The organism is Bradyrhizobium sp. SUTN9-2, from assembly GCF_003122645.1.
Taxonomy (GTDB): domain Bacteria; phylum Pseudomonadota; class Alphaproteobacteria; order Rhizobiales; family Xanthobacteraceae; genus Bradyrhizobium; species Bradyrhizobium yuanmingense.
In genome coordinates, this window is sequence record NZ_LAXE01000001.1 from 2,956,414 (window position 1) to 3,011,329 (window position 54,916).

The 54,916-nt window shown below is 62.7% G+C and carries 59 protein-coding genes and 3 pseudogenes (1 of these 62 cut by a window edge); 35 read left to right on the forward strand and 27 right to left on the reverse strand.

The genetic code is table 11. From position 1 onward, the window contains the following. On the forward strand, positions 1-1,330 hold a 1,330-nt coding region (locus XF30_RS13470; protein WP_158284375.1), incomplete at its 5' end, for a tetratricopeptide repeat protein. Between the two features lie 5 nt (positions 1,331-1,335). On the opposite strand, the gene XF30_RS13475 is transcribed toward XF30_RS13470, so the two are convergent. Beyond that, entirely contained in the window at positions 1,336-2,169 is an 834-nt protein-coding gene (locus XF30_RS13475; protein ID WP_109142986.1) for a metal-dependent hydrolase, read from the reverse strand. A 189-nt stretch (positions 2,170-2,358) separates the two neighbouring features. Here XF30_RS13475 and XF30_RS13480 point away from each other — a divergent pair. After that, positions 2,359-2,541 (forward strand): annotated as a pseudogene (locus XF30_RS13480) (hypothetical protein); the annotation flags it as partial. 598 nt (positions 2,542-3,139) lie between these two features. Here the strand turns inward: XF30_RS13480 and XF30_RS13485 are convergent. From XF30_RS13485 to XF30_RS13490, 3 genes are all read right to left on the reverse strand, one after another. After that, on the reverse strand, positions 3,140-3,355 hold the full coding sequence (locus XF30_RS13485; protein ID WP_036028847.1) for a hypothetical protein: 216 nt from the start codon (positions 3,353-3,355) through the stop codon (positions 3,140-3,142). A gap of 766 nt (positions 3,356-4,121) precedes the next feature. Further along, on the reverse strand, positions 4,122-4,256 hold the full coding sequence (locus tag XF30_RS39810; RefSeq protein WP_260343353.1) for a hypothetical protein: 135 nt from the start codon (positions 4,254-4,256) through the stop codon (positions 4,122-4,124). A gap of 328 nt (positions 4,257-4,584) precedes the next feature. Next, positions 4,585-4,845 carry a hypothetical protein gene (locus XF30_RS13490; RefSeq protein ID WP_036007657.1) on the reverse strand — a complete coding sequence of 87 codons (261 nt, stop codon included), beginning with the start codon at positions 4,843-4,845 and terminating at the stop codon, positions 4,585-4,587. 262 nt (positions 4,846-5,107) lie between these two features. Here XF30_RS13490 and rocF point away from each other — a divergent pair, with 262 nt between their 5' ends. Beyond that, positions 5,108-6,085, forward strand: a complete 978-nt coding sequence (gene rocF / locus XF30_RS13495) for an arginase (RefSeq protein WP_109142987.1) — start codon at positions 5,108-5,110, stop codon at positions 6,083-6,085. 72 nt (positions 6,086-6,157) lie between these two features. On the opposite strand, the gene XF30_RS13500 is transcribed toward rocF, so the two are convergent. Continuing rightward, complete coding sequence (locus XF30_RS13500) at positions 6,158-6,574, reverse strand: hypothetical protein (protein ID WP_063888446.1); 417 nt, start codon at positions 6,572-6,574, stop codon at positions 6,158-6,160. A 332-nt stretch (positions 6,575-6,906) separates the two neighbouring features. On the opposite strand from XF30_RS13500, the gene XF30_RS13505 reads away from it, so the two are divergent. Both XF30_RS13505 and XF30_RS13510 read left to right on the forward strand, forming a co-directional pair. Beyond that, positions 6,907-7,116 (forward strand): hypothetical protein, encoded by a 210-nt coding sequence (locus XF30_RS13505; protein WP_036043996.1) that lies wholly within the window; start codon positions 6,907-6,909, stop codon positions 7,114-7,116. Positions 7,117-7,410: 294 nt separating this feature from the next. Next, positions 7,411-7,689, forward strand: a complete 279-nt coding sequence (locus XF30_RS13510; protein ID WP_109142988.1) for a hypothetical protein — start codon at positions 7,411-7,413, stop codon at positions 7,687-7,689. A 94-nt stretch (positions 7,690-7,783) separates the two neighbouring features. Here the strand turns inward: XF30_RS13510 and XF30_RS13515 are convergent, their stop codons facing one another. The 6 genes from XF30_RS13515 to XF30_RS13540 form a co-directional block, all read right to left on the reverse strand. Beyond that, positions 7,784-8,998 (reverse strand): mandelate racemase/muconate lactonizing enzyme family protein, encoded by a 1,215-nt coding sequence (locus tag XF30_RS13515; protein WP_109142989.1) that lies wholly within the window; start codon positions 8,996-8,998, stop codon positions 7,784-7,786. A 139-nt stretch (positions 8,999-9,137) separates the two neighbouring features. Continuing rightward, on the reverse strand, positions 9,138-10,424 hold the full coding sequence (locus XF30_RS13520) for an NRAMP family divalent metal transporter (protein ID WP_109145699.1): 1,287 nt from the start codon (positions 10,422-10,424) through the stop codon (positions 9,138-9,140). 151 nt (positions 10,425-10,575) lie between these two features. Then, positions 10,576-10,761 carry a hypothetical protein gene (locus tag XF30_RS13525; RefSeq protein ID WP_109145700.1) on the reverse strand — a complete coding sequence of 62 codons (186 nt, stop codon included), beginning with the start codon at positions 10,759-10,761 and terminating at the stop codon, positions 10,576-10,578. A 211-nt stretch (positions 10,762-10,972) separates the two neighbouring features. Next, complete coding sequence (locus XF30_RS13530; RefSeq protein WP_036007643.1) at positions 10,973-11,599, reverse strand: hypothetical protein; 627 nt, start codon at positions 11,597-11,599, stop codon at positions 10,973-10,975. 60 nt (positions 11,600-11,659) lie between these two features. Then, on the reverse strand, positions 11,660-11,980 hold the full coding sequence (locus XF30_RS13535) for a hypothetical protein (protein ID WP_109145701.1): 321 nt from the start codon (positions 11,978-11,980) through the stop codon (positions 11,660-11,662). A 158-nt stretch (positions 11,981-12,138) separates the two neighbouring features. After that, the gene (locus tag XF30_RS13540) at positions 12,139-12,336 is read right to left on the reverse strand and encodes a hypothetical protein (protein WP_036007640.1); all 198 of its coding nucleotides are present in this window, start codon (positions 12,334-12,336) and stop codon (positions 12,139-12,141) included. 130 nt (positions 12,337-12,466) lie between these two features. Between XF30_RS13540 and XF30_RS13545 the strand changes: the two genes are divergently transcribed. The 5 genes from XF30_RS13545 to XF30_RS13565 all read left to right on the forward strand — a co-directional run bounded on the left by XF30_RS13545 (position 12,467) and on the right by XF30_RS13565 (position 14,513). After that, complete coding sequence (locus XF30_RS13545) at positions 12,467-12,694, forward strand: hypothetical protein (protein ID WP_024343260.1); 228 nt, start codon at positions 12,467-12,469, stop codon at positions 12,692-12,694. Between the two features lie 185 nt (positions 12,695-12,879). Then, on the forward strand, positions 12,880-13,071 hold the full coding sequence (locus XF30_RS13550) for a Myb-like DNA-binding domain-containing protein (protein WP_109142990.1): 192 nt from the start codon (positions 12,880-12,882) through the stop codon (positions 13,069-13,071). A 332-nt stretch (positions 13,072-13,403) separates the two neighbouring features. Further along, the gene (locus XF30_RS13555; RefSeq protein WP_036043977.1) at positions 13,404-13,595 is read left to right on the forward strand and encodes a CsbD family protein; all 192 of its coding nucleotides are present in this window, start codon (positions 13,404-13,406) and stop codon (positions 13,593-13,595) included. 274 nt (positions 13,596-13,869) lie between these two features. Continuing rightward, positions 13,870-14,118 carry a hypothetical protein gene (locus XF30_RS13560; protein ID WP_109142991.1) on the forward strand — a complete coding sequence of 83 codons (249 nt, stop codon included), beginning with the start codon at positions 13,870-13,872 and terminating at the stop codon, positions 14,116-14,118. A 125-nt stretch (positions 14,119-14,243) separates the two neighbouring features. Further along, a complete protein-coding gene (locus XF30_RS13565; RefSeq protein WP_109142992.1) occupies positions 14,244-14,513 on the forward strand; it encodes a DUF6894 family protein in 270 nt (89 codons plus the stop codon). Here XF30_RS13565 and XF30_RS13570 read toward each other — a convergent pair. Continuing rightward, the gene (locus XF30_RS13570; protein WP_109142993.1) at positions 14,507-14,731 is read right to left on the reverse strand and encodes a hypothetical protein; all 225 of its coding nucleotides are present in this window, start codon (positions 14,729-14,731) and stop codon (positions 14,507-14,509) included. The two genes, XF30_RS13565 and XF30_RS13570, sit on opposite strands and share 7 nt — an antisense overlap. Continuing rightward, positions 14,728-14,928, reverse strand: coding sequence for a hypothetical protein (locus tag XF30_RS13575; protein WP_109142994.1), 201 nt, complete (start codon positions 14,926-14,928; stop codon positions 14,728-14,730). The genes XF30_RS13570 and XF30_RS13575 overlap by 4 nt, the downstream gene beginning before the upstream one ends. A 331-nt stretch (positions 14,929-15,259) precedes the next feature. Between XF30_RS13575 and XF30_RS38490 the strand changes: the two genes are divergently transcribed. From XF30_RS38490 to XF30_RS13590, 4 genes are all read left to right on the forward strand, one after another. Beyond that, the gene (locus XF30_RS38490) at positions 15,260-15,433 is read left to right on the forward strand and encodes a hypothetical protein (protein ID WP_192893129.1); all 174 of its coding nucleotides are present in this window, start codon (positions 15,260-15,262) and stop codon (positions 15,431-15,433) included. A gap of 464 nt (positions 15,434-15,897) precedes the next feature. After that, positions 15,898-16,623 (forward strand): DUF4261 domain-containing protein, encoded by a 726-nt coding sequence (locus tag XF30_RS13580; RefSeq protein WP_225185422.1) that lies wholly within the window; start codon positions 15,898-15,900, stop codon positions 16,621-16,623. A 251-nt stretch (positions 16,624-16,874) separates the two neighbouring features. Then, complete coding sequence (locus tag XF30_RS13585) at positions 16,875-17,498, forward strand: imm11 family protein (RefSeq protein WP_057028650.1); 624 nt, start codon at positions 16,875-16,877, stop codon at positions 17,496-17,498. A gap of 317 nt (positions 17,499-17,815) precedes the next feature. Beyond that, positions 17,816-19,426: a hypothetical protein gene (locus tag XF30_RS13590; protein ID WP_158284376.1), complete on the forward strand. Its 1,611-nt coding sequence runs from the start codon at positions 17,816-17,818 to the stop codon at positions 19,424-19,426. A 140-nt stretch (positions 19,427-19,566) separates the two neighbouring features. On the opposite strand, the gene XF30_RS13595 is transcribed toward XF30_RS13590, so the two are convergent. Together XF30_RS13595 and XF30_RS39325 are read right to left on the reverse strand one after the other, a co-directional pair. After that, entirely contained in the window at positions 19,567-21,090 is a 1,524-nt protein-coding gene (locus XF30_RS13595) for an FAD-dependent monooxygenase (RefSeq protein ID WP_109142997.1), read from the reverse strand. 188 nt (positions 21,091-21,278) lie between these two features. Next, positions 21,279-21,635: a hypothetical protein gene (locus XF30_RS39325; RefSeq protein ID WP_244608946.1), complete on the reverse strand. Its 357-nt coding sequence runs from the start codon at positions 21,633-21,635 to the stop codon at positions 21,279-21,281. A 450-nt stretch (positions 21,636-22,085) separates the two neighbouring features. Between XF30_RS39325 and XF30_RS38495 the strand changes: the two genes are divergently transcribed. Continuing rightward, positions 22,086-22,472 (forward strand): hypothetical protein, encoded by a 387-nt coding sequence (locus tag XF30_RS38495; RefSeq protein WP_502696096.1) that lies wholly within the window; start codon positions 22,086-22,088, stop codon positions 22,470-22,472. A gap of 98 nt (positions 22,473-22,570) precedes the next feature. Here the strand turns inward: XF30_RS38495 and XF30_RS13615 are convergent, their stop codons facing one another. Then, a complete protein-coding gene (locus tag XF30_RS13615) occupies positions 22,571-23,536 on the reverse strand; it encodes a hypothetical protein (protein WP_036028898.1) in 966 nt (321 codons plus the stop codon). A gap of 90 nt (positions 23,537-23,626) precedes the next feature. On the opposite strand from XF30_RS13615, the gene XF30_RS13620 reads away from it, so the two are divergent. The 6 genes and pseudogenes from XF30_RS13620 (at position 23,627) to XF30_RS13645 (ending at position 29,179) form a co-directional block, all read left to right on the forward strand. Further along, entirely contained in the window at positions 23,627-24,403 is a 777-nt protein-coding gene (locus XF30_RS13620; protein ID WP_109142998.1) for a M23 family metallopeptidase, read from the forward strand. Next, a pseudogene (locus XF30_RS39945) lies at positions 24,375-24,995 on the forward strand (PBSX family phage terminase large subunit); the annotation flags it as partial. The gene XF30_RS13620 and the pseudogene XF30_RS39945, both read left to right, overlap by 29 nt. Positions 24,996-25,400: 405 nt before the next feature. Then, positions 25,401-25,829: a GNAT family N-acetyltransferase gene (locus XF30_RS13630; RefSeq protein ID WP_109142999.1), complete on the forward strand. Its 429-nt coding sequence runs from the start codon at positions 25,401-25,403 to the stop codon at positions 25,827-25,829. A gap of 213 nt (positions 25,830-26,042) precedes the next feature. After that, positions 26,043-27,311, forward strand: coding sequence for a CaiB/BaiF CoA transferase family protein (locus XF30_RS13635; RefSeq protein ID WP_109143000.1), 1,269 nt, complete (start codon positions 26,043-26,045; stop codon positions 27,309-27,311). Between the two features lie 65 nt (positions 27,312-27,376). Further along, complete coding sequence (locus XF30_RS13640) at positions 27,377-28,606, forward strand: acyl-CoA dehydrogenase family protein (RefSeq protein ID WP_109143001.1); 1,230 nt, start codon at positions 27,377-27,379, stop codon at positions 28,604-28,606. A gap of 9 nt (positions 28,607-28,615) precedes the next feature. Beyond that, positions 28,616-29,179, forward strand: a complete 564-nt coding sequence (locus XF30_RS13645; protein WP_036007598.1) for a flavin reductase family protein — start codon at positions 28,616-28,618, stop codon at positions 29,177-29,179. Between the two features lie 7 nt (positions 29,180-29,186). Here the strand turns inward: XF30_RS13645 and XF30_RS13650 are convergent, their stop codons facing one another. After that, positions 29,187-30,095, reverse strand: a complete 909-nt coding sequence (locus tag XF30_RS13650; RefSeq protein WP_109143002.1) for an NAD(P)-dependent oxidoreductase — start codon at positions 30,093-30,095, stop codon at positions 29,187-29,189. Positions 30,096-30,255: 160 nt separating this feature from the next. Here XF30_RS13650 and XF30_RS13655 point away from each other — a divergent pair, with 160 nt between their 5' ends. The 6 genes from XF30_RS13655 to XF30_RS13680 all read left to right on the forward strand — a co-directional run bounded on the left by XF30_RS13655 (position 30,256) and on the right by XF30_RS13680 (position 36,573). After that, positions 30,256-31,239: an ABC transporter substrate-binding protein gene (locus XF30_RS13655; RefSeq protein ID WP_109143003.1), complete on the forward strand. Its 984-nt coding sequence runs from the start codon at positions 30,256-30,258 to the stop codon at positions 31,237-31,239. A gap of 74 nt (positions 31,240-31,313) precedes the next feature. Next, positions 31,314-33,008 carry a dihydroxy-acid dehydratase gene (ilvD, locus tag XF30_RS13660; protein WP_036007591.1) on the forward strand — a complete coding sequence of 565 codons (1,695 nt, stop codon included), beginning with the start codon at positions 31,314-31,316 and terminating at the stop codon, positions 33,006-33,008. A 94-nt stretch (positions 33,009-33,102) separates the two neighbouring features. Beyond that, positions 33,103-33,948, forward strand: a complete 846-nt coding sequence (locus XF30_RS13665) for an ABC transporter ATP-binding protein (protein ID WP_109143004.1) — start codon at positions 33,103-33,105, stop codon at positions 33,946-33,948. Continuing rightward, a complete protein-coding gene (locus tag XF30_RS13670) occupies positions 33,945-34,730 on the forward strand; it encodes an ABC transporter permease (RefSeq protein WP_109143005.1) in 786 nt (261 codons plus the stop codon). The genes XF30_RS13665 and XF30_RS13670 overlap by 4 nt, the downstream gene beginning before the upstream one ends. Then, the gene (locus XF30_RS13675; protein WP_109143006.1) at positions 34,727-35,494 is read left to right on the forward strand and encodes an ABC transporter permease; all 768 of its coding nucleotides are present in this window, start codon (positions 34,727-34,729) and stop codon (positions 35,492-35,494) included. Before XF30_RS13670 ends, XF30_RS13675 begins: the two co-directional genes overlap by 4 nt. A gap of 32 nt (positions 35,495-35,526) precedes the next feature. Further along, a complete protein-coding gene (locus XF30_RS13680; protein ID WP_036028939.1) occupies positions 35,527-36,573 on the forward strand; it encodes a 2,5-dihydroxypyridine 5,6-dioxygenase NicX family protein in 1,047 nt (348 codons plus the stop codon). Here XF30_RS13680 and XF30_RS13685 read toward each other — a convergent pair. From XF30_RS13685 to XF30_RS13705, 5 genes are read right to left on the reverse strand one after another with little or no spacing between them, the layout of a single operon-like run. Then, entirely contained in the window at positions 36,555-37,562 is a 1,008-nt protein-coding gene (locus tag XF30_RS13685) for a 3-hydroxybutyryl-CoA dehydrogenase (RefSeq protein WP_109143007.1), read from the reverse strand. The genes XF30_RS13680 and XF30_RS13685 overlap by 19 nt on opposite strands. Positions 37,563-37,565: 3 nt before the next feature. Continuing rightward, positions 37,566-38,654, reverse strand: coding sequence for an NAD/NADP-dependent octopine/nopaline dehydrogenase family protein (locus XF30_RS13690; protein ID WP_109143008.1), 1,089 nt, complete (start codon positions 38,652-38,654; stop codon positions 37,566-37,568). Continuing rightward, the gene (locus XF30_RS13695; RefSeq protein WP_109143009.1) at positions 38,651-40,186 is read right to left on the reverse strand and encodes a class I adenylate-forming enzyme family protein; all 1,536 of its coding nucleotides are present in this window, start codon (positions 40,184-40,186) and stop codon (positions 38,651-38,653) included. The genes XF30_RS13690 and XF30_RS13695 overlap by 4 nt, the downstream gene beginning before the upstream one ends. Positions 40,187-40,188: 2 nt before the next feature. Further along, positions 40,189-41,478 (reverse strand): acyl-CoA dehydrogenase family protein, encoded by a 1,290-nt coding sequence (locus XF30_RS13700; protein ID WP_109143010.1) that lies wholly within the window; start codon positions 41,476-41,478, stop codon positions 40,189-40,191. 12 nt (positions 41,479-41,490) lie between these two features. Then, a complete protein-coding gene (locus XF30_RS13705) occupies positions 41,491-42,306 on the reverse strand; it encodes an alpha/beta fold hydrolase (RefSeq protein WP_109143011.1) in 816 nt (271 codons plus the stop codon). A 193-nt stretch (positions 42,307-42,499) separates the two neighbouring features. Between XF30_RS13705 and XF30_RS13710 the strand changes: the two genes are divergently transcribed. The 3 genes from XF30_RS13710 (at position 42,500) to XF30_RS13720 (ending at position 45,695) form a co-directional block, all read left to right on the forward strand. Further along, positions 42,500-43,261, forward strand: coding sequence for an SDR family NAD(P)-dependent oxidoreductase (locus XF30_RS13710; RefSeq protein ID WP_109143012.1), 762 nt, complete (start codon positions 42,500-42,502; stop codon positions 43,259-43,261). Between the two features lie 40 nt (positions 43,262-43,301). Next, on the forward strand, positions 43,302-44,138 hold the full coding sequence (locus XF30_RS13715; protein WP_036028952.1) for an enoyl-CoA hydratase family protein: 837 nt from the start codon (positions 43,302-43,304) through the stop codon (positions 44,136-44,138). A gap of 306 nt (positions 44,139-44,444) precedes the next feature. Continuing rightward, positions 44,445-45,695, forward strand: coding sequence for a flavin-dependent oxidoreductase (locus XF30_RS13720; protein WP_109143013.1), 1,251 nt, complete (start codon positions 44,445-44,447; stop codon positions 45,693-45,695). Between the two features lie 9 nt (positions 45,696-45,704). Here the strand turns inward: XF30_RS13720 and XF30_RS13725 are convergent, their stop codons facing one another. Together XF30_RS13725 and XF30_RS13730 are read right to left on the reverse strand one after the other, a co-directional pair. Continuing rightward, the gene (locus XF30_RS13725) at positions 45,705-46,160 is read right to left on the reverse strand and encodes a cupin domain-containing protein (RefSeq protein WP_036007559.1); all 456 of its coding nucleotides are present in this window, start codon (positions 46,158-46,160) and stop codon (positions 45,705-45,707) included. A 106-nt stretch (positions 46,161-46,266) separates the two neighbouring features. Further along, positions 46,267-47,443: pseudogene (locus XF30_RS13730) on the reverse strand (ABC transporter substrate-binding protein). 278 nt (positions 47,444-47,721) lie between these two features. Here XF30_RS13730 and XF30_RS13735 point away from each other — a divergent pair. From XF30_RS13735 to XF30_RS13745, 3 genes are all read left to right on the forward strand, one after another. Further along, on the forward strand, positions 47,722-48,213 hold the full coding sequence (locus XF30_RS13735) for a MarR family winged helix-turn-helix transcriptional regulator (protein ID WP_036007554.1): 492 nt from the start codon (positions 47,722-47,724) through the stop codon (positions 48,211-48,213). Between the two features lie 144 nt (positions 48,214-48,357). Further along, entirely contained in the window at positions 48,358-50,049 is a 1,692-nt protein-coding gene (locus XF30_RS13740) for a benzoate-CoA ligase family protein (RefSeq protein WP_109143014.1), read from the forward strand. Between the two features lie 21 nt (positions 50,050-50,070). Next, the gene (locus tag XF30_RS13745) at positions 50,071-50,529 is read left to right on the forward strand and encodes a RidA family protein (protein ID WP_109143015.1); all 459 of its coding nucleotides are present in this window, start codon (positions 50,071-50,073) and stop codon (positions 50,527-50,529) included. A 12-nt stretch (positions 50,530-50,541) separates the two neighbouring features. Here the strand turns inward: XF30_RS13745 and XF30_RS13750 are convergent, their stop codons facing one another. Next, positions 50,542-51,270, reverse strand: coding sequence for a CBS domain-containing protein (locus XF30_RS13750; protein WP_109143016.1), 729 nt, complete (start codon positions 51,268-51,270; stop codon positions 50,542-50,544). On the opposite strand from XF30_RS13750, the gene XF30_RS37745 reads away from it, so the two are divergent. Then, complete coding sequence (locus XF30_RS37745; protein WP_146207700.1) at positions 51,269-51,448, forward strand: hypothetical protein; 180 nt, start codon at positions 51,269-51,271, stop codon at positions 51,446-51,448. The two genes, XF30_RS13750 and XF30_RS37745, sit on opposite strands and share 2 nt — an antisense overlap. A gap of 27 nt (positions 51,449-51,475) precedes the next feature. Continuing rightward, positions 51,476-53,302 carry a PHA/PHB synthase family protein gene (locus tag XF30_RS13755; protein ID WP_109143017.1) on the forward strand — a complete coding sequence of 609 codons (1,827 nt, stop codon included), beginning with the start codon at positions 51,476-51,478 and terminating at the stop codon, positions 53,300-53,302. On the opposite strand, the gene XF30_RS13760 is transcribed toward XF30_RS13755, so the two are convergent. Continuing rightward, on the reverse strand, positions 53,299-54,285 hold the full coding sequence (locus XF30_RS13760) for a CHAD domain-containing protein (protein ID WP_109143018.1): 987 nt from the start codon (positions 54,283-54,285) through the stop codon (positions 53,299-53,301). The two genes, XF30_RS13755 and XF30_RS13760, sit on opposite strands and share 4 nt — an antisense overlap. Beyond that, positions 54,285-54,916, reverse strand: partial view of a bifunctional aminoglycoside phosphotransferase/ATP-binding protein gene (locus tag XF30_RS13765; protein ID WP_109145703.1) — the end only. The gene runs 931 nt beyond the window's last position; 632 of the gene's 1,563 nt are visible here — the last part of the coding sequence; its start codon lies off the right edge, out of view; it ends in the stop codon at positions 54,285-54,287. The genes XF30_RS13760 and XF30_RS13765 overlap by 1 nt, the downstream gene beginning before the upstream one ends.

Here is a 54,916-nt window from a genome sequence, read left to right on the forward strand (position 1 = left end):
TGCCCTTGCTGCGATCGCCGTCGCTTCCCTGGTGCTTGCGAGCGCGGGCGGAGCCGTGTGGTGGATGGGGGCCCAGCAGCGAGGCGGGGTGCAGAACGCGGGCGACAGCACCCCGGTGCGGTCCGACAAACCCTCAGTTGCCGTGCTGCCGTTCTCCAATCTCAGCGACGACAAAGCCCAAGAATACTTCTCGGATGGGATTACCGATGATGTGATCAACGAGCTTTCCAAAGTGGCCGGGCTCTTCGTCGTCGCCCGCAACTCCACCTTTACCTTCAAGAACACTGCCGTGGACGTGCGAAAGGCCGCTGCGGATCTCGGGGTCCGCTACGTGGTGGAAGGCAGCGTGCGCCGAGCCGCGGACCGGATTCGCATCAACGTTCGACTGGTCGATGCGGCGAGCGGCGGGCAGCTCTGGGCAGATCGCTACGAGGGCGCGATGGGAGATGTTTTCGGGCTGCAAGACGAAATCGCCGGCAAGATCACGCGAACATTGGCGGTTCAGTTGACATCCAAGGAGCAGGGGCAAATCGCCACCAAGCGCACCGAAAACCCGGTGGCCTACGACGAATTCCTGAAGGGTTGGAACAGGTACCTTCAGCAGAATCCGAAGGCCGCGCGCGAGGCGATCGGCCACTTCGAGCGAGCGATCGAAATCGAGCCGAATTACTCTCGTGCTTTTGCTGCGCTCGCGGCCACATACTGGCAGATTGCAAGGAGACAATGGCAGGAAGAGAGGTTCGGGCTAAGATCGGTGCACGATGCGCGCTTGAAGGCTGAAGAGTACATTACAAAAGCACAACAGTCTCCGATTTCCCTCAATCATCAGGTCGCTTCGGCCATTCTGTCTCAGCAAGGAATGCACGAGAAGGCGATCAAAGAGGGAGAGCGAGCAATCAGCATGGATCCCAACGACGCGAACGCCTACGTCGCGCTCGCTGGAGCGTTGAGCTTAGCCGGTCAGCCGGCCAAGGCTCTTGAGCTCGTCCTCCATGGCATGCGGCTCAATCCATTCTCCCCACCTTCTTACTTTTATGAACTCGGATTGGCCCAATTCGGGTTGGAGCAATTTCAAAGTGCAGCGGCAAGCTTGGAGCGGGCTATCGCTCTCAATTCAGACGACCGATGGGCTTATCGTGTACTTCTCGCCGCCTACGGCCATTTGGGCCGGAAAGCGGACGCTGAACGGATCTTTTCGTTGGCCGAGAAGAATCGACAGGGACTAGACCCACTCTCTATTCGAGGAACTGCTTTCTGGTATCCCTTCAAGGATTCAGCGGATTGGGAACGCATGGCGACGGGCCTTAGACTCGCCAACGTGCCCGATTAGCGGCCTCAAAATCTCATTACCTGACCTGGGGCCAGGTCCAAGACCTGGACACTAGTAGATCCTAAAGCTTTCTTGAATTCGGCCGGGGTTCGGTTCAGCACCGGAAAGGTGCCGTAGTGTATTGGTATCACCGCTTTCGGCTTGATCAGCTCCCGAACCGCGTAAGCGGCTTCGTCAGGCCCCATGGTGAAAAAGCCCCCGATGCACACCAGCGCGAGGTCCGGGTTGTGGAGCTCCCGAATGAGCGCCATGTCGCCAAAGGCGCTGGTGTCGCCCGTGTGGTAGACCTTGAAGCCGTTCTCCATCTCAATCACGTAGCCAACGGAAACTCCAGCCCCTCCGCCTTGCCGGATGGATGCTGACTGGTCAGGGTTCCTTATGCCGAGAATATTGTAGTCGAGCGACGAGCTGTGATCGGCCGGCACCATATGGATCTTGACGCCCCGGCCGAGCGGCTCGGCCATGCCGCCCCTATTCATGGCAATGACGTTGTTCTCTTCAAGGAGACCCAGCGCGACAAGATTTCGTCCGAACTCGTAATTGGCAAGAACCTTGGCGCCCGTCAGACGTGCCAGATCGAGGAGATCGGAAATATGATCCTGGTGGCCGTGCGTCACTAGGATCAGGTCCACTTTTCCAATCGCCTTCAAGTCCCGGTACTCAGGCGGCGTCTTCGGGTTTCTGGTGAGGAAGGGATCAATCACTATCACTTTGCCGGCGACACTAGTGATGCGGGTCGTTGCGTGCCCAAGCCAAAGCACTTCCACCGGTTGGGCTGCGGGATAGCCCGGGACGATCACGAGAAAGAAGCTCACAAAGAGAGCCCACTTGGCTTTCATTGGAAACTCCGAACAACCGCTTCTGCTTTCGTGATTACTCTATCACGGTATTCGACGGAGTCGCACGCGATCCGACTGAGAGCCCCGCGGAACTTGGAACCATGTTCAGGCGATCTAATTGGAACGTTGTCCATCCCAGCTGAGGACCAGCGGTTTCTTGGCAAGCATCTTGATGAGGGAGGAGCCAAAATGGACGACGAACGAAAATCATCAAAAGCGGGGAAACGGGCCGCTGAAGGCTTGCGCGAAGCAGCTTCCAAGGAGGAAGAAAAAACCGAGAGCAAGATGGGGCAGGATCTAGCTAAGGGCGCTGATCGTTTCGAAGAGCGCTCGAAAAGCTCTGATGGAAGAAGCGCAGGCGAGAAACAAAAGACTGAATCCACCAGCAGACCCGTCCCGGCTTTCCGGCTTTCTGACAGAACGCACCCTCAAACGACTGCGCGGCATCTGCCTGCGCTGGCTATTCGTGCCAAGGAAAGGGGCGGCTCGCGCGTGAAGCGCGCTTATGACCCCACGGCAGACGTTAGGCTGTTCGCGTTGGCAAGTTGCTCAAGCGGCCGTGCTGCTGCCTAAAGCACCGCGACATCGCGAACGCAATCGGCGGACGCTTGCGCGAGCCGCGCTCAGCATTCGACCCTTCAAGGTGAAGTCTACCGTTGGCAGGTGCCACCGCGGCAATGCGACGAATAGTGCCTTCGGTACTCGGCTCCGGGACCGAACCGCAGCGCGAGCCAGTCCTGACGGAGGATGGTCTCACTAGGGGGCGGTCGCAGACAACAGCGTTGAGGGACATTAGTTCGCGTCAGCTTTGGCTCCGCAGCGATTTTCTCGATGCACCAAAGCGCGATGCGATTAGGATGAATCGTCATCGCGCTTTAGGTTATTGTTTGAGTATGATCTTATCGGAAACCGCTACGCACTTTTCCGGATCATGCTCTAACGCACAGAGGCGTCGAATGCCGTCACCCGTTCAAGGCTGTAACAGCGAAAGGAGGCGTTGTCGGTCCTGATCAAGAACACGCTGGGCTCTGCGCAATGTGTCCAACTCTATTTCAGCGGTAGCGGTATCCTTTCCTTCCCGCTTCAACTGAAGGATCGCTCTCTCTTGCTCTGCAAGGCGTCGTTCTCCTTCAACTACATCGCGCTCGACCTGCCTCAACGCATCATAGACGAAGGTCTTGTCCATCAGTGTGCTCAGCTGGCGCCGCCAATCTCTTCTTTTTCGATCAACCTCAGCTCCGTCTCAACGTTCCCGCTCGCCACCGCTTTTCGCCGAAGCCAATCTCATGCGCCCGGCAGATTAAAGCTGCTTGTGCCCGCAGAGCACTGCGCTGGCGCCGGGCTGGTTCCTTGTCTGGCGATTCTTCAGAGCCGCCTCATCGATCCAGGTACCGCTTGGTCCCTCGGTGCCATTGCGAGAGAGAGCAGCCGCACGCGCTCGTTGTCACGCATGCCAGCATTCGGTCATCGTCTTGGATCCAGTCAGGCCCCGAGGAGGCTTGCTTGCCGGCTGTCGCCAGCCACAGCTTGTGTCCCTCGCATGCTCGGGCAGATAGATAGCTCGCCGTAAAGAAACTAATTCCCCAGCGGACTGCATCGTTCAAGTCCTGGCGCAATTAAATATTAATATAATACGCCATTTTAAATGAATTAAATGCTGGACGAGATTTAAATTTGGATTAGAATGAGGGCCGCTTGGCGCCGGATGAACGCGTCAAGGACCTCCTAGAAGCGGCCCCATCATCCCGCCCTGTCGCCCCGTTCCAAGGATGTAAGGGCCGCTTCTAGGGCAAATTGTGAGGCAAATCATGCACCTGTCACTCGGTGATTTGTTTCTCATCTCCGCGGGAACGGCTACGCTCCTCATGATTGAGATCGGAGTCTTGATGATCGTGGGTCTGATCTGAGCCAATGAAGAAGAGCGTAGGGACGTTCTGAGGACCACCTACATATCACGTCTCGTTGTAAGCGTGTTCGGCCTCGATCGCGCGGAGCAGGGCGGCAAGGCTGGGATATTCCGCGCCATTGCGGACGTAGCAATTGACGTGCTCGGCATAGCGGGCCGATCCGTCGGGCTTGCCCTGCAAATGAACAGCAGCACGGCACTGTTGGCGGAGCTCCGGCTCGTTGCTTTCCGGAAAGCATCCGGAACGGAGACGTTCCTATTATAAAGCGAGGAGATTTTCGTCGGGGGCGAGCAGCTTCACGCAAGTGCCGCTTTCGTGAAGCATCAGCTAGATTAGCCGTTCTCGACCGTATAAGGCGATGCTGGCGCCACACTCTGTGGCGCTGACCTTTCGTTGGTAAAAGTAGCACTCCGCTTGGCTCTGACGTAGATCGGCTCCGGGGCCGGACCGCAGCGCCGAGCCAGGCCTGACGCAGGACGGTCTCACCGAGGGGGCGGTCGCAGAACAGCTACCGCCGGCGCGCCACCGCGACGCCAAACAGGAAGGCGACGAACAGGCTGGCAAGCGGTGCTTCGCGCGTGATCGCGGAAACCGTCGCGAGTGCCCCGCCGGGCTTGCGCGATTCCTCGACTGCGGAGGTGAGGCGATCGACCGCTGCGTGCAGGCCTCCGGCGACTTCACCAATGGTGCGGGAGACGTCCGCGGCCGTATCGATGGCACGCTCGGCCATGCCGGGCTGGGACGAGGATTGCGGTATCTCCGTGCTCAAGGACGCGACCTCCTGGCGTGATGATCGAAGCCGGCACCTTTGGCTATCCGCGCGAGCGCTCGTTTTGAACAGCGGGTTCTCATGACCTTTGGCTATCCGCGACAGGCGCCGTGATTGACGGCGGGTGCCGGCCTTGGATGAGCAATTCAGCGCAGGGGATTTTGTTCCGGATGATATGGCGGCGGCTTGCGCGCTCCCCGGGAAACGACGGGCGCGAATCTCTGTTAGGCTGGGTGAACCTTGCTGACGTCAGGAGACAGCCGTGACCGACCGGACCATGACGGATCGAGCCCGGCACATCGCCTTGCTCGGCGCTCCCATCGACATGGGGGCTTCGCAGCGCGGCACCTTGATGGGGCCTGCGGCGCTGCGCACCGCCGGCCTTGCGACATTGCTGGAAAGCCTTGATTTCGAGGTCGTCGATTATGGCGATCTGTCCATAGCCGACGTCCGGGACCTCACCGACAGGCCGCCCGAACAGGCCAATCATTACCGCGAGATCCAGCGCTGGACGCGCGTTCTGAGCCGCAGAGGCTATGAGATCGCGACAACCGGTGCGCTGCCGATCTTTCTCGGCGGCGATCACACGCTGTCGATGGGGTCGGTCAATGCGATGGCGCGGCATTGGCAGGAGCGCGGCCGCGAACTGTTCGTGCTGTGGCTCGACGCCCATGCCGACTACAACACGCCGGAGACGACGATCACCGCGAACATGCACGGCATGTCAGCCGCGTTCCTGTGCGGCGAGCCCGGGCTCGACGGCCTGCTCGGCGACGATCCACGCGCCCCGATCGGCCCGGACAAGCTCGATCTGTTCGGCGCGCGTTCGATCGACAAGCTCGAGAAAGAACTGATGCGCACGCGCCGGATCAGGATCGTCGACATGCGCCAGATCGACGAGTTCGGTGTCGCCGTCCTGATCCGCCGCGTCATCGAACGGGTCAAGGCCAGCAATGGCGTGCTGCATGTCAGCTTCGACGTCGATTTCCTCGATCCTTCCGTGGCGCCGGGCGTCGGCACCACCGTGCCGGGTGGCGCCACCTATCGCGAGGCGCATCTGATCATGGAGCTGCTGCACGATTCCGGCGTCGTCGGATCGGTCGACATCGTCGAGCTCAATCCGTTCCTGGACGAACGCGGTCGGACCGCGCGCACGGCGGTCGAATTGATCGGCAGCCTGTTCGGCCAGCAGATCACGGACCGGCCGACGCCGAGCAATGCCATCGCACCAGGCGAGTGATGGCCGCTGGCCTGCAAGCGAAAGGCCGCGCCGATGTCGAGCGCGGCTCTCGTGGCGCCTGATCGGCTGCTCTCACCAATGGCGGTGGTGCCGATGCCAGTGGTGCCGAACGACCGGATAGGACCCACCGTAATAGGCGTAGGCGGGGCGCACGACGCGGCGATAGCGATAGCCGTAGGAAACGGGCGCCGTGTAGTAGGTGGTGGTGTAGCCACCGCCCCATCGATAGGGCTCGTCGTATCCGTAGCCGTAGGCGTAGGGGCCGCCGTAGTAACCGGCACTGTAATAGCGGGGACCGCCATAGTAGCCATAGCCAGGTCCCCAGCCGTAGGCGGAGGAGGCAAGGCCACCGATGACGGCGCCTGCGACCAGGCCGCCGGCGATGCCAGGTCCCCAACCTCGCCAATGGGCTTCGGCGGGAGACGTTGCTGCGATCGAGCTCAGGCCCAGAGCACCGGCCATCAGGGCTGACATTGCAATCTTCTTCATCAACATACCTCTCACGTCACATTGCCCCAGGGAATAACGGGAAGAATAAGCAATGGTTGCTGCTGGCCGGTAACGACGCCAATGGGTGCTCGGCGTCGGGACGGCGTCACGGAGAATGCGGGCCTGGACTGCGACGCCTGCAGTTCCCATCAGTTCGACCAAATGCCTCCAAGAGGTTCGGGACTGCCCCGAGCGGCGCGCGGCGCGCCGAGAAAGAATCCGATCAAATCGCCCCTGAATCATTAAATGGTCGAACACCGGGAAAAACCGGAAACTTTGGAGCCTGTCCTTAAGTTGGGACGCCACGAGGTTCGGATTTCCGGAGAGCAGGCATGGACGACGACAAGGTCTTGAAGAACGCTGCGGACACCGCCTGGACGGTGTACCGGGCGCGGCACCCCGAGGTCGCCGCGCACGACACAAGGCGCTGTCTGCTGGAACGCCATCTGCAGAGGAGGTGGGAAGAGCACCCAAGCGATACCGAAGAGCTCGCCTCTTTCGGGATAGCCTATCTGCACCGCCTTCCCAGGGATGAATGTTGACGTGCATGAAGATGCTCGTTGTCCGCGTGGCCCGCACGAGCACGAGGCCGAGTTGGACCCTGCTTGCGATTTCATGTCTCATCTCGGCGACCATCGTGACGGTTTTGCGCGTCGTGTGCGAGGGATAGAGCTTGCGCCCCGAGTGCCCGAGCCGGGAACTCCACCCAGCAACCCGTCGCCTCGCGCGAGGCCACGACCGGCGCGGCATCGCCCAACGCTACGAGCCGCAACAGTAGGGGAACCGGAGGGGGCTCGACCGAATTAACCTGCGATAGGAAAATTTCGGACCCTTCGATGACAAATGCTCGCTTCGCGTACTCCATGTCCAGAGCCCTGCGTCACCCCGGCGTGATGGCGTTGATCGTGGCGGGCGTGACGATTGCGGCCATGCTGATCGTCGACCACGGCCCGTGGAGCCGGGCCAAGACACAGCCGGCCCACGTCGCGATGTACGCGACCACGGGCGAAGCGGCACGGGCCGCTGGCGCCCTGGTGCTCCCGACCGATCCGAAATCGCCGATCGAGCCGCAGCGGCCGAAGACGTCTCCAACCGTCAATCCCGTGACGCCGTAAAGCGCGATGAATCGTCATCGCGCTTTAGGTTATCGTTTGAGCATGATCTTTTCGGAAAACCGCTAGACACTTTTCCGGATCATGCTTCAGCCTCTCAGCTCTTGCGGCCGTAGTTGAGGAGCCCGCCACTCGTCTTCGGCGGATGAGCCCGCAAGGCTTCCTCGTTCGGCTCGGTGCCCCAGCCGGGCCGGTTCGGGATGATGAGATGGCCGTTCTCGATCTCCGGCTCGTGCGTGAACAGCTCGCGATCCCAGGACAGACGATCGATGTCGATCTCCATGATGCGCAGGTTCGGCACCGCGGCGCAGAAATGCGCGTTCATCATCGAGCAGAGATGGCCGTAGAAATTGTGCGGGGCGACGTTGACCTCGAAGGCTTCGGCCGCCGCGGCGATCTTCATCGACTGCCAGACGCCGTTCCAGGGCGTGTCGATGATCGCGACATCCATGGCCTGCGCGTGGAAGTAGGGCAGGAATTCACGCAAGGAGAGCAGCGTCTCGCATGACGAGATCGGGTGCGGGCTTTGCTTGCGTATGTAGGCGAGCGCTTCCGGATTGAAGCTGTCGATCTCGACCCAGAACATGTCGAGGTCGGCGATGGTGCGCAGGATCTTCAAGTAGCCTTCGGTCTTGGCGTTGAAGTTGCAGTCGAGCAGGATGTCGACGTCGGGGCCGGCGCCGTCGCGGATCGCTTCCAGATGCGTGTGCAGGTCGCGCAGGATCTTGCGGTCGACGTTGATCTCGGGCGCGAAGGGCGAGCCGAATCCGGGACGCCAGCCGGTCGGCTTGCCCTCGTCATAGGAAAAGATGTTGGTCTTGAGCGCGGTGAACTTCTTCTCGCGCACCTCGCGCCCCATCGCCTTGACGCCGTCGAGAGTTTCGATCGCCGGCTTGTACCAGGACGGGTGGTTGATGCGCCACGTGGCGCAATGCGACCAGTAGACCCTGACGCGGTCGCGGATCTTGCCGCCGAGCAGCTCATAGCAGGGGACGCCGAGCGATTTCGCCTTGGCATCGAGCAGCGCATTCTCGATCGCCCCGAGCGCTTGCGCCACCACGCCGCCGGCCGCAGGACGCGTCGCCGCGAACAATTCGGCAAAGATGCGCTCGTGCTGGAAGACGTTCTGCCCGATGACCCGCGCCGAGAGGCGCTGGATCGCGGCGCCGACGCCGGGCGAGCCAAAGCCTTCGTCGAATTCGCTCCAGCCGACGATGCCGTCCTCGGTCGTCAGCTTGACGAAATGATAGTTTCTCCAGCCGGCATCGCAGGCGAGGATCTCGAGGCTCGTTGCTTTTGAAGATTTGGTCATGTCGCTCCCTACTCGCCCGGCCGGGCTTTTCTTGTCGCCCGATCTTGAGCCGGGCCCGGACCGCATTGTTAAGCCAAGCGCGGAGCGGCGGGAAGATGCAGAGATGCGGCGCGGCAGCGCGTCCGAAGCAGGCCTTGCGTCAGCCGATCACCGACGAGCCGAGCAAAGCGAGAACGGCGAGCGCCATGACTGCGGTGCCGAGCCAGCCCAGCGCGATCAGCCAGGAGCGGGCCCTGAAGCGGCCCATGATGGTGCGGTTCGAGACGATCAGCATCATCATCGCCATGATGGGGACGGCGACGATGCCGTTGAGCACCGCGCTCCACACCAGCATGTTGATCGAGTCGATGCCGGTGAAGCCGAGGCCGAAGCCGATCAGGGTTGCCGCGGCGATGATGGTGTAGAAGCCGGCCGCCTCGTCCGGCTTGGCCTCCAGCGTGGCGCGCCAGCCGAAGATCTCGGCAACGCCATAGGCCGCCGAGCCCGCCAGCACGGGAATGGCGAGCAGGCCCGTGCCGATGATGCCGGTCGCGAACAGGGCGAAGGTGAAATCGCCGGCCAGCGGCTGCAGCGCTTCGGCCGCTTCCGTCGCCGAGCCGATATTGGTGATGCCGTTTGCGTGCAGGACCGATGCGGTGGTCAGGATGATGAAGAAGGCGATGCCGTTCGAGAGCAGCATGCCGGAGATGGTGTCCGTCTTGATGCGGTCGAGCTCGTGATCGCCGCCGCGCTTGAGCTGGCGAAGCGGCTTGTCGCGCTCGCCCTGGTTCATCTCCTCGACTTCCTGCGAGGCCTGCCAGAAGAACAGATAGGGGCTGATGGTGGTGCCGAGCACGGCGACCACCATCAGGAGATAATCGGCGCTGACATTCGGCTTCGGCCAGACCGCGGCGAGCAGCGCTGTGCTCCAGGGAATCTGCACCGTGAAGGCGGTCGCGACATAGGCGAAGAGCGCCAGCGTGAGGAATTTCAGCACCGGCGAATAGCGGCGATAGGGCACGAACACCTGCAGCAGGGTCGAGCCGGCCGCGAAGATCAGCGCGTGCTCGTGGTTGAGGCCGCCGATGACGAGCGAGAGCGCCTCGGCCATCGCGGCGATGTCGGCGGCGATGTTGAACGTGTTCGCGGCGACCAGCATGGAGACCAGCGCCAGCACCGCCCAGCGCGGCGCGACGCGCATGACGTTGGCGGCGAGCCCCTTGCCGGTGACGCGGCCGATCTGCGCGCTGACGAGCTGGATCGCGATCATGAACGGCGTGGTCAGAAACACGGTCCACAACAGACCGAAGCCGAATTGCGCGCCGGCCTGCGAATAGGTGGCGATGCCCGACGGGTCGTCGTCGGCAGCTCCGGTGATGAGGCCGGGGCCCAGCCGTTGCAACAGCGTCGGCGCGGATTTCGTCGGGGTGAGGGCGCTGTCGCTCATCAACGGGCTCGAACGGGTGCGGGACGTCGTCTTTAGCAAATGCGAATCGAATGCCATAAGTTCCCGCTGCCGAAGCGGGCGGCTGATTTCCGAAAATGCTAAGTCGAGTTTGCTCCGTCGGGCAAAACAGGGCTATATTGCCATCATCGGCCTACCTGATGCTGACGAACATGCCCCAGGCGGCGGCCAGCGCCGCGCCGGTGAAGAGGACCACCGGGTTATCGCAGAACGTGCCGCCGTAGCTGCACACGTTCGCGCCGAATTGGCCGAGCTCATGACGGCTCGCGGAATAGAACAGTCCCGACAGCACCAGCAATGCAGCGGCGACGTAATACATCGAGGTCTCTCCGGCTTGCCCCGTCCAGGCGACATGTCCCAGCATGAGGCGGAGAGATTTCACTTCGGCCAATCCGCTTTGCGGCATTTGAGATAAAGTTTGACCCGTCGGGCAAAACACCGGCAAGATGGCACCATCGACGCGCGCCGGCGCTGCGATGACAAAAAGGCCCCGCATCGCGGGGCCTTTGTCGTGTCGGAGCTCTGCCGCTCTATCGCCGTGAGCCCATTCCGTACAATTCGCGCTCGCGGACGACATCCTCCGGCGACAATGGCGGGCTTGCGGCGTCGAAGTCGGTCCAGCCGGACTTCTGCCATGCGGCGCTGCGCTCCTGAAGGTTGACCGATCGCTCGTGCAGAAGCGCATCGAGGCGCGCGCGGTCCTGGTCCGGCACCCTCGCGGACACCAGCGTGCCGCCGCGGCGGACGCCCTCGGCATAACGCGATGCGTCTTCCCTGGAGACGCCGGCCTCGGTCAGGGCGCCGATGATTCCGCCGGTGGCCGCGCCGGCAGCCGCGCCGGCCGCCGTCGAGGCGAGCCATCCGGCCGCGACCACCGGACCAAGGCCCGGGATGGCAAGGAGGCCAAGACCTGCGAGCAGGCCGGCGGCGCCGCCGAGCCCGGCCCCGATGCCGGCACCCGTGCCGGCGCCTTCGGCGCGATCATCGGTGCCGTCGCGGTCACGATCGACCTTGCCGGAGCGTGAGCCGTACCAATTGTCCGAATTGTTGGCGACGAGGCTGATGTCGGAATGCGGCACGCCGGCGCTTTCGAGCCGGGTCACGGCCCGCTCGGCATCGGCGTAATTGTCGTACAGGCGAGAGATGGTCGTCGTCATGTCTGGATCTCCTTGCTCGCGGATGACTTGAGCGATTACTTGCGCGATGACTTGCGCGAATTACTTGGCGGGGTTGACGTTGCCCTGGAAGTCGACGCTGACGTCGGTCTTGGTGCCGGCCTTGTCGGCCTTGCCGCGCCAGACGCCGTTGTCGTCCTTCTGGAGGCCGGAGACGTTGGAATAGCCCGCGCCCTCGATCCGCGATTTCGCCTGTCCCTCGGTGAAGCTGTTGCGGCCCGCGACCGGCGCGTTGGAGTTGTTCTGGTCGGAGCTGTTCACGGCGTTGTTGCCCGGCCCGCTTTGCGCCGGCTGCGATTGGGCGCCCGCGGGCACCGAACCGAGCAGCACCAAGGTTGCGGCCAGCACTGTCATACGTTTCATGTTGTTGTCTCCTGCAAGTGATTGTGCGGGCGACAACAAGTGAGAGTCGGATTGGTTGCTATTGGTTTGGATGAGTTTGCTGCGGCTCTTCGGCCGCGGCTCGTTGGTCACGACGACGAGCGAGTTGCCGCCGCGGCCGGACATGCGTCCGCCACCTGCTACTTTGAAGATTGCACAGACTCGGCTTGGCCCTTGGTGGGCTCCCACGGCGCCGGAAGGATCACGCGGATGGGGCGGGCTTCGGTGGCGCCCTGAACCACAGGTGCGGCCTGTTCCTTGACGGGCTCAGCCAGCGCCACGCTCATCAGTGCAACCAGCAGCGCCAGGGAAGTTGTCATCAGCCGCACGTCCAGCATCGAAGCCTCCTGTTTGCGTGCTAACGCAATCCCCCGGAGTTGGTTCGGGGGCGATGGCCGGGAACAAGTGGCAATTTGTCGGGTTTGTAGAACACACGCCTGGAGGACCGGGCTGCTGGAGGAGGACAGGATGAACATCAAAGCGATCATTGCTGCCGCCGTGCTGACGTCGGTTGCGGCTCCCGCGTTTGCGCAATCGTTCTACGTTGTGCAGGACGTCAAGACCAAGAAGTGCACCATCACCGAGTCGAAGCCGACGACCACGGAAACGACCGTCGTCAGCGGCGACACCGTGTACAAGACCAGGTCTGAAGCCGAGGCCGGCATGAAGACCGTCAAGGTCTGCACCTCGAACTGATGCACTGAGAGCGAAAGTCTCACCCGAGCCTGCGCTCGAAACAAAGCCCGCGCGGAGCGATCCGCCGCGGGCTTTATTTTTGCAAAGTTCATTATTGTCAGTCCGCCACGCGCGGCCAGATAGGAACTTGGTCCGTCCCGGTCGATTGTCGTCGCACTTGAATGACGGGTGAGCCAACTCCGACCATGCAATCACGCTATCCCTTGCTGAAGCGGTGGACGGCGGACGAGCATGAGCGGCTGAAAGCGCTGGCCGAAGCCGGACGCCGCCCCGACGAAATTGCCGCAGAGCTCAACCGGAGCGAAGCCGCCGTGCGGGTGCGGGCCTGGCAGCACCGCATCGCGCTGCGCGGCGTCATGCAGAGGCGCGGCAAATAGCGCGTGCTGGGGGCGTGGACTCGTCGACACTCGGTCAGCGGGTCGATGTCTGCCTCACGCTCAAGGCGGATGAGGACACCAAGCGAAAAACCCGGCGTGTGAGCGTCCGGGCCGATCGCAAGTAAGAATTACACGTCCAATGCAGGAGCTAAACCAAACCTCAACGGCCCTGTCTGTCCACTTTTGCACACCCGCGGCGAGCAACAAGTACAAGCTGCGTAAACAGCTCATGGACATCGCAATCGACCGTTCTTCGTGTGGTGCGCGTCTCGCAGGAACGACAGCGCAGCGTTTTCGTTGTGCTCGTCTGCTAGACAAGGAGGATAACGATCATGGACCGTGAACATGTGAAGGGCGCCGCCGACAAGGCAAAAGGTGCGATCAAGGAGGGGGCTGGCAAGCTTACCGGGGACAAGGACCTCGAAGCCGAAGGCAAGATGGATAAGGCCAAGGGATCCGCCCACAACGTCGCTGGAGATGTGAAGGACGCAGCGCGGGACGCCTCTGACGCCCTCAAGAAATAGCCAAAAAAGGAAAGTCTCAAACTGGCCGCCTCAGGGCGGCTTTTCCTTTTCCGCCAAGCCCACGGCGATGACGAAACACGCCTGAAACAGTGCTGAAACCAGATCGTCCTGAACTCGGCGCCCGCCGGGGCCGACCAACCAAGCGAAACGGAGAGACAATCATGATCCAGATCGGTTCGAAGGAAGAAGTCGCGCTGCTGCTGGCGCTGTTTGGAACGCATACCCAGCCGGCGCAGCGGCCGAAGCCGAAATCGCAGCAGAGGTGACAGACGCCATGCCCGGTTTGGCCGAATGCCAGAGCCTGCTCAGGCTCCTGATCGCCAGGGGCGATCCCAAGGCCATCCCGCTTGCCAAGGGCGCCATCGACCAATACCTGAACACCGCACCGTTAAGCATGCGCGGGCGGGGCCTGCGCGTGCTCCAACGCGATGCGCTCGACCAGCACGATGCCGCGGTCGGCGTGCAGCGCTCGTTCGCCGAGACGGTGGACGCCTATATCGAGCGCAAGCTTGCGGAGGAGTGAGCCGGCGCGGCCCGAACGCGTGCCGCCCGGTGTTCCCGGAACCTGCTGATTTCCAAAGTGATTTTTTGCGGTTCTTTGCAACCTTCGCTCGCCCTCTGCGCTATAGGGGGCAGAGGATTACGGTCATGACGCGATATTACTTTGACCTTCGCGACGACAATGGAATTGCGCTGGACGAGGAGGGACTGGAATTGTCCAGTGCGCGTGCGGTTCAGGCCGAGGCCGCCAAGTCCGTTGCCGACTTTGCGCGCGATGCGATGCTCGGCGCGCCGCCCACCGGCGACCGGCAGGAAATGGCGATCGAGGTGCGCGATGCGACGGGCCCGGTCATGCAGGTGAAGTTCAATTTCCAGATCGAAGATCTCAGGTCGCGCCCGCAGTCACGCGGTCATTGACGCGTCAGCGTCGGCCGGGACGGCTCGGGCAGGGGCGGGCACAATTGCGCGGAGTCCAGCACCGCGATCTTTCGGCCGAGCTGCCAGACCTCGACCTTGCCGAGCCGCGTGAACCGCTTCGCAAAATCCAGGGCGGAGGAATCGGACGGGGCTTCGAACGCTTCGGCGGAGCGGAAGACCCCGTCCTCGCCGATGAGATAAGCGCGATATTGCATCATGTCGGCGCCCTCAGGCCGGGCGAGCGCAGCCAGGAATCGATCTGCATGGCGGTTTCGTCGCGGCGCGCCTGGCGCAGCAGCATGTCGCGGCGGGGGCCTGGGGTCAATTTGCGCGCTTCCTCGCGGCAGCGCTCCGCTTCGTCCGCGAGTCTCTCGCGCAACGTAGTGGTCTGTTTGAATCGACGCCGCTTCTGCATGGGCGTGCTCCCTCATGAGAGTAGGGCGGGAGCGCAACTGGCGTTCTCATCACCGATCGATGCCACGGGCCTTGCGGTGATGGATTAACCTTACGCCTACCGGCACAGCGGAGTCACATCATTTGATATGTTGCGCGGATTAATTTTCGCGAGAAGCTTGAGCGTGTTGAGCGGCTTACTCAATTTGCACCGCGCGAGTCCTAAAGTTCAATATTGAACAGAAGCGACCTCTGTTAGTTGATGTTGCATCACCGGCCAAGGCTTTGTCCGTAGGCGTCGGTGGCTGAGAGACCGAGCGCGCTCCCGCCTGCAAAGCAAGGGGAGCACCGCGATGACCGTCTATCGGCCGTTGCCTGCCGACCACGAGCTGGCCGAATACATGCGCCAGATCGTGCGCGAATGCCGCGAGCTGCTGAAGCAGACGCCACCCGATACGTTTCTGGGACGCAGGACGCACGAGCCTTTCCAGGGTGACGGCGACGCTACGCCGACCGAGGAGCGTTGACCGTCAGCGCGATCGCGATGGTTGGCAGCAGGCGGCCTGCAGGGTGCGGGTTTGCTCGGCGTCGTCGCAGATCGCGCGGGCGATCGCGCGCTGACGTCAGGGCGAGGCGAAGCCGTTCTGCTTAGAGGAGGGCGGCATCGGCGCGCGTCAACAGAGGATCGGCCGTTGATCCGTACATGGGCGGTGCAACGCGGTGTGTTGCCGGTTGTTCATGGGAGGGCGGCCCCGGTGTGGCTCTGGCGACGGCGCGCGCGGTATTTCTTGTTGTTGCGTGAACCCCTCTATCTTGCGCTCACCCGGAGCGCGGAAAACGCCGATTGACATTGTTCCCTATTTGTTCTAAAGAGGGTTTCAACCTCTGGGCGAACAGCCGAAGTTTGACTCACACTGGAATTTCTGCGGGGTCGTTGATGAGTAGCTCGCTTCTCTCTTTTGTCCTGTTGAGCAGACCGGTGACGCCTGACATGTCAGCAGTCGCCAAAGTTCTTCACGCCCGCCATCCGGAATTGGCAGCAGAGGCGCCGGACGATGACGAGCTGCAACCGGCTCAAGCGAATTCGCCGCTCATCCGCTGTGGCAACGAGCTTGTTGCGGTCATGTCGATGCCGGCGCCCATCCCGCAGGATCCGGGGCTTTGGGCGCGCGCTGCGCGAACTTGGCCCGAAAGCGAGGCTGTGGCAACGAACCATCAAGGCCACATCATCGTCTCGCTGCTCGGAAAATCTGAGCAGCCGCTGGTCGCCGCCCGCCTTACGACTGCAGTCATCGGTGCATTGATTGCCACCGTGCCGGAATGTTGCGGCGTGGTGTGGGCGGGCCGGGTGGCACAGCCGGCCGATCTTTGGCTCGATGCGTCTCGCTGGTCGCTCGCACCGTATCCGGACTATCCCTTTAGACTATGGGTCGACATTCTTCCGTTCCGGTCAGGTGCGAAGATCGGAGCGATCACGATGGGCTTGTCCGCGTTTGTCGGCCGCGAGATCGAATTCGTGACCGGTAAGCTCGCGCTTCCGGCGTTGTTCGACAAGGTGGCAGGACTTTCCGTGTATCTGATCGAGCACGGAAACGTGGTGAAGGACGGTGATACGATCGGAGCAAGTGCGAGCGAGCGGATTGCAGTGCGCTACAAGAACTCTGATGTTTTTGGAGGTCTGCCGGTGTTCTATTGTACGGATGAATTCGAGCACTAGTCTCCCAAACTTCTTGCACGTGTCGAATGGTAGTTGCACTGCTCGAAATCGCTTTGACACGTCGGGCAAAACACTGGCAGAATGGCATCATGGAGAAAGGCCGATCAAGCTCGCGGGAAGCCGCGGGCTTTATTGTTGCGCGCAAGCCTTGTTCCACGTGCAAGTCCATGGTGCGCAAAGAAATCGGCTTGAGAACTTCAAAGCTCTGAGAAGCGCCGTGGGCCGAGCGATAGGCAAGGGAGCGACAAACGATGCCCGAGTCAGGTATTGCAGCGCGAAAGAAAAAGTCGTCAAAGCTATACAAGTTCGAACGGGATATTAGAGTTAGCACGTCGCCCGGTTGGAACATGGAGAATTTCGACGCCTTGGGCGTTGGCCCCGTGCTGTATTCACCACGAGGCAAGCGAAGCTTTCCTCCGCTCCTAGAAACGCCGCGGCTGCTGATCGCCAGATCTCTCGGGCGGCCGCCGGCCGATTGGGAGCCATTTCACGACTTTTGGCTCGTGTCCGATCGGATGAAAAACGTTCTCGAGTCGGTGGACAGAGAGGGGGTTGCTTTTCTGAGATGCGAAACGCGGTCGTTGAGAGGAGAAGCACCGGTATATTGGCTCTGCGACATCGTCCGTGAGCTCGATGTCATCGATGAGGAGAAGTCGAACTTCAAAGTCCTGGAAGATGGGACTGATTTCAGGCGGTATGTCGGCACGGCGATGGATTCCACGTTCGTCTTTCGCGAAGAGGTCATCGGTTCGGCTCATATCTTCCGAGCCCGCTTTTTGAACAAAGTTGTTTGTAGTCAAGCAATGAAGGATGCTTGTAAGGCTGCAGGCCTGAAAGGTCTAAGATTCGGAAATCCCTACATCAATTGGGGTTGATTCCAGACGTAGCGCACTGAGATACCGTCGAAAGTCTCCCAAGACTCAATGATCTATCAACGCACGTGAACCGCCCGCGTCCGAAGGTGCTTGCGCGTTGTTGGCGCGGGGGATTCCCCCGATCTACGTGATGTAGCCAAGCCCTCCGCTGTCCCGAAGCCTTCCGGCAGATGCCGACGTCGGCAACAGCTTCGTGCCACAACGTTTACCGGCACGTCGGACGATACAACCCGCAAATCCAGCGGCCGGCCTCCCCCGTGCAGGCCATCCAAACAGCATTCAAACCAGAACGCCGGCTGCATTCAGGAGCAGCTCGGATGCCGGCGCACGGCAGGAGCCGCAATTTCATGTTTCAAAATCACCACATTTTACTTCAGCATTTCGCCGACCACCCGGTCGTCCGCTTTTTACGTGGACGGTTCGAAGTTGACGCAACTCGAAATCGTATGAGTTTGCCCTCCGTACAATCGGCGGCAAGCGATCTGGGTGCGAGCCCTCATACTGGAGGCCATCTCGGGGCGTATCATCAGGGGTTCGGCGACTACCTTAAGACGGTAGAAGAATCTCCGAGGTACGCGGCGGCTCTCGCGGGTGACTCGCATGAGCTCGATGAGCTGGTGTCGGACGTAAACGCACTCGTGGCGGCCGCCAAGTACGCGCTGGCGAGCGGTCATCTATTTGCCAATACTCCTACGGGAATGACCACCGAAAACGCAAATGCGGTGAACAAGCAATGGTTCGACAACTGGAGAGCATACGCCGCCGATCATCAGACGCAGATCCGGGAGATGCAGGAGACAGTGGACCAATTCCTCGCTGCCGGTCGCGCGGACGCGGCCTTGGACTTTCCGCTTCTCTCTCCAACCAGCGGTCTCAGCATGGCAGAGAGGATCGCAATCCTGAAGCGTTCGCCGAAAGGCTCTCCTATCTCGCTGCAATTTACTAACGTTGGACCCGTCCCCGACCTTCCGGGCCTGGTGCCGCCCTTCGTCAATACGCGTTTGCCAGGTTTTATTCCGCCTTCGCTTGAGGAAATCAACGAACCGGAAGGATTTACTCCTAGCAATCCACTTATCACGTACGGGCTGCCGGGATTTCCGGCGACCAATCCTCAAGGCTTTGGACAACTACCTCCGACCACCGGGGTGGCCGAGGATCCTTTAGTGCTCAAGTATGATCCAGCAACCGGTTGGCCCCTTCCATTCTCCGAACGCTCACCGATATTGGACCCTGGCGCTCCGTCTCATGCAACGCCGCCGGCTGGCCTCTACATGGGAGCGGGACTTGCTGCGGCTGCGGTGTTAGCGCCACAATTCTTGCCTCTCTGGGCTCGGGTAGGGGTCGCTGGGCTAGCTGCTAGCGTACCGACGCTGGCAACTGCTGGGACTGGCGACGGAGGAGTGTTCTCCACCGGAGCGCCCGCATATGATCCATTCAATCGCGACCAGACGAGCAGCTATGTTGGCGGCTTGAATGCGGGCCCTTGGTCGAACGAAGATGCCAAAACGATCGCAACGCCCTTGGCGATGGGGCACCGCGGAAATCAGGACGAGACCTCTGAGGGACCAACTGAGCAGCCGCAAGCGCTTCAATCAGGAGTCTCGCGCTTAAGCGCATCAGTCGCGCCCGAAGATGTCCGGCGTCTCGCCCGTGTGAATGAGACGAACGCGGTCAACGTGTTTATATCGGGCAGTGCGCCAGTCCCGTATCTGCCGTCTACCGCATTCGACGATCGGTATGGCAATTGGACTATCCCGGCCGCTCGCGGCCAGCAGCCGCAACCCAGCAAGCCGATCGGCGTGTTTGCAGACGAGCCGAGTTATCTCATTCCTCCACAGATCTTCGGAGTGGACGGCTCGCTCCATCCGCGCGATGATGGCGAGGAATGGTTCTCGCGCTGGATACGGCCTTTGCTTCCGCCGCAATGACGTTTGTGTAGTGGAGCGAGAGTGGTCGTTTGACACGTCGGGCAAAACACTGGCAGAATGGCATCATCGAAAAGTTCGGAACAAGCCCGCGGATCTGCCGAGGGCTTGTTTGTTTTGGCGGGGCACGAGACGTTCGCGCCCTACGCACCACCCGGCCCGAACCACTGCGTCAGCGCCTCCGCAAGTCCGTGTCCGTTCTCGTCGCCCACCCAGGCCACATGGCCATCGGGCCGCACCAGCACCGCGCGCGGCGCGGGGACCGCGCCGATGGCCGGAAGCTGCCAGGCGCCGTCGTAATCGGCATCGACGATCCCGATGCGATCCGCCCAGGGCGTGATGTCGATGCCGCCCGGCTTGCCGAAATTGAGCAGCACGCCGCGCGCGCCGTGCAGCAGCGTGAACAATCGCAGCTTCTGCCCGCCTGCCACGAGATCGAGATCGGGCATGCGGCGGCCGAGCAGCGCGTGGCCTTCGCCGAGATCGTAAGCGATGTCGAGCCCGCTCATCATCGCGCCAAGGCGCTGTCGCGGCTCGTCCATGGCGAGCAGCTCGGCGATCACCTCGCGCGCGGCCTTGCGGCCGTCGTCGCCGCGGCGGAGCAGGGCGATCTGCGCCATGGTGTTTTTCAGCACGCGCGCGGCCACGGGATGACGCTCGCTGTGATAGGTGTCGAGCAGGCTCTCGGGCGAGATGCCCTTGACCACCTGCGCCAGCTTCCAGCCGAGATTGACCGCGTCCTGCACACCGATGTTGAGGCCCTGGCCGCCGACGGAATGATGAATGTGCGCGGCATCGCCGGCGAGCAGCACGCGGCCCCTTCGATAGGACGCGGCCTGCCGCGCCGCGTCGGTGAAGCGGGAGATCCAGGCGGGGTTGTTGACGCCGAAATCGGTGCCGTACACGGCTTCGAGCGCCGCGCTGAGATCGCGCAAGCTCGGCTCGCCGCTGCGCGCGAGCTCGGCTTCCGTCACGACGACCAGCACGCGCCCGCTTCCCGTCTTGCTGAGGCCGTGGAAGCCGAGCGCGTCGTGACGCAGGCCGAATGGGGGCTCTTCGCGCATCTCGACCTCGGCCATGAGGTTGCTGAGCGAAGGTTCTGAGCCGGGGAAGTCGATGCCGGCGCGCTTGCGCACCGCGCTGCGGCCGCCATCGCAGCCGACGAGATAAAGCGCGCGCAAGCGCTCGCCGCTGGACAGCGTGACGTCGAGGCCGGTGTCGTCTTCCGCAAAGCCCGTCACCTCGCGGCTGCGATAGATCGGCACCGCGAGCTCGGAGACCCATTCGGCCAGCAGGCGCTCGATCTGGTTCTGCCGCAGCGCGAGCCCATAAGGATGGCGGGTGGGGAGATCGCCGATGTCGAGCCTGGTCCAGGCGAAGCCGGCGAGCTGGGTGATTTGCCCTTCGCGCAGGAAGCGCTCGGCAATGCCGCGCTGATCGAGGATCTCGATGCTGCGCGCATGAAGTCCGCCGGCGCGCGTCTCGACGATGTCCTGGCTCGCGCGCCGCTCGACGATTGCGACGTCGATTTGAGCCAGCGCGAGCTCGGCGGCCAGCATCAAGCCGGTCGGGCCGGCGCCGGCGATGATGACTTGATGGCCGGTGGCGCTTGCGCGTTCTGCAGGCGTTCGGCCGCGCGGCCGGGACGTCGGAAGCGATACAGACATGGCGTGGCCCCCTTCGACTGGTTGTTCGGACCAGGGGTCTTACGCGATCACCGGGGGCTTGAAGCAAGCCCCTTGCGCACCACATATCGAGGTGGGAGATGAGGCTCTCGCCTGTTCGGCGCGTTGACACGTCGGGCAAAACACCGGCACAATGGCATCATCGAGATGCGCGCCGCTTGTGCCGCGGGCTAATCGTCCTTCGCCAAATCGCCGGGTTGTGTAGGCAGATCGATGGTGCCGCCCTCGCCATGCGCGAGATCGCGGCCGTCGTCCGCCGTCGCGTCGGCATCTTCGACGATCGCCTGCTGCGTGGCGCGTTCCTTGTCGATGCGCGGCTTCGAGCCCGGACGATCTCGCAACGTCTCGTCTTGCGATTTGCCGGGTGAGGTCGTCTTGATGGTCATGGCCGGTCGCTCCTGATTGTCCAACGCGGCTCGTGCGAATTCGTTCGTTTGACACGTCGGGCAAAACACTGGCAGAATGGCATCATCGAAACGAGTTTGTTTTGGCCCGCGCGGGACGCAATCCGCGGCGGGCTTTTTCAATTCAGTCTTTTCAATTCGGCCTTTTTCAATTCAGTGGAGGTTTTGACACGTCGGGCAAAACACTGGCATTATGCCATCATCGAGACGAGCTTGGTTCACCCGCGCGGAACAATCCGCCGCGGGTTTTTTCGTTCTCGATTTTGGAATCGGACGGCGGCGGCGCATTGCGGCCACGCACTCGCTTGATAACGCGTTGAGAGAGCGCCGATCGGCGCGCCGTCGTCCGAACCATTGCTGGCCGTGCACGCGCGAACGTGCCGGCCCGCGGCGCCGGGCCAATGCCTGCGCCGCTGCGGTCTCCGGGACCGGAGATAGGGTTCGCGCCCGAAACGATCGCGCTCTTCGCGCGATCTGCCGCGCATATTGCTTTCGAGGAGAAACGATGACCGCCTATCTGATATCGCTGGCCCTCGCGGGCCTCGTTGCCATCGTGCTGTGGGAGACGTTCGCGTGAGCGAGGACATCATCGAAGGTGAGCTTGAGCCTGCACCGCTTCGGTTGCCCGCGCGCGCGAAGACGCCGCGGGCGCGCAATCTGACCGAGATCCGCTCGCTCGCGCGCAGCCACACCCGAACCGCCATCAGGGTGCTCGTCGGCATCATGCGTAGCGAGGATGCAACGCCCGCGGCGCGCGTCTCGGCGGCCAACGCCATCCTCGATCGCGGCTGGGGCAAGGCCGCACAGCCGGTCGAGAACGGCGAGGACGGCGTGCTGGAATTGATTCACCGGATCGAGCGCATCATCGTGCATCCGGGAAGCTCGAACAGCGGCGACGCCGTCACGACGCTCGAGACAGTGGATATCCCGATCTGCAACCGCGTCTCGATTGAGCGTTGACCCGTCGGGCAAAACACTGGCAGAATGGCATCATCGACAGAAGTTGCTGTTACCCGCGCGGATGCAATCCGGCGCGGGTTTTTTGTTGGTGCCTTCGGCTAATTCCTGGTCTGCTTGCCAGCCCTGTGCTGCACGGCATAGGCGCGCTGCACCTGGTCGCTGCAATAGGACAGCTTTCGGCCGTCACCGGTGAAGCGCCCGTCCTTGATGATCCAGAGGACGACGGTCTTGTCGTCGATCTTCTTGAACATCAGGTTCTCGCGGTCCGGGATGGTGCTCGGGTCCTGCACACTGACGGCGTCAGGGCCGGAAGCCGCCTGTAAGGTGCAGGTAGCGTTGATCCTGACGGTGTCTGGGAGTTGAACACGCATCCGGCGGATATCGCACTTGTTCGAGGCCGTAACGATCGACTTCTTGGCGAACGCAACGACGGTATCGCTGAGTTTCGCGCAACGGTCCTCGAAATCGGCACCCAGTGCGGCGTAGACGCCATCTTGCGGATGAGCGCTCTTGAGAGCGAGCTCCTCTTCGGCCTTCCGCTTGGCTTCCTCGGCCTTCTGCTTGGCCTCTGCCTCGGCTCTTAGCCTCGCTTCAGCAAGCGCGCGCTGTGTACTCAGAGGGCAGTAAGCCGCGCGCCAGGGAGGATCCTTGAGCTTTCCGTTCAGGCTTTTCTGGACCGAGATCGCCGCCGCATCCAGTTGTTTGATGAACATGATCTCGTTGAATTGTCTGCTATCCCAGTTGGGATCGCGCGGGTTGAGGTTCTGCGCCAGATTGTAATCGTCACAGACCATTTCAACCTTCAGCGAGCCCGGGCCGAGATCGTTGATCTTCTTGACCTTGCAGCTCCATTCGTAACCGCTGACCGATTTCCTGCCGAGATCGATTGTCAGGCCGCCACTTTCATCACAGTCTAGCTGGAAGTTCTTGCCAGGTTCGGCATAGACGCCGGCCTTGGGACGCCACTTGTCGGATGTCGGAGCAGGTGGTTCCTGTGCGAAGGCAGGAAGTGCGAGAGCGACCGTCGCGGCCGCAGTGAGAACGCGGCGGATAGCTCTTTTCATGTCAGCCCCTCATTCCTCGGCCACGCAAGATCGGCTCGATCAAGACACCGCACGCGAACTAGTTAGTCAACTACCGCAAAGGATATTCAAATGTGGGACGACATGATGCGGCGCATTATTCAGCCCGTCGAGGGCATCTCGCCCCATGTCACGAGTCCATACGGCGCGGAGACAGGCAGGCCACGCGGATCAAGCAACCCACACCGGGGCATCGATTTCAATTATGTTGGTGGTCAAAGTGCTCGGCTGAACACGAGTCACCCAGAATTGCGATCTCCCGTGAATGGCGTCGTCGAGCGCGCCGGTGATGATCAATGGGGGACAATCTCGATCAGAGACAATAACGGCTTGCGTCACCAGATACTGCATACCAACTCTCGGAAGGTGAAGGTCGGCGATGTGGTTGCGGCGGGTCAGGTGATTGGCGCGATGGGTAATACCGGTCTTTCTGACAAGAAGGGCAATCCAGGGCACCACCACGTCCATTATCAAATCAAGGATCTTGCAGGTAATGTTCTTGACCCAGGTGCGTTTGCGGATGCACTGGGACCGTTCGATCCAGTTCCTGCGCCGGCCTACATTCCGGAGTACAAGCGATATCTGCAAAACGCGGATATGATGCCGCGGTCCCGTTCCAAAGATGTGCGGGTTTTGAGGAGGATGCCTGCCGGAAACTCCGATCGATCTGCTTTCGACTCGAATGATCCCGCACCGATACCCGCTATTCCGCCTGATGCTTCGTTTCCGTCAACGACAATCCCACGCCCCGGGAAACGAAGACTGGCCCGCGATGTGGCGCAGGCGCACCGGCCTGCCCTAGGGCGAGCGAGCGCAGCCATTGTCCATCCTGAAAATTCCGACCGCTAAAATCTTCGAGCCGCTGCTCAAGCCTGCGCGCTACAAGGGCGTTTACGGCGGACGCGGCTCGGGCAAATCGCATTTCTTCGGCGAACTTCTCGTCGAGACCTGCCAGGCCGAGCGCGGCACGCTCGCGGTCTGCATCCGCGAGGCGCAGCGCACGCTGGCGCAATCGTCGAAGCGCTTGATCGAAGGCAAGATCGCAAGCCTCGGGCTCGGGCACGGCTTCAAATTGTTCAGCGACAAGATCGAGACGCCCGGCGACGGACTCATCATCTTCCGCGGGCTTCAGGATCACACGGCCGACTCGATCAAATCTCTGGAAGGGTTTCGCATCGCCTGGATCGACGAGGCGCAATCCCTGAGCGCGCGCAGCCTCGCGCTGCTGCGGCCAACGATCCGCGCCAAGGACTCAGAGCTTTGGTCGAGCTGGAATCCGCGTCGCAAAAGCGATGCGATCGACGATTTTCTGCGTGGGCGACAGCCGGACGGCGCCGTGATCGTGAAGGCGAACTGGCGCGACAATCCCTGGTTTCCTGATGTGCTCGAGGAGGAGCGGTTGCTCGACCAGAAACTCTATCCGGAGCGCTACGACCACATCTGGGAAGGCGAGTATGCACGCGCCTTCGAGGGTGCTTATTTTGCCTCGCTGCTCTCGGAAGCGCGTGCGCAGGGGCGGATCGGGAAAGTTGCCGCGGACCCGCTGCTGCCGCTGCGTGCCTTCATCGACATCGGAGGCGCCGGCGCCGCGGCGGATGCTTTCACCATCTGGATCGTGCAGTGGGTCGGCAGCGAGATGCGAGCCGATTTCCAGCACCTGCGGAGGTGGCGAAAGAGCGTGGAGCAGGCCCAGAGCTACACCTTCAAGGCAGTGATCACCGTGCTTGCCACTGGCCTGATGGGGGCCGTTTGGCTTGGTGTCAAGGTCGTGCTGGGCAAATGAGCCTTCATGGCGCCGGTGACGTCGCTCCGCGCCCGATCATGATCTGCTGCCAACGAGTTGCTCATGTACAGAATTCGTATTGTCGATGCCTCCGATGATGACGTTGCCGAGACCCTCGCCGATCTGCATCGGCTCACGTTCTTCGATACCGCGGCGATGCCCGCGTTCGACCTCGGCGCGTGGTGGATGGCTTATCACGACGAGGAAGCAGTCGCCTTCGCCGGAATTGTGCCCTCGACTCACGTTCGAAATGGCGGCTATTTCTCCAGAGTTGGCGTGTTACAACGGCATTGGGGACGCGGCCTTCAGCGCAGATTGATGCGTGCGGTGGAGGCGAGGGCGCGGCGTATCGGATGGGACAGCATTGTCTCCGATACGACGGACAACCCGGTATCAGCGAACAACTTCATTCAGGCGGGCTATCGGCTGTTCGAGCCCGAGACCCCTTGGGCTTGGGTGCATACACTCTATTGGCGGAAGTGGCTGCACTGAGCAGGTTTGCCGCCGCACGGAACGCGCCGTCTATCTAATGGCCAGTACGCGCCTGGAACGTCCGAGGACCTGGCAGCCTGGGGGCTGCCGGGTCCTTTTGGCGTATTGAAGCGATGCGGGCGTGGGACTTGCGAAGTCGGCAGCGCCGGGCTTTAAGTTTGCTCTTGCAGGAAATTCGGCGGCCATAAGCCGATGTAAGGGAGAGCGCGATCGATGCCCACCAAGCCTCAATTGCCGGTACGTGCCTCGCATGGGATGGGAGGCCCGACCGCGCTGGATGGCCTATTGGTCGTTGATTTCACGCGTGTGGTCGCTGGCCCGGCCTGCACCCAGACGCTCGCCGACTACGGTGCGCACGTCATCAAGATCGAGAATCCCGATGGCGGCGACGACACGCGCGCCTATGAGCACGCGGAGATTGGAGGCGAGAGCGCCGCCTTTCTCAGCCTGAATCGCAACAAGCGCGGCATCGCGCTCGATCTTGCTGTGCCGGAGGCGCGCGAGATCGCGCTGGATCTGATCCGCAAGGCAGATGTGGTCGTGGAGAATTTTTCGAGCGGGGTCATGAAGAAGTTCGGGCTCGACTATGAATCGGTCGCGCCGCTCAACCCGCGGCTGGTCTATTGCTCGATCTCCGCCTACGGACGCAGCGGACCGTTTGCCTCCCGGCCAGGCTTCGATCCGATCACCCAGGCGGAAAGCGGCTTCATGTCGCTTAATGGATTTGCCGACGGCCCGGCGGTTCGCACCGGCCCGCCAATTGTCGACATGGCGACGGGGATGTCCGCCTGCAATGCCATCCTGCTGGCGCTGCTCGCGCGGGAGCGGCTCGGCCGGGGGCAGCATGTCGAAGTTGCCCTGTTCGACGTCGCAATGGGAATGACCGGTTTCTACGGCATGGCCTATCTCATCAACGGCGAAAACCCCGGCCGGTTCGGCAATTCGCCGAGCGGGTCTCCCACCGTCGGCGTCTACGAGGCCTCAGATGGGCCGCTCTACATGGCCTGCGCCAACGACCGGCTCTACCGCAGGCTTGTGGTCGAGGTGCTGAATCGGCCCGATCTCATCACCGATCCGCGGTTTGCGACGCGCAAAGCCCGCTCGGAGAACAAGGAGCTCCTGCGGGCAGCCATCGCCGAAGTCTTCGCCAGTGATACGCTCGAAAACTGGATGGCGAAGATGAAGCTGGCAAATATCCCCGTCGGCTATCTCCGGACGGTCGAGGAGGGCTTCAACGCCCCCGAGGCTCGCGAGCGCCATCGTTTGAACCGGATTCCGCATCCGACAGCCGAGTGGGTGCCCAACATCGAGCCACCGATTACGATGAGCCTGACAGCCGCGGTCGACCCCGTCGCGGCACCTCTTTTGGGCGAGCATACCAAGCAGATCCTGCAAGATACGCTCGGCTACGACGAACGTCGGATCGCGGATTTTGGCGAGAAGGGCGCCTTTGGCTCGGTCAAGCCTCCAAGGTCGACTTGAGGCACTGGCTCGGCTTGATTTGGCGAAGGTCCCGCCGCATAAATGTGTGAAAGCGAGGGACACGAATGGCGCCTGGCCAGGAGCCGAGCATGACCCAGCCCGCAGGCTTGCAAGCCGGCGGTGAGATCTATGCGTCAATGATCGCGAGGGCCCGGGCGCTTCTGCCGCGACTCCGTGAGCGGGCGGCACGGACGGAGGAGCTGCGGCATCTTCCGGCGGAAACCGAAAAGGATCTCCACGATGCCGGCCTGTTCCGGATGCTGCAACCGGCCCGGATTGGTGGCGCTGAGCTCGACTATGTCGCCCTCGTCGATTGCGCTGAGCTGCTCGGGCAGGCGGATGCGTCGGTTGCCTGGAATCTCGCCAATCTGGCGAGCCATCACTGGATGCTCGGCATGTTCCAGCCGAAGGCGCAGGATCTGGTCTGGGGCCGCAATCCGGATACTTTGATCGCGTCCTCGTTCATTTTCCCCGCCGGACGCGCCACGCGGGTCAAGGGCGGATACCAGTTGCATGGCAGTTGGCCATTCTCCTCGGGCGTTGCCTCCTGCGAATGGAATATGCTTGCGAGCGTGGTCTATTCCGACGACGATGCCGACGGCATCGAGTATCGAATCTTTCTGCTGCCGAGCGGCGATTACAAGGTGCTGGACACTTGGAACGTCGCCGGATTGCGCGGGACGGGGTCGTGCGACGTCGAGGTCAGGGATGCCTTCGTGGCTGACCATATGACGGTCGCCGTAGGGAACCTCTCAGGTGGCCCCACGCCGGGAAGCGCGGTCAATCCGAATCCTCTGTACACGCTGCCTGTCTTCTCGCTATTTCCTTACGTCCTCTCCGGTGTCGCGCTGGGGAATGCACAGGCGTGCCTCGACGACTATACGGAGGTCGCGCGTCATCGTATTTCGACGTACAACCGCGCCAAGCTGAGCGATTTTCAAAGCACGCAGATCAAGATCGCGGAGGCCTCGGCCAAGATCGACGCTGCGCGCCTGATCATGCGGTCGGCCTGTCTCGATGCCATGGAAGCCGCACGGCGCGGCCATATTCCTGACATGGCGACCAAGACCAGATATCGCCGCGACGGATCCTTTTCCGTGAACTTGTGCACGGACGCGGTCTCGATGCTGTTTGCCGCGAGCGGCGCGCGCGGGCTGTTCACGAGCGGCGTGTTACAGCGGCAGTTCCGCGATGCGCACGCGATCAACTCACATCTCGCGTTCAACTTCGATGCGGCCGGAACCAACTACGGACGGGTGGCCCTCGGCCTGCCCTCCGAGAATCTCACGCTGTGAGGTCGGCCGATGAATGACCTGCCGAAGCAGCCTCGCGCGCCGGATCCCGCCAATGAGTTCGCGAGCGACAGCTCGCAGATTGATCCTCGCGACTTTCGCAACGCGCTCGGAACTTATGCAACGGGCGTCACGATCATCACAGCGGCAGCGCCCGACGGCAAGCCGTACGGACTGACGTGCAATTCCTTCGCCTCGGTCTCGCTGAATCCGCCGTTGGTTCTGTGGAGCCTCGTCGTCTATTCCTCGAGCCTGACCATCTTCCAGAACGCCAGCCATTTCAGCGTCAACGTTCTCGGCGCTTCACAACAAGCGCTTGCGAACAAATTCGCAAAATCGTCGGATGACAAGTTCACCGGCGTCGACTGGACCCCCGGCCTTGGCAACGCTCCAGTGCTCGCCGAGAGCGTCGCCAACTTTCAATGCCGCTCCGTGAATCGCTATTATGGCGGTGACCATGTGATCTTTCTCGGCGCGGTCGAGGCATATACCTACAATGCGAAAGAGCCGCTGCTCTTTGCGCGAGGAGCGTTCGGTCGCTTCATGGCCGACGATGAGCGCAAGAACGGGCGGTAATGCGCCCCTAGAGCGCTTTGCGCTCTGCCGCCGAAAGCTTGTAGATCTCCAGCGCGTCCGCGTCCGCACCTCGCGCGGCCTTCGCCAGCCTGAAAAGCTGTCCGGCAAGCGCGGCCATCGGCACTGGCGTCGAGGTTGCCTGTGCAACATCGGCGACCGTATCGAGATCCTTGAGCATCGTGGCGATGTGGCCGAGCGGCGGGCTGTGAATGCCGTTGACCATTCGCGGCACGAACAGCTGGAGCGGGATGGAATCCGCAAAGCCGCCTGCGAGCGCTTCGGGCAATCGGTTGGCGTCAATTCCGGCGTTCACGGCAAGGCGGGTTGCTTCCGCGAGCACGGCCATCGCGCATCCGACGATCACCTGGTTGCACAGCTTTGTGGTCTGGCCGGCGCCGACCGGGCCCATGTGCGTGAACCTGCGTGCCATGGCCAGCACATAGGGCCGCACCCTCTCGATGTCGCCAGCTTCTCCGCCTGCCATGATGGCGAGCGTGCCTTCCTCGGCGCCCTTCGTGCCCCCGGACACCGGCGCATCGATCCAGCCCGCACCGTTCGCGTCTTTCAACCGCGTCGCGAGATCGCGCGCCGCGTCGGGATGGATCGATGAGAAGTCGACCACAAGCTTGCCCGCGCCAGGGGCCGCTGCCAGACCTTCGGGTCCGAAGATCACCTCCTCCACCGCCGCCGCATCCGTTACGCACATAAAGACGATATCCGAGCTCGCCAGGAGATCACGCGGCGTGACCACGTGCTTGGCACCAGCCTCGACGAGCGGCGCCACCTTGCCCTCCGAGCGATTCCAGACAGCGACCTGATAGCCGGCCTTCAGCAGGCGTCGGGTCATCGGAGTTCCCATGAGTCCGAGGCCGAGATAGCCGAGCTTCTCGGTGCGGTTCTTGCTGTCGTCAGCCACAGGTTGCCTCCTTCTGTCGTAGACGCCGCTTTACCATACATTGCCCATCTGCCGGCAAGACCGCCCACCTCGCATGGCTTGCCTGATTGTTTGAACCATGAAACATTTGAGGCGGTCGGGTTGGGGGCGCCAGTCGGCGCCGGAGCAGCGGAGTGGCACGATGCGAACCGTTTCGAAGTGGATCCTGGCTTTGGGGGCGGCAGCCGCCGTGAGCGCGGGCGCAAGCCCGTCATGGGGGCAGCAGACGATCCGCGTCGGCTGGACCATCCCTGCGGAGGAGTCCAAGTACTGGATGATGCGCAGGCCGGCAGAGTTTCCCAATCTCGGCAAGGCCTACAACATCGAATGGACCCAATTCCAGGGCACCGCGCCGATGACGCAGGCCTTGGCGGCCGGTGCACTGGACTGCGCGACGCAGGCGCCGCTCTCGCTTTCCAACGGTGTCGTCGGCGGCAATCTCAAGGCTTATATCGTGGCGCAACACGTTTTCGAGATGCCCGGCGGTTTCTCGGTCTACTGGGCCGTCAAGGATGACTCGCCCATCAAGACAATCGCGGATCTCAAGGGCAAGACCGTCGGCATTTCCGTGATCGGTGGCGGTACGCAAGGGCCGTTCAATCTGCTCTTGAAGCAGAATGGCGTCGATCCGGCCAAGGACATCAAGCTGGTCGAGGTTGGCTTTGCCGTCTCCGAGGACGCGCTGCGCCAAGGCCGCGTTGACGCGGTCAATATGAACCAGCCGTTTGCTGCGCGCGCGGAGGCAAAGGGCGGCACAAGGAAGCTGTTCTCGCTCTCCCAGGCCATGCCGAACATCGTGCACATCCTGGAAGCCTGCCGTGCCGATTTCGTCGACAAGAACCCTGAGTTGGTCAAGGCCTATGTCCGCGATATTACCTCGGGCATGAAGAAGGCACTCGCGAACCGCGAGGAGACTCTCAAGGTCGTCAATGAAGTGCTGAAAGCCCCCATCCCGGTGCTTGAGACCTACTTGCTCAAGGACAATGATTTCGGCCGCGATCCGGGTGCTGCGCCGAACTTCCCGGCGATCCAGAAGATGCTGGATATCTATGCAGAAACAGGAATGCTGCCGAAGCTGGATGTCGCACAGTTCAAGCATCCGTCGATCGTCGCGCCGCTGCAATAGAAGCGGGACGAATTACCGAACTAACATCGTAGCGTTCCGGATCATCCGGGACGCTGCACGAAGAAGATGCATATATGAAGAAGTTGCGTTCCCGAGTCACCACAGACGGCCTCGACCGAGCGCCGCATCGTGCATTCATGCGCGCCATGGGGCTCGACGACGCTGCGATTGCGAAGCCGATGGTGGGCATCGTCAGCATGAAGGGTGAGCAGACGCCCTGCAACATGACCCACGACTTCCAGGTAGCTGCAGCCAAGACCGGGATCGAGGAGGCCGGCGGTACACCGCGTGAGTTCTCGACTGTTTCGGTGTCCGACGGCATCAGCATGAATCATGAGGGGATGAAGTTCTCCCTGTTCTCGCGTGAGCTGATTGCCGACTCGATCGAAGCCGTGGTCCATGGGTTGGCCTACGATGCGCTGATCGGATACGGCGGGTGCGACAAGACCCTTCCTGGCGTGATGATGGGAATGGTCCGCTGCAACGTGCCATCCATCTTCATCTATGGCGGCAGCTCGCTGCCCGGGCGCGTGGATGGACGTACGCTGACGGTGCTCGATTCCTATGAGGCTGTCGGCAGCTTCATGACTGGCGAGATCGATGGCGCCACGCTCGAGCGCATTGAGCGCGCCTGCCTGCCGACGATCGGTGCGTGCGCCGGCCAGTTCACCGCGAACACCATGGGCATGGTATCGGAGGCGATGGGGCTGACCATTCCCAACGTCTCGATGGTGCCCGGTGTCTATTCCGAGCGTGCGCAGATTTCGCGACGCGCCGGCCGACTGATCATGGAGATGCTGGACCGCGGCGGGCCGCTGCCGCGCGACATCGTGACGCGGAAATCCCTGGAGAACGGAGCGGCGATTGTGGCAGCGACGGGCGGCTCGACCAACGCCGCGCTGCACCTGCCGGCGATCGCGAATGAGGCCGGAATTGCATTCAGCATCGATGACGTGGGGGAGGTCTTTGCCAGGACGCCGTTGATCGGCAATCTGCGCCCCGGAGGCAAGTATACGGCGAAGGATGTCTACGATATCGGCGGCGCTGCGGTCATCATTCGCGAGCTGATCCAGAGCGGTCATATCGATGGCGGCTGCTTGTCAATCACCGGCCGCACACTTGCCGAAGAGTACGGTGTGGCCAACGCACCCGACGGAGAGGTTGTGTACACGGCTCGCGCGCCGATCATGCCTGACGGTGGCGTCGCGGTGCTGAAGGGTAACCTCTGTCCCGATGGGGCGGTGATCAAGGTGGCGGGCTTGAAGAGCCAATTCTTCGAAGGCGTCGCGCGTGTTTTCGAGGATGAAGAAGCCTGCGTCGCAGCCGTTCGTGACCGCAGTTACAAGGCGGGCGAGGTTCTCGTGATCCGCAATGAAGGGCCAGTCGGCGGACCTGGCATGCGTGAGATGCTTGGCGTCACCGCACTGATCTACGGGCAGGGCATGGGTGAAAAAGTGGCGCTGATCACCGATGGCCGGTTCTCCGGCGCGACCCGCGGGATGTGCATCGGCTACGTGTCCCCCGAGGCATTTGTTGGCGGTCCGCTGGCGCTCGTCCGGAATGGTGACAGAATCCGGATTGATGCCGCAAATCGACGGATGGATGTCCTGCTCGAGGAACAGGAGCTTGCCGCACGGCGACGCGATTGGAAGCCGCGCCCGCCTCGCCACCGCGCAGGTGCGCTGGCAAAATATGCGCGGCTGGTTGGGCAGGCGCCGGGCGGAGCCGTGACGCATGAAGGCCCGGCAGAATGGCCGTGGTTCGAATGACGCACCGCACGGGCGCGAAAGTGACAGCCTGTCTGGCAGGCTTCTTGCTAAGCTGATGCCGCTGAATCCTCGTGCGAGTGGGACGGAAGGCGGGATGACGGTAGTATCTGCGAGATCGAGCGAATGGGTGAGACCGGTGACGCAACAAGACCCGGCTTCCGCAATCATCGAGATCGACCGCGTGTCGCAGGTCTTTAAAACCTCGGCACGCAAGAATCACATTGCGCTTTCGGACATTTCGCTGACGATCGAGGAGGGAGCTTTCGTCTCCATCCTTGGTCCGTCCGGCTGCGGCAAGTCGACACTGCTCTACATTGTCGGCGGCTTCGTCAGTCCAACCAGCGGCGCGGCGAAGATGAAGGGACAGGCGATCACGGGGCCCGGTCCGGATCGCGGACCGGTATTCCAGGAATTTGCGCTCTTTCCCTGGAAGACTGTGCTCGGCAACGTGATGTATGGGCCGCGTCAGCAAGGAATTCGCGGCACCGAGGCCGAAGCGCAGAGCCGGGCCCTGATCGAGATGGTCGGCCTCAAGGGCTACGAGAACTTCTATCCCAAGGAGCTGTCGGGCGGCATGAAGCAGCGCGTGGCGCTGGCGCGGACGCTTGCCTACCATCCCGAAGTGCTGCTGATGGACGAGCCGTTCGGGGCACTCGACGCGCACACGAGGACGCGCCTGCAGAACGATCTTCTGAACATCTGGGAGCGTGACCGCAAGACGGTGCTTTTCGTCACCCATTCGGTCGACGAAGCCGTCTTCCTCTCGGACAAGGTCGTCATGATGTCGAAATCGCCCGGGCGAATCCGGCAGGTCATCGACATCGACCTGCCGCGGCCGCGCCGCCGCAACGAGCTGTTGCTCGACCCGCGTTACCAGAAGTACGTCGTCGATATCGAGCGCATGTTCGATGAGAGCGACGAAGCCGGGGCGCCGGCATGATGTCGGCGGCCGGCATGACCAGGCGCGCTGCCCCGGTGCTCGCCTGCATCGGATTGCTGGTGGTGTGGCAGGTCGCGTCACTGGCGCTGAAGAATGACAGCTTTCCGACCGCGATCGGAGCGATGAGAGCGATTCCGGACATCCTTGGCGACAGGGAATCCCTGATCAATATTCTGGCCTCGCTCCGGCGCATGGCGATGGGATTTGGCGCGGCCGTGCTCGTGTCGATTCCGCTTGGCCTGTTGATGGGACGTAGCGCCGCGATTGCGGCCTTCTTCAATCCGCTGCTGATGGTGATCTATCCGGTGCCGAAGGCGGCCTTGATGCCGATCATCATGCTCTGGCTCGGCGTCGGCGACATCACGAAGACGCTCGTGATCTTCCTCGGCGTCAGCCTGCCCGTGATTTATCACAGCTTCGAAGGCGCCAAGGCGGTCGAAGAGAAGATGCTGTGGTCGGGCGCTGCGATGGGGCTCTCGCCGGTGCAGCGTCTGGTGCGTATCGTGCTGCCGGCGGCGCTGCCTGAAATTCTGACGGGGTGTCGTACGGGGTTAGTGCTGGCGCTGATCACGATGATCACCAGCGAGATGATTGCCCGTCAGTCCGGCGCCGGGAACATCCTGTTCAATGCGCTCGACATGGGCCAATACGAAACCGTCTTTGCGATGATCATCATCGTGGGAGCGATGGGAATCTGCCTCGACGCGATTTTTGAAAGGGTTCGTGCCAGGCTCGTGCGCTGGTCCGAGCCACAGTTCGACATGCCGCTGAGCTTCTCATGATGTCGCGGCTTCTCTCCCCTAATTTCGCTCTTGGGATTGCTCCGATCGCACTGGTGATCGCGCTGTGGCAAGGCTTGGTGTCTTTCGGCTTCGCGCCGGCAGTTCTGCTGCCGCCGCCAGGCTTCGTCTTCGGCAGGCTGCTCCAGCAACTCGTAACCTCGACGTTCCAGCACGAGATCGCGGCGACCCTGATCAGGCTGTTTGCCGGCTTCGCGATTGCTGTCGTGCTCGGTGTCAGCATCGGCATTGCCGCCGCCGCCAATCCGGCGATCAACGCCGTGGTTCGGCCCATCGTGCGCGTATTGGCGCCTTTGCCCAAGGTTGCGCTCTATCCGGCCTTGCTGCTGCTGCTCGGATTTGGCCACGGATCGAAGATCACATTAGTGGCTGCCGACGCTCTTTTCCCGATCCTGCTGTCGACCTATTACGGTGCCTCGACCGTCGAGCAGAAGCTGATCTGGTCGGCTATGGCTGCGGGATCGTCACGCTACGAAATCCTCTTCAAGGTAGTGCTGCCGGCAGCGATGCCGTCGATCCTGACCGGGTGCCGGATTGGCCTTGTCATTTCCTGCATCGTGGTGTTTCTGGCCGAAATGATCACGTCGACGGACGGATTGGGGCACGCCCTCGTGACTGCGGCCAGAACCTTCCAGGCCGTGGACATGTTCGTGCCGCTGATCACGATCTCGCTGCTGGGCTTGATCTTGAACGGCCTGCTGGGAGCCGTGCGCTCGTACTTGCTCCGGGGCTTCCCCGAAGCGTAACTAACAAGAATCCTGAAGACCGGGAGAGAACCATGCTGGCTGATCGTATCGAGGCAAAATGGATCGATGCGTTTTGCGAGATCTTTGAGCGATGCGCCGTCAAGGCCGGCGATACCGCGGCGATCCTGTCGGAGACCCAGTCACGCGCGTTGAACGTCCATCTCGCGGAGCTGGCCCTGCTGCGGATGGGCGCGCGGCCGTTTCATGTGGTGATGCCGACGCCACGTAACCGGCATATCGTTCCGGTCCGCTCCACCGGGGCGAGCGAGGCGATCCAAAAGCTTGGTCCAGTGATCACGGCGCTTCAGCAGGCCGGCTTCGTCGTGGATTGCACCATCGAAGGACTGATGCATGCGGTGGAGACGCCGGAGATTCTCAAAGCCGGCGCGCGGATCCTGGTGATCTCCAACGAGCATCCCGAAGCGCTGGAGCGCATGGTGCCGGATTCCGCGCTCGAAAAGCGTGTTCGTGCGGCGGCCAAAATGCTGCGCGGAACGAAGCGCATGCGTGTCTCCTCGAAGGCCGGCACGGCGCTCGATGTCGATATGGTCGGAGCGTCGACGGTCGGTGTGTGGGGCTGGACCGACAAGCCCGGCACGCTCGCGCATTGGCCCGGCGGCATCGTCGTCAGCTTTCCCAAGAGCGGGACCATCAACGGCACTCTGGTGATGGCGCCCGGCGACATCAACCTGACCTTCAAGCGCTACCTGACCTCGCCGGTGAAGATGACTCTGAAGGACGACTATGTCGTGGAACTCGAAGGCGAGGGCACGGATGCCGCGATGATGCGCGCTTATCTGGCCGCCTGGGGCGATCGCGAAGCCTATGCCGTGTCGCATGTCGGCTTCGGCATGAATCCCGGTGCGCGCTATGAGGCACTATCCATGTATGACCAGCGCGACACCAACGGCACAGAGATTCGGGCCGTTTCCGGCAATTTCCTGTTCTCGACCGGTGCGAATGAATTTGCAGGGCGCTACACGGCCGGACATTTCGACCTGCCGATGATGGGAACGACGATCGAGCTCGACGGCGTTGCGGTCGTCCGCGAAGGCGTGCTTCAGGACGTCTTCGGGTAGCCGCGATCGAGCACGGGCGGCCGGGCGAGGTCGAAGTGCCGGAGCAGGTCGACCATGGCCTGCAACCGCTTCACGCGATAAGCATCGACGTCCATCCCGGAGTAATCCAGGAAGCCGACGCCCGTGCGCAGGCCGATCCGGCCTTCATGCATGTTGCGGGAAATGACCTCCGGCGCGCGATAGCGGTCGCTACCAAGCGCGCCTTCGAGGTAACGGCTGGCGTAGTATAGGATATCGCCGCCGCCCCAATCGATGAATTCGAGCAGCCCGAGCACGGCATAGCGGAAGCCGAAGCCGTAACGGATCGCCTTGTCGATCTCTTCGGCGCTGGCGACGCCTTCCTCGACCATGCGCGCGGCCTCGTTCATTGCCAGCGCCTGGATGCGCGGGACGATGAAACCCGGTGTGGCGGCGCAGACCACCGGCACCTTCCCGATGCCTTCGAGCAGCGTCTTGACCTCGTCGATGACGGCCGGGTCTGTCGCCTTGCCGGGCGAAACCTCGACCAGCGGGATGAGATAGGCCGGGTTGAGCCAGTGCACGTTTAGAAAGCGGCGCGGGTTCACGATCGCGCCCGAGAGATCGTCGACGAGGATGGTCGAGGTCGTCGACGCGATGATCGTTTCAGGGCCGACCTGCTTTGCCGCCGCCCCCAGCACCTCGCGCTTGAGCTCGACCACCTCAGGAACGCCTTCGAAGATCATTCCGGCTTCGGCCAACGCTGCGCCGCTCCGGCTCGCCGGCACCACCGAGACCCGCGCGATCAGCGGATCGACATCCGCGTCGGTCAGCAGCCCCAGTTTTGACAGGCTGGCGAAGGTCTTCCTGACTTCGCCAAGCGCGTCCGTTTCCAGCTTGGTGAAGTCCTCCGCGGAACGCGCCTTGATATCGATCATCGTGACCCTGTGCCCTGCATACGCGAAGGCAACGGCAATGCCCCGGCCCATGCGGCCAGCGCCGAGACAGGCGATATTGATGCGACTGGTCATTGATCAGAATCCATTGCGGAGCAGCGTCTGCAATTCAGCCTTGCTGAGCTCGCCGAGTCCCAGCGTCTGGAGCGTTCGGCCACCTCGCGCAAAATCTTCGCCGCAGACCGCGCCGCCGATTGACAGAAACGCTTTGGCCAGCGGTGTGTCCACGCCAGCGAGGCCCGCGACGGACACCAGCAGCGACAGCCCAAGCCGCAGATCCTCGCGCATGTAACGGTGCTCTGTCAGCACGATCCGCTCGCGCCAATCACCGGAATCGGTCAGCCGGTCGTGCGAGCCGCGACCATACATCCAGATCTCGCCTTCCCTCGCGTAGTGATGAGCCAGCGGGAAATGTGGCGCGCCGTAGCCGAGTGCCTCGCGCACCGCGATGCGTTCTGCGTCGAGCGCGTCAGTGACCCGGCGGATCGCGGCTTGCGTACCTTCCTTGTGAATGTCCCAGCGCTCGAAATGTTCGATCGGCCCTGCGTTCATCACGATCAACGGCGGGTGAATGATCGGACCTGCGTTCATCAGGGCGCCCGACAGCGCGTCTCCGCACGCCTCGATCGCGTCTGGGAAAGCGCGTCCGATCACAGCGAGCGCGTGGGGCGCTTGGTCAAGCGGGAACACGCCGACGGGGAGCCGCTTGGCGCGAATGGTGATCGCGACCTCGAACGGTCCGTGCTTGCGGGTCAGCCACGGAAGCGTGCCCGTTTCGGCAAAGCTGGCCTTGGCATTGTTGCCGGCATCTCGGGTCGCCTGGGCGAAGATCATCGAGCCGAACGTCGCTGGCGGCAGAAAGACGACCTGACCGTCCCGCAAATGCGGCGCGAGCAGGCGAGCGATATTTGGTTGCGCGAAGGCGGGCGCGGGGCACAGGATCAGCTCCGTGCCTTCGACGGCGTCCGCGATGTCGGTCGTGACCAGCGCCAGCTTCACGTCATGACGGCCGGTGTGATCCTTGACCAGGATGCGCGAGCCGGCGGCGCGATGCGCTGCGACTTGATCGGCATCGCGGCGCCAGAGCCGCACCTCGTGCCCCGACAGCGCAAAATCGCCCGCGGCCGCGAAAGAGCCGTTTCCCCCACCCAGAACTGCGATCTTCAAGATGCTTCTCCTTGCGCCCGTGACTGCGCATCAAGCTGCTTCAGCAGGAAATGCTGGACCTTGCCCAGCGCCGTCCGCGGCAGGTCGTTGACGAAGACGATCTCGCGCGGAATTTTGTAGCGCGCGAGTTGCGCCTGAAGATGCGCCCTCAATTCGTCCGCCTCGAGCCGGCAGCCGGATCTCGCAATGACATAGGCGACCGGCACCTCGTCCCAGCGCGGGTCCGGCCGGCCGATCACGGCGCATTCGCTGACGTCGGGGTGTTCGAGCAGAACGCGCTCGACCTCGGCCGGGTAGACGTTTTCTCCGCCTGAAATGATCATGTTCTTCTTTCGGTCGCGGACCCAGAAATAGCCGTCGGCATCGCACAGGCCGATATCACCGGTGCGATACCAGCCATCCTGCAGCGCCTCGCGCGTTGCGGCGTCGTTTCCCCAATATTCGAAGAACACGTTGGGACCGCGCACCGCGATTTCGCCCGGCGTGCCCGCGGGCAGTTCTTCGCCGGCCTGGTCGATCACCTTTGCCTCGCAGCACAGGCCGGCAAGGCCGGTCGATCCCGCGCGCGAAAGATCGCCGCCAAGCCGCGTGTAGACGGCGATCGGGCAGGTTTCGGTCGAGCCATAGACCTGAAGCACCGGGACGTCGCGCGCGACGAAGCGCTCGATCAGGTGCGGCGGTACGATGGTCGAGCCGGTGGCGACGGCCTTGAGTGAGGAAAGATCAGCGGTCGCCCAGGCGGGATGCTCACTCACCGCCTGAAGGATCGCAGGAACCATCACCGTGAGTGTCGGCCGTTCCCCTTCAATGGCCGCAAGCGCGGCGTCCGGCGTGAAGCGCGCATGGACCGTGACGGTCGCGCCCAGCTGCAACGCCGGCGTAGTCTGGATGTTGAGGCCACCGACGTGGAAGAACGGCAGCACGGTCAGCACGTGGTCGTCGGACGTCATGTTGTGCATGTGCTGGCTCATGACACCGTTCCAGAACAGCGCCTCCTGGCGCAGCACCGCGCCCTTTGGCCGTCCCGTCGTGCCCGACGTGTAGACGATGAGCAGCGGGCTGGAGAGGTCGGTGTGTGGATTTCGGTTCGTGCCGTCACCGCGGACCAGCAAATCTTCGAATGTCGTGCCGCGAGGCGGCGTGAAGTCGAGGCCGACGACGGATGTCCCTGCCGCGGTCTGCCCCAGCTCGGCAAGCACTCCGGAAAACGCCCGCTCGAGCACCAGGACCTTTGCGCCGGCATCACTGAGAATGAACAGCTGCTCGGCGACGGCCAGGCGCCAGTTCAGCGGCACCAGCATCGCGCCGAGCCGCGCACAGGCGTAAAGCAGAACCAGATAATCCGGCCGGTTCAGGCTTAGAATCGCGACGCGATCGCCGCGGCCGACGCCGAGCTCCCCCTTCAAGGCAGTCGCGGTCCGTTCGATCCGTGCGGCGAATGCCGCATAACTCAGCCGCGTCCCTTCGAAGGCAATGGCCGTCTTGTCTGGCGCGAACGCCGCGTTGCGGTCGATCAGGCTACAGAGGTCCACGGTCAGTCGTCCGTTTCACCGGCCTCGTACAGCGCTTCGCGCCCGATCCGGTCGAGGCAGAGCTCGGCGGTCCAGGGCAGCATCAGCGAGCCGCAGCGGCTGTCACGATAGATTCGCTCCAGCGGCAGCGAGCGAAGCATGGCCTGACCGCCGCAGGTGCGGATCGCGAGCGCGGCGAGCTCATTGGCGCCCTCCATCACGGAATATTGCGCGGCATAGGCGCGCAGCACTTGCTCCTTGCTCGGATTGGCGCGCGCCTCGGTCACGGCCTGGAACCAGATTGCCTTGATCTGCTCCAGCTTGATCTGCATCTGCGCCACCGCGATCTGCTTGGTCGGGTACATCCGCCGCTTGACCGACGGCATGCCCGGGACCTCGCCGCGCAAGTAACGCACGGTGAAGTCGTAGGCGGCTTGCGCCAGGCCCATATAGGTCGGCGACAGCGTCAGGAACATGTGCGGCCAGCGCTGAGCTGCCTGGAAATACACGCCGCGCGGCATCAGCGCCGAATCTTCCGGAACGAACACATCCTTGAACAGCAGCGTTCGCGAAACCGTGCCGCGCATGCCCAGCGGATCCCAGTCGCCGACGACCGAGACGCCTTCTGATTTGGCTGATATCGCCAGGTAAAGCGTATTGCGGCGCGATGCCTTCTCGCCTTGCTCGATCTCGGTGCAAAGCACGCCGTAATAATCGGCGTGGCCCGAGAGCGATGCAAAGATCTTCTTGCCGTTGACGATCCAACCGCCTTCGACCGGCCTTGCTTCCGTGCCGAATGCGACCCCGCCGGCAGCGGCAGCTCCACCTTCGGAGAAGGGCTGCGAGTAGATCGCACCGTCCTCGACGATGCGCTTGTAGTGGACCGCGCGCCGCCGCTCGTGCTCGGCGCGCGTCGCCGCATCCATGTCCAGATCGTCGGCGAGGGGACCCGACCACAGGGTCGTGCAGACATGCATGTTCCAGGTCAGTGCAGTCGCGCCGCAATAGCGGCCGATCTCGGCTGCCGCCAGGGTATAGGTCTGGTAATCGGCGCCGAGGCCGCCGTGCCTCTTGGGCACGGCGATGCCGAGCAGGCCGATGCGATGCAAATCGCGGTAATTTTCGGTCGGGAAGGTCGCCTCGCGATCGTAAGTGGCGGCGCGACCGGCAAACACGGTCTGGCCGATCTCTCTCGCGCGGGTGATGATGCCGGCCTGCTCGTCGCTCAGGCTGAATGCGACAGGATCGAAGATCGGCGCATCCAGCGCGACCTTGTTGGTCGCGCCAATCGTCTTGCTGACTTGCATGGTCATCGCGCAGTTACCTTAAGCTTTGGTCGCGAGCGAGTTCAGGAACCGGCCGAGAGCTTCGTCGAAGGCGTCGGGGCGTTCGAGATTGGCGAGATGGCCGACGCCAGGCAGCTCGACATATTCGGCCCCCGGGATATAGGTCGCCGTCTTTGCCATCATCGGCGCGGGCGCGTTGTTGTCCTTTGAGCCGGACAGCAACAGCGTGGGAACGGAGATATTTCCGAGCGTGCTGCGTTGATCGAAGCCGATGAGAGCCAGCATCATGGCGCGATAGCTCGCTTCGGGCACGCTCCCCATGCATTCGCGGGCAACCTCCATCCCGTTCGGATCGGGATCGTCGCCGACGAGCTCCTTCACCAGGGAGGGGGCCAGCGACTTCATCGTCTCCCCGCGATCAAGCGGTCCCAGTCGCGCTGCGATGAATGATTTCTGCCAGTCGCCGTCCGCCTTTCCGAACGCAGGGCTGGTCTGCGCCAGCACGACTGCGCGTGCCAGCTTGGGGGATTGAACCAGCCACTTCTGAACGATCATGCCGCCGATGGAATGGCCGACCAGAACAGGTCTGCTGACGCCGAGTTGCTCGATGAACTGCTGGAGCGCCTCCGCCAGGGCAGCGATACTGACGCTCGCAAGCGGCGCCGATCCTCCATAACCGGGCATGTCCCATGCGATCGCGCGGAAGCGGTCGCCAAATGTCGCAAGCTGCCGCCGCCAGGCCCGCGCCGCGCCGCCGATGCCGTGCAGGAAGATCAGCGGTATCGCGTCCGGATCGCCCGCGGCTTCATAGGCGAAGCGTCCGTCCCTTGTTATGATTGGCACAGGCTGCGACACGCGACGTCCTTCTGCTGGGCCCCTCGATGCTAACAGGCCTTTCGGAGATGGAAAGCGATAATTTTATACTTAAAGCAATTTTCGGGCCGTTGCTCGTGCCGCATCATTCGCCGCCCACGCGCCGCTTTCGTTGCAAAAACTTGAAGGTTAAAATATATCGAACACTGGTCACGAGATCCGAGGGAGCCAGCGCATGTCCGGATTGCCGCATTCGCCGCACACGCTGGTCACCGGTGGCGGGCGCGGCATCGGCCGAGCGATCGCGTCCGCTCTCGTCGGCGCCGGTGCGACCGTGACCGTGCTTGGCCGGAGCGCGTTGGTTCTCGACGAGGCGGTCAATGCAGGCGCCGCGCACTTTGCGGCTGTCGCTGATGTCTCGAACGAAGCGTCTCTGAAAGCCGCGATCGCCGGGGCAAGTGCGCGCAAGCCGATCGACATCCTGATTGCCAACGCGGGCAGCGCTGAATCGGCGCCGTTCGCGAAATCGGACAGCGCGCTCTTCAGCCGGATGATGGATGTCAATTTCATGGGCGTCGTGCATGCCGTCCAGGCCGTGCTGCCGGGCATGAAGGATCGTCCCTACGGCCGCATCGTCGCGGTAGCGTCCACCGCAGGCCTCAAGGGCTATGCCTATGTCAGCGCGTATGCAGCGGCCAAGCACGCCGTGATCGGCCTCGTGCGTTCGCTTGCTCTCGAGATGGCTGGAAGCAACGTCACCGTGAATGCGGTGTGTCCCGGCTTCACCGACACCGATCTCGTCGCCGGGAGCATCGACAACATCATGAAGAAGACGGGCCGGACCCGCGAGCAGGCAATTGCCGAGCTCGCGAAGCACAATCCGCAAGGACGCCTGGTCACGCCTCAGGAGGTCGCAGACGCAGTTCTCTGGCTGTGCGGGGAGGGCGCGAGCTCGATCACCGGACAGGCGATCGCGGTGGCCGGTGGCGAAGTCTAGCCTGCCGGGCAGGCGGAAAAAGAAAAGCCAAGGAGATCCCATGAGCAGACCAGCCAATCCCGTTACCGTGCCGCTTGCGGATTACTCACCGCAGCATTTCCTGCTCGCCGCGGTCGACGGCGTTGCGACGGTCACGCTCAACCGTCCCGAACGAAAGAATCCGCTGACGTTCGAGAGCTATCGGGAACTGACCGACTTCTTCCGCGCCTGCGCCTTTGACGACGCGGTCAAGTCCATCGTCGTCACGGGTGCCGGCGGCAATTTCTCGTCCGGCGGCGACGTGTTCGAGATCATCGGCCCGCTGGTGAAGATGGACACCAAGGGTCTGACCGCATTCACGCGCATGACCGGCGACCTCGTCAAGGCGATGCGGGCCTGTCCGCAGCCGATCGTGGCCGCGGTCGAAGGTATCTGCGCCGGCGCCGGGGCGATCATTGCCATGGCATCCGACATGCGCCTTGCGGCGAGCGGGGCCAAGGTGGCGTTCCTGTTCAACAAGGTGGGGTTGGCCGGTTGCGACATGGGTGCTTGCGCCATCCTGCCGCGCATCATCGGGCAGTCCCGCGCCTCCGAGCTGCTCTACACCGGCCGGTTCATGACGGCGGAAGAGGGCGAGCGCTGGGGCTTCTTCAGCCGTATCGTCACCCCGGAGCAGGTGCTGCCCCAGGCGCAGGTTCTGGCCAAGCAGGTCGCGGAAGGCCCGACCTTCGCCAACACCATGACCAAGCGGATGCTGGCTATGGAATGGGCGATGTCCGTCGAGGAGGCGATCGAGGCAGAGGCCGTGGCTCAAGCCCTGTGCATGACAACGGCGGATTTCGAGCGCGCCTTCGAGGCTTTCGCCAGCAAGGTCAAACCGGTCTTCAGGGGCGACTGAGCCGGTCGTAATTATCTGCAGCCAATCCAGCAAGGGGGACTTGCGGGGGATTATTTTAGGTTTAAAATAATTTCATTGCCGCCTGCGTGAGATGAAGCTCGCCAATCGCGCGATGATGTCGCCGATGCGCATGTATTCGGGTTCCGCGACAGCGTGCGCGACCGGCAGGATCTCCAGGAGCTGAGAATTAAGACTAAGCCCAAGACCCGGGCCGAGCTCAAGGCGGACGCGACAAAGCCGCTTGCGGCGGAGTGACCGCCCGTGCGACCTTAACCCATTGCCTGCGGTTCGAGTGGAGTTAGGGCGATGAAGGCGATTATCGTCGGTGGCGGTATCGGTGGTCTGACGACGGCTTTGATGTTCCGCTCGCGCGGCCTGGATTGCGAGATCTTCGAGCAGGCCGACACCATTCGCGAGCTCGGCGTCGGCATCAACACGCTGCCGCACGCGATGCGGGAGTTGGCCGGCCTCGGCCTGCTGCAGAAGCTCGACGAGGTCGCGATCCGCACCGATCAGCTCTATTATCTCAACCGCCATGGCCAGGAGGTCTGGCGCGAAGCTCGCGGCATCGACGCCGGCCACGATGTGCCGCAATTCTCGATCCATCGCGGCCGGCTTCAGGGCGTCATCCATCGTGCCGTCGAGCAGCGGTTGGGCCGTGAGGCGATTCACACCGGCTGCCGGCTCGGCGCCTTCTCGCAGGACGAGGGCGGCGTCACCGCTTACTTCTTCGATCGCGCCGGCGCCCATGTCCACACCGCGCGCGGCGATATCCTGATCGGCGCCGACGGCATTCACTCGCGCGTCCGCGAGACGCTGTTTCCGAACGAAGGGCCGCCGTGCTGGAATGGCCTCATGCTGTGGCGCGGTGCCCGCGACTGGCCGCTGTTCCTCACCGGAAAATCGATGATCGTGGCCGGCGGTCTCAATGCCAAGGTGGTGATCTATCCCATCGCGGAAGGATCGAGCCCGGCGAGCCGCCTGACCAATTGGGCGGTGCTGGTAAAAGTGGGCGAGGGCAACGCGCCGCCGCCGCGGAAGGAAGACTGGTCGCGGCCGGGCCGCCGCGAGGAGCTGATGCCGCACGTGGCGCGCTTCTCGGTGCCCTATATCGACGTGAAGAGCCTGATCTCGGCAACGCCCGAATTCTACGAATATCCGACCTGCGATCGCGATCCCTTGCCCTATTGGTCATCGGGCAGGGTCACGCTGCTCGGCGATGCCGCGCATCCGATGTATCCGGTGGGGTCGAACGGCGCCTCGCAGGCTATTCTCGACGCGCGCTGTCTTGCGGATGTGCTGGTGCGCGCCGAACACCCGCGTCAGGCCTTGCTCGAATACGAGAAGAAGCGTCTGCCGATGACGGCCGAAATCGTCCGCTCCAACCGGCGCGGCGGGCCGGAGGGCGTCATCGACGCCGTCGAGCAGCTCGCGCCCGACGGTTTCGACAATGTCGACAACGTTCTGAGCTATTCCCAGCGCGAGGCCATCGTGCGTGGCTATGCCACCAAGGCAGGCTTCGCTGCGGTGCCGGGACTCGCGGCGGTGCGCGCTTAAGACAGGCTGCTAGCCGCCGGGCGGCGGCGGTAGGAAGTGGATGTTGAACTCGGCGGCCATCGCCACGACGTCCTCGGGCTTCTGCTCCTTCATGTTGTGGAGACCCCAGAACAGGTCGAACAGCTTGCGGCTCGGCGAGACCCAGAACAGCACCTTGGCGGTCTGCTCCGACTTGTTGAAGATGCCGTGCGGCACGCCCATGCCGAGGCGGATCAGGTCGCCTGCACTGGCCTGCGCCTCCGAATTGCCCAGCATGAAATCGAGCTTGCCCTCCAGCATATAGAGATACTCATCCTGGTCGGGGTGAATGTGCGGCGGCACGAAGGTGCCCGGCGGTAGCGTCGCGTGCCAGGAGAAGCTGTTCTCGGCGTAGCTCTTCGGCACGTAGGTCTGGCCGAGGATGTTCCAGGAAATGCCCTGGATTCCTTCATTGGCCCGCGTGATGCCGGTGATTTCGCTCTTCATTGCAGTCCTCCCGTAGCGCGCTGCGCGGCTATTGTCAGAGCATGATCTTCATCGGAAAACCGCTGCGCACTTTGCGCTAGTGCGGCCCTTCGGGTCCGGATCATGCTCAGTTCGACGCCTTGCAGTCCTTGGCATAGCGGTCGCCGTAATTTTCGAAGACCTTCTGCACGATCTCGGTCTGGAACTTGCCGTCCGGACGCTTGGCGACCTTGGTCAGGTAGAAATCCTGGATCGGATAATTGTTGTTGTTGAACTTGAAGGCCCCGCGCAGCGAGGTGAAGTCGGCCTTCTTCAACGCGGCGCCAACGGCCTCCTTGTTGGAGAGATTGCCCTTCACGGCCTTGACTGCGCTGTCGATCAGCATCGCGGCATCATAGGCCTGGAAGGCGTAGGTGCCGGGAACGCTGTTTGTAGGCGGCCTCATAGGCGGCAACGAACTTCTTGTTCTGGGGATTGTCGAGATTGGGCGCCCAGTTCGCGCCACCGAACATGCCCACCGCCGCATCCTGCTGTGCCGGCAGGGTCGATTCATCGACCGTGAAGGCCGAGAGCACCGGAATAGTATCGGCGAGCCCGGCCTGCCGGTACTGCTTGACGAGATTGACGCCGAGGCCGCCCGGCATGAATGTGAACAGTGCATCGGGCTTCTGCGAGGAAATCTTGGAGAGCTCCGGCTGGAAATCCAACGTGTTCAGCGGCATGTAGGACTCTTCGACGATCTCGCCCTTGTAGTCCAGCTTGAAGCCCGCCACCGAATCCTTGCCAGCCTGATAGTTCGGCACCATCAGGTACATCCGCTTGTAGCCGCGGTCCTGCGCGACCTTGCCGAGGATCTCGTGCACCTGATCGTTCTGATACGAGGTCACATAGAAGAACGGGTTGCAATCCTTGCCGGCGAAGGTCGACGGACCGGCATTGGGGCTGATCAGGAAGGTTTTCGACTCCGTGATGGGCCGGTGGATGGCCTGCAGGATGTTAGAGAAGATCGGCCCGACCACGAAGTCGACCTTCTCACGTTCCAGAAGGCCCTTCACCTTGGTCACCGCAGCATCCGGCTTCAGCTCATCGTCGACGACGACGACCTCGACATCGCGGCCACCCATCTTGCTGCCGAGATCCTTCACGGCGAGCGCGAAGCCGTCGCGAACCTGCTGGCCCAGCGCTGCGGCGGGCCCCGATAGGGTCACGATCACACCCAGCTTGATTTTTTCCTGGGCGAGGGCAGGGGTCACCACGGTGCCGAGTAGCATCGCAGCTGCGGCCAAGGTCATTTTCGTCTTCATGATCTGTCCCTCGTGACGATTGGCTTGCGCTGCAAGCCACGTACTTCAATCCAAAGCTTATGCCGATGACGGCGGTCCCGGCAAGCCGAGCGCGGGGCGTCGCATCCTGCGAGCAGCGATGCATGCAAGCTGCGCGCCAATTATTTGAAGCCTAAAGAAACTGGCGTGCGGTCGATTGTTGCAGCTTTGGACTTGCGGCCGACGCGGATTTATTTGAAGCTCAAAACGTTGGGGAATCCGTGCCCGCGCCATGGCCGGCCGTGAGTGACTGCATCGACATGCTCGATTCCGAGACCAAGGTTGTCGAAACACCGGAGGACCACGCCGAAGAGCTTCGGCTGTGGCTGCGGCTCTTGACGTGCACGACGCTGATCGAGGGCGAGGTGCGCGGCCGGCTGCGGCAGCGGTTCGACGTCACGTTGCCGCGTTTCGACCTGATGGCACAGCTCGACAAGGCGCCTGACGGCATGACCCTGTCAGATGTCTCCAAGCGCATGATGGTCTCGAACGGCAATGTGACCGGGCTCGTGGAGCGCCTGGTGGAATCAGGCCATCTCGACCGGCGGACCTCAGACACCGATCGCCGCGTCCAGGTGATCCGGCTGACCAAGCTCGGGCGTGCCGAGTTCCGCAGGATGGCCGCCGAGCACGAGACCTGGATCGCCGATCTGTTCGCCGATCTCTCCCCGAAGGATGTGCGCGAATTGATGCGCCTCCTCGCCAAGACCAAGGCGTCCGCGCAGAAATCGGCCGCCCGCCGCCGGCCGTAGCCTACGGGCGCGACAGCCCGACACCCTTTGCCGCATGAAAAAGCACGGGATGCCCAAAATCCCCTATTGCGCCGAATTGCTTTAAGCCTAAAATGTTTTCCAGATCGTGCTGCCGGGTGCAATCCATGCTGAAAGGAGCGTGCGATGGCCAACGCCGCCAAGATTCAAGGGACGGGCTCGTCTGACGGCAGCGCCGCGACGGCCCATGTCGATACGTTCGCGCGGCAACATCTGCCGCCGCGCGAGCTCTGGCCCGAATTCATCTTCACGCGGCCGGAGCTGAACTATCCGCCGCGACTGAACTGCGTCAGCTATTTCCTCGATCGCTGGGTCGAGCAGGGCCATGGCGATGCCCCTTGCGTCATCAGCCCGGCCGTCAGCTACACCTATCGCGAGCTGCAGGCGCTGGTGAACCGCATCGCCAATGTGCTGGTTGGCAAGCTCGGCCTCGTCACCGGCGGGCGTGTGCTGCTGCGCTCGGCCAACAATCCGATGATGGTTGCGACCTATCTCGCGGTGATCAAGGCCGGTGGAATCTGCGTGGCGACGATGCCGCTGTTGCGCGCCAAGGAGCTGTCCTATCCGATCCAGAAGGCGGAGATCACGCTGGCGCTGTGCGACGGAAAGCTCGCCGAGGAGATGGAGAAGGCGAAAGCTGCTGCGCCCGGTCTCGAGCGGGTCGTCTATTGGGGCAATGGCGCGGCGGATTCGCTGGAAGCGTTGATCGCCGATGTCAGCCCGGAGTTCGAGGCGGTCGATACCGCCGCCGACGACATCTGCCTGATCGCCTTCACCTCGGGCACGACCGGCGATCCCAAGGGCACCATGCATTTCCATCGCGACATGCTCGCGGTCTGTGACGGCTATGCGCGCAACATTCTGCGCGCCGAGCAAAACGATCGCTTTATCGGCTCGGCGCCGCTCGCCTTCACCTTCGGCTTCGGCGGCGTGCTGTTTCCGATGCATATCGGCGCCTCCTTCGTTGTGCTGGAGAAGACGACGCCGGACGACATTCTGAATGCGATCGAGCAGTACAAGACCACGGTCTGCTTCACGGCGCCGACCGCATACCGCGCCATGCTTGGCAAGCTCGCAGGCCGCGACATTTCTTCGCTCCGCAAATGCGTCTCTGCGGGCGAGACCCTTCCCAAGCCGACATTCGATGCCTGGCTTAAGGCGACCGGGATCAAGCTGATGGACGGCATCGGCTCGACCGAGATGCTGCACATCTTCATCAGCGCGACCGAGGACGAGATCCGCCCCGGCGCCACCGGCAAGCCCGTGCCGGGCTATGAAGCCAAGATCGTCGATGATGAGGGCCGCGACGTGCCGCCCGGAACGATGGGCTTTCTCGCCGTGCGCGGGCCGACCGGCTGCCGCTATCTGGCCGACGAGCGGCAGCGGAAATACGTCCAGAACGGCTGGAACATCACCGGCGACACCTATTTGATGGATAGCGACGGCTATTTCTGGTACCAGTCGCGCTCCGACGACATGATCGTGTCGGCCGGCTACAACATCGCAGGAACGGACGTCGAAGCGGCGCTGCTTACGCATCCGGCGGTCGCCGAATGCGGTGTGGTCGGCGCGCCGGACGAGGCGCGGGGCATGATCGTCAAAGCCTATGTCATTGCCGCGCCCGGCGTGACCCCTGACGCTCAGCTCGTGGCCGAGTTGCAGGAGCACGTCAAACGCGAGATCGCGCCGTATAAATATCCGCGCGCCATCGAGTTCGTCGCGCAATTGCCGAAGACCGAGACCGGCAAGCTGAAGCGCTTTGCCCTGCGGCAGCTGGCGCAGGCTGCAGTGACGTCCTCAGGCGTCGCCGCGGAATGAGAGAAGGATAGAGAATTGTCTGTGACGACGCCGAAAAGCCCGCAACTCGCGGTCCTGCCGACCGCAGCCGAGGATGGAACGCGCACCAAGGCGCAGATCCTGCAGCCGTCAGGCTGGCCGCTGCCGAAGGGCTATGCCAACGGCATGGCTGCCGAAGGACGCATCGTCGTCACCGGCGGGGTGATCGGCTGGGACGCCGAGGAGCGTCTCGCCGATGGCTTCGTCGCGCAGGTGCGCCAGACCCTGGACAACATCGCAGCGATCCTGGCCGAGGCCGGTGCCCGGCCCGAGCACCTCGTGCGCCTGACCTGGTACGTCGTCGACATGGACGAGTACCTGGCCAATCTGAAGGAGCTCGGCAGGATCTACCGCGACGTCTTCGGAACGCACTATCCAGCGATGGCCCTGGTACAGGTCGTCCGCCTCGTCGAGAAGGCGGCGCGCGTCGAGATCGAAGCCACCGCCGTCATTCCGAGCTGAACTCCGCGGCAATCAGCTCGCTTTGGCGAGCTCATCGTCTTCGGGCGAGTTGAGATAGACGCCGGATATGGTGTCGACCCAGCAGAGATGATCGTGCACCTTCTTCACGCCCTCGACGTTCTCCGCGGCGACGATCGCGGCTTGCCGAGCGCGCTCTTCGGTGATGACGCCGCTGAGATGAACGATACCGTCGCGCACGATGACGTTCAGCCCGAACGGGCACCAGTCGTTCTTCTCCATAGTGTCGATGATGCGGCTGCGAATGTGGTCGTCATCGGCGGTTGGATCCGGCACTTCGCGGGCGAGCCCGGCCACGGCCTGTAACAGGTTGGCGCGGGACACGATTCCGACGACCTTGTCGCCGCGCACCACCGGCAGCCGCTTGACGTTGTTTCGCTCCATGAGATCGACGATCTCCGCAAGCGCCGTATCCTCGGTGATGGTTACGGGCAGGTCGGTCATCACTTCCGAGACCTTGCGGCCGTGTTCGTGAACGAAGTCGCTGGCGGATTTGCCCGGACCGAGGATGAACCGCAGCCAGCGCCCGCGCTTGCGCCGGGTGCCGATCTCGCTGCGGCGGATGAAATCTCCCTCCGACACCACGCCGACCAGCTTGCCGGTAGCGTCGACGACCGTGAGGCCGCTCACATGTCGCTTCAGCATGATATTGGCCGCCTCGACGATGCTGGTGTCGGGGGTGACAGAGATGACCGACCGGGTCATGATCTGGTGGGCGCGCATGGACAAACTCCGCTGGCATGTCAATTTCAATGGACAAAGCCTAGTGAATCCATCGGGGTGCGGTTTGACTCAGGTCAAGCGGAGAAAGCTTGCCTTGATCACCGATTTTGATCCGTGTCGCGATTTGATGCAGCTCAACGCGCCCCGGAAGCGTCGCCATATCCTGCCGCAGGCGTAGAACAGAAGCCCGCAGGAACAATGAGCCATGAGCGTCGTGAAGATCTTCCCGCGGGCCGAAGCGCCGCTGCAAGCTCCCGCTATCAGGCCGGCTGCCGGGATTTCCGAAAGGGTCGCAGGCACGCCGGCTGACTGCACTTGCCCGCAAACAACGGATTCGTATCCACTCGATCGCGCGTTTCATGCCATGCTGGCGCGGTTCACGGGCGGAATCTCGCCTGTTGCCTTGTCGCTCGCCTGGCTCGACTGGGGCGCGCATCTTGCGGCGGCGCCTCAGCACCAGATGGAGCTCTTCCGCAATATCTTCCGCGACTCAGGCCGCTTCCTGGAAGCTGCCGCTCACGCGACATCCAAAGAACCATGGTCCGTCATTCGGCCGCAGGCGCGGGATCGCCGCTTCAAGGACCGGCAATGGGAAGCCGCGCCGTTCAATCTGCTTGCGCAGGCGTTTCTGCTCACCGAGCGCTGGTGGCACGATGCCACGACCGGCATACGCGGCGTGTCGCACGCAAATGAGGCCATCGTCGAGTTCTCGATGCGCCAGATGCTCGACATGCTGGCGCCTTCGAATTTCGCCGCCACCAATCCGCAGGTGCTGGAAAAAGCGTTCCAAAGCGGCGGGGAGAACTTCGTGTTCGGCTGGCAGAACTGGTGCAGCGACCTGATGCGCCTGCTCTCCGGCTCGAAGCTGGCCGGGGAGGATCAGTTCGTCGTCGGCAAGACGGTGGCGGCGTCGCCCGGCAAGGTCGTCTACCGCAATAGCCTGATCGAGCTGATCCAGTACCATCCGACGACTGCGCAGGTGCGGCCGGAGCCGATTCTGATCGTGCCGGCCTGGATCATGAAGTACTACATCCTCGATCTGTCGCCGCAGAATTCCCTGGTCAAATACCTGACCGCTCAGGGCTTCACCGTCTTCGCGATCTCCTGGCGCAATCCGGATGCGAACGATCGGGATGTTGCCTTCGACGACTACCGCAAGCTGGGCGTGATGGCCGCGCTGGACATGATCGGGAAGATCGTGCCGGGCCGGAAGATCCATGCGCTCGGCTATTGCCTTGGCGGGACGTTGCTGTCGATCGCCGCGGCGGCCATGGCGCGGGACGGCGATAGCCGTCTCGGCACCGTCACGCTTCTCGCCGCACAAACCGATTTCACCGAGGCCGGCGAACTGACGCTCTTCATCAACGAGAGCCAGGTTGCCTTCCTCGAAGACATGATGTGGCAGCGCGGCTATCTCGACACGACACAGATGGCGGGCGCGTTCCAGCTCCTGCGCTCCAACGAGCTGATCTGGTCGCGGCTCTCGCGTGATTATCTGATGGGCGACGGCTCGCCACCGAGCGACCTGATGGCCTGGAATGCCGACGCCACGCGGCTACCCTATCGCATGCACTCGGAGTATCTGCGCAAGCTGTTCCTGAACGACGATCTGGCGGAAGGTCGCTATCGGGTCGAATGCCGGAGCGTCTCGCTGTCCGACATTCACACACCGATGTTCGTGGTCGGCACGCTCGCCGATCACGTGGCGCCCTGGCGATCCGTCTACAAGATCCATTATCAGGTCGATGCCGACGTGACGTTCCTGTTGACCAGCGGCGGTCACAATGCCGGTGTCGTGGCGCCTCCGCAGGAGGAGGGCCACTTTTATCAGGTGCTGACCAAGGCTGCCGATGCGCCCTATGTCGGTGCGGATGAATGGCTGAAGCTGGCCCCGCGCGTCGAGGGCTCATGGTGGCCGGAATGGACCACTTGGCTGGCGGCACGTTCCGGCGCCCCCTGCGATCCGCCGCAGATCGGACTTGGCGACGCCCTCGGCCTGCCGGACGCGCCGGGGGACTACGTCCACACCTAAGCGTCCGGCTCCGATCTCGGCGTGAGATCCGAGGAGCGGAACGGTTTGGCCTTGTCCAATTTGCGATAGGCCGTTGACGCCTTCCGCAACAACTTCTTCTCGCGTTTGCGATTGAGGAAGCCACGGCTGGCATCGATGCCGGCGCCATTTAACGAGGCCGCCAGTGCCTGTCCGCGCGCATCGTCGTTCAATTGACCGAGCGAGCGTTGTGCCTTGCGCAATTGCTTGAGGATGGACTTCTGTTTCGTCGTCACCCCATCGGCGAACAGATCCGCAAGCGACTCGACCGAGTAGGTCATCCGTTTGTTGAGGAGCCGCAGCTTGTGACGTCTCTCGACATCGAGCTTCTTCAGCTTACGGGCCTTCTTGAGCAGCGTCCTCTCCCACTCGGTCAGCCGCTCCGTCGCATGGTCGGCGAGGGTGCAGCGGCGCAACCGGATCGCTTCCTTGCTGCGGCGGGTCGACCAGGGGCCGCTTTCGATCCACGTTGAGGTTTGCTCGACCAGGCGGCGATACCGCGCCGATTGCAGCGCACGCGCCAGCAGCCGATGGCTCTCCGCGCGTTTCTCGTCCCAGCGCTGAAGCTCGGCGACCACGGCGAGCTCGTCGCTACTCTCTGCGACGATCCGCTCGATGGCCACGTCGAGGTCTCGCACCATGCCGAGCTGACTGTTCAGCCATTTCAGTTCGGCCCAGACTTCCGGTCGCAGCGCATCGTCGACCATCGGTGAAAAGAAGCGGATGGCAGTCCGCAGATGAGTCAGTGCGATCCGTATCTGGTGCAGCGCATCCGGATCGCCGCGGCAGGTGCCGTCGTGCTGAGCGATCACCGCGCCGAGGTGTCGGCGGGCGATGATGCGGAAGGCCGTGTCGCAGGCCATGCCGGGGCTGAGGCGGGCGGGCAGGACATTGCGCCGCGTTGCCGGCTTGGCATGCGCATTTGCCGTCGAGCGCGTGGTGGATCGCGACTTCCTTGCCCGCATTAGTCTGATTGCCTTGTTTGCCCCTCAGCGATGACGTTCCGGCAGTTCTGAAGCGTCTGCTCCTGTGTCCCGGATGCATCGATGGTCGCCCAGCCGACATGGCCGATATTATAGTGCTCTTGCAGCGCGGCAACCTCCGGCGTGGCGTCCGATGCGTCTCCCCGGCGGTCGCCGATGCGCGCTTGCCGGGTTGCAAGGTCTGCGACCAGGAACAGCCCGTTCAACGTCACGTTGCACTCGCGCGCCAGCGCCGCGATCGCATCGCGTTCGTCCTCGCGCGCGAATACGCCGTCAACGATCGCCGAATGGCCCTGCGCCAGCACCCGCCGGGCCTGCTGCACCAGCGTGTCATAGACGCGGGCCGTGACCTCCGGCGTATAGGCTGAAGGCGGCAAGCGGTGGGTGTCTTCGACCCCGAACATCTGCTTGCGGACGAGATCGCTGCGCAGCACGACGGCGCCCGGCTCCGGTGCCACGACCGGCGCGAGCGCGTGCGCCAGGGCGGTCTTTCCGGTGCCGGACAGTCCGCCGACCGCAATCAGACGCGGAGCAGGAGGACGGATCAGCGTCCCGGCGAGGTCGAAATAACGCCGTGCCTGGTCGACGATGCCGGGATCGTCGGAGTGCGGCG

Excerpts from the sequence above, each read along its gene's own strand:
- XF30_RS13475 (WP_109142986.1), bottom strand. The coding sequence starts at position 2,169 with ATGAAAGCCAAGTGGGCTCTCTTTGTGAGCTTCTTTCTCGTGATCGTC.
- XF30_RS13485 (WP_036028847.1), bottom strand. The coding sequence starts at position 3,355 with ATGGACAAGACCTTCGTCTATGATGCGTTGAGGCAGGTCGAGCGCGAT.
- XF30_RS13500 (WP_063888446.1), bottom strand. The coding sequence starts at position 6,574 with ATGAAGAAGATTGCAATGTCAGCCCTGATGGCCGGTGCTCTGGGCCTG.
- XF30_RS13505 (WP_036043996.1), top strand. The coding sequence starts at position 6,907 with ATGGACGACGACAAGGTCTTGAAGAACGCTGCGGACACCGCCTGGACG.
- XF30_RS13510 (WP_109142988.1), top strand. The coding sequence starts at position 7,411 with ATGACAAATGCTCGCTTCGCGTACTCCATGTCCAGAGCCCTGCGTCAC.
- XF30_RS13515 (WP_109142989.1), bottom strand. The coding sequence starts at position 8,998 with ATGACCAAATCTTCAAAAGCAACGAGCCTCGAGATCCTCGCCTGCGAT.
- XF30_RS13520 (WP_109145699.1), bottom strand. The coding sequence starts at position 10,424 with ATGAGCGACAGCGCCCTCACCCCGACGAAATCCGCGCCGACGCTGTTG.
- XF30_RS13525 (WP_109145700.1), bottom strand. The coding sequence starts at position 10,761 with ATGTATTACGTCGCCGCTGCATTGCTGGTGCTGTCGGGACTGTTCTAT.
- XF30_RS13530 (WP_036007643.1), bottom strand. The coding sequence starts at position 11,599 with ATGACGACGACCATCTCTCGCCTGTACGACAATTACGCCGATGCCGAG.
- XF30_RS13535 (WP_109145701.1), bottom strand. The coding sequence starts at position 11,980 with ATGAAACGTATGACAGTGCTGGCCGCAACCTTGGTGCTGCTCGGTTCG.
- XF30_RS13540 (WP_036007640.1), bottom strand. The coding sequence starts at position 12,336 with ATGCTGGACGTGCGGCTGATGACAACTTCCCTGGCGCTGCTGGTTGCA.
- XF30_RS13545 (WP_024343260.1), top strand. The coding sequence starts at position 12,467 with ATGAACATCAAAGCGATCATTGCTGCCGCCGTGCTGACGTCGGTTGCG.
- XF30_RS13550 (WP_109142990.1), top strand. The coding sequence starts at position 12,880 with ATGCAATCACGCTATCCCTTGCTGAAGCGGTGGACGGCGGACGAGCAT.
- XF30_RS13555 (WP_036043977.1), top strand. The coding sequence starts at position 13,404 with ATGGACCGTGAACATGTGAAGGGCGCCGCCGACAAGGCAAAAGGTGCG.
- XF30_RS13560 (WP_109142991.1), top strand. The coding sequence starts at position 13,870 with ATGCCCGGTTTGGCCGAATGCCAGAGCCTGCTCAGGCTCCTGATCGCC.
- XF30_RS13565 (WP_109142992.1), top strand. The coding sequence starts at position 14,244 with ATGACGCGATATTACTTTGACCTTCGCGACGACAATGGAATTGCGCTG.
- XF30_RS13570 (WP_109142993.1), bottom strand. The coding sequence starts at position 14,731 with ATGATGCAATATCGCGCTTATCTCATCGGCGAGGACGGGGTCTTCCGC.
- XF30_RS13575 (WP_109142994.1), bottom strand. The coding sequence starts at position 14,928 with ATGCAGAAGCGGCGTCGATTCAAACAGACCACTACGTTGCGCGAGAGA.
- XF30_RS38490 (WP_192893129.1), top strand. The coding sequence starts at position 15,260 with ATGACCGTCTATCGGCCGTTGCCTGCCGACCACGAGCTGGCCGAATAC.
- XF30_RS13580 (WP_225185422.1), top strand. The coding sequence starts at position 15,898 with ATGTCAGCAGTCGCCAAAGTTCTTCACGCCCGCCATCCGGAATTGGCA.
- XF30_RS13585 (WP_057028650.1), top strand. The coding sequence starts at position 16,875 with ATGCCCGAGTCAGGTATTGCAGCGCGAAAGAAAAAGTCGTCAAAGCTA.
- XF30_RS13590 (WP_158284376.1), top strand. The coding sequence starts at position 17,816 with ATGCCGGCGCACGGCAGGAGCCGCAATTTCATGTTTCAAAATCACCAC.
- XF30_RS13595 (WP_109142997.1), bottom strand. The coding sequence starts at position 21,090 with ATGTCTGTATCGCTTCCGACGTCCCGGCCGCGCGGCCGAACGCCTGCA.
- XF30_RS13615 (WP_036028898.1), bottom strand. The coding sequence starts at position 23,536 with ATGAAAAGAGCTATCCGCCGCGTTCTCACTGCGGCCGCGACGGTCGCT.
- XF30_RS13620 (WP_109142998.1), top strand. The coding sequence starts at position 23,627 with ATGTGGGACGACATGATGCGGCGCATTATTCAGCCCGTCGAGGGCATC.
- XF30_RS13630 (WP_109142999.1), top strand. The coding sequence starts at position 25,401 with ATGTACAGAATTCGTATTGTCGATGCCTCCGATGATGACGTTGCCGAG.
- XF30_RS13635 (WP_109143000.1), top strand. The coding sequence starts at position 26,043 with ATGCCCACCAAGCCTCAATTGCCGGTACGTGCCTCGCATGGGATGGGA.
- XF30_RS13640 (WP_109143001.1), top strand. The coding sequence starts at position 27,377 with ATGGCGCCTGGCCAGGAGCCGAGCATGACCCAGCCCGCAGGCTTGCAA.
- XF30_RS13645 (WP_036007598.1), top strand. The coding sequence starts at position 28,616 with ATGAATGACCTGCCGAAGCAGCCTCGCGCGCCGGATCCCGCCAATGAG.
- XF30_RS13655 (WP_109143003.1), top strand. The coding sequence starts at position 30,256 with ATGCGAACCGTTTCGAAGTGGATCCTGGCTTTGGGGGCGGCAGCCGCC.
- ilvD (WP_036007591.1), top strand. The coding sequence starts at position 31,314 with ATGAAGAAGTTGCGTTCCCGAGTCACCACAGACGGCCTCGACCGAGCG.
- XF30_RS13665 (WP_109143004.1), top strand. The coding sequence starts at position 33,103 with ATGACGGTAGTATCTGCGAGATCGAGCGAATGGGTGAGACCGGTGACG.
- XF30_RS13670 (WP_109143005.1), top strand. The coding sequence starts at position 33,945 with ATGATGTCGGCGGCCGGCATGACCAGGCGCGCTGCCCCGGTGCTCGCC.
- XF30_RS13675 (WP_109143006.1), top strand. The coding sequence starts at position 34,727 with ATGATGTCGCGGCTTCTCTCCCCTAATTTCGCTCTTGGGATTGCTCCG.
- XF30_RS13680 (WP_036028939.1), top strand. The coding sequence starts at position 35,527 with ATGCTGGCTGATCGTATCGAGGCAAAATGGATCGATGCGTTTTGCGAG.
- XF30_RS13685 (WP_109143007.1), bottom strand. The coding sequence starts at position 37,562 with ATGACCAGTCGCATCAATATCGCCTGTCTCGGCGCTGGCCGCATGGGC.
- XF30_RS13700 (WP_109143010.1), bottom strand. The coding sequence starts at position 41,478 with ATGACCATGCAAGTCAGCAAGACGATTGGCGCGACCAACAAGGTCGCG.
- XF30_RS13710 (WP_109143012.1), top strand. The coding sequence starts at position 42,500 with ATGTCCGGATTGCCGCATTCGCCGCACACGCTGGTCACCGGTGGCGGG.
- XF30_RS13715 (WP_036028952.1), top strand. The coding sequence starts at position 43,302 with ATGAGCAGACCAGCCAATCCCGTTACCGTGCCGCTTGCGGATTACTCA.
- XF30_RS13720 (WP_109143013.1), top strand. The coding sequence starts at position 44,445 with ATGAAGGCGATTATCGTCGGTGGCGGTATCGGTGGTCTGACGACGGCT.
- XF30_RS13725 (WP_036007559.1), bottom strand. The coding sequence starts at position 46,160 with ATGAAGAGCGAAATCACCGGCATCACGCGGGCCAATGAAGGAATCCAG.
- XF30_RS13735 (WP_036007554.1), top strand. The coding sequence starts at position 47,722 with ATGCTCGATTCCGAGACCAAGGTTGTCGAAACACCGGAGGACCACGCC.
- XF30_RS13740 (WP_109143014.1), top strand. The coding sequence starts at position 48,358 with ATGGCCAACGCCGCCAAGATTCAAGGGACGGGCTCGTCTGACGGCAGC.
- XF30_RS37745 (WP_146207700.1), top strand. The coding sequence starts at position 51,269 with ATGGACAAACTCCGCTGGCATGTCAATTTCAATGGACAAAGCCTAGTG.
- XF30_RS13750 (WP_109143016.1), bottom strand. The coding sequence starts at position 51,270 with ATGCGCGCCCACCAGATCATGACCCGGTCGGTCATCTCTGTCACCCCC.
- XF30_RS13755 (WP_109143017.1), top strand. The coding sequence starts at position 51,476 with ATGAGCGTCGTGAAGATCTTCCCGCGGGCCGAAGCGCCGCTGCAAGCT.
- XF30_RS13760 (WP_109143018.1), bottom strand. The coding sequence starts at position 54,285 with ATGCGGGCAAGGAAGTCGCGATCCACCACGCGCTCGACGGCAAATGCG.